General features: G+C 66.7%; 49 protein-coding genes (2 of these 49 cut by a window edge). 23 read left to right on the plus strand and 26 right to left on the minus strand.

The genetic code is table 11. From position 1 onward, the window contains the following. The 4 genes from VGV41_RS13175 to VGV41_RS13190 all read right to left on the minus strand — a co-directional run. Positions 1–759, minus strand: partial view of a glutamate--cysteine ligase gene (locus tag VGV41_RS13175; RefSeq protein WP_326864295.1) — the 5' portion only. The gene continues 612 nt to the left of window position 1, outside the view; 759 of the gene's 1,371 nt are visible here — the first part of the coding sequence; the start codon lies at positions 757–759; its stop codon lies off the left edge, out of view. Between the two features lie 136 nt (positions 760–895). Further along, a complete protein-coding gene (gene arsB, locus VGV41_RS13180; RefSeq protein WP_326864296.1) occupies positions 896–1,948 on the minus strand; it encodes an ACR3 family arsenite efflux transporter in 1,053 nt (350 codons plus the stop codon). Positions 1,949–2,071: 123 nt separating this feature from the next. Beyond that, positions 2,072–2,596 carry an arsenate reductase ArsC gene (locus VGV41_RS13185; RefSeq protein WP_326864297.1) on the minus strand — a complete coding sequence of 175 codons (525 nt, stop codon included), beginning with the start codon at positions 2,594–2,596 and terminating at the stop codon, positions 2,072–2,074. After that, positions 2,589–2,948, minus strand: a complete 360-nt coding sequence (locus tag VGV41_RS13190) for a helix-turn-helix transcriptional regulator (protein ID WP_326864298.1) — start codon at positions 2,946–2,948, stop codon at positions 2,589–2,591. The genes VGV41_RS13185 and VGV41_RS13190 overlap by 8 nt, the downstream gene beginning before the upstream one ends. Positions 2,949–3,484: 536 nt before the next feature. Between VGV41_RS13190 and VGV41_RS13195 the strand changes: the two genes are divergently transcribed. Further along, positions 3,485–4,606, plus strand: a complete 1,122-nt coding sequence (locus tag VGV41_RS13195) for an ATP-dependent DNA helicase (protein WP_326864299.1) — start codon at positions 3,485–3,487, stop codon at positions 4,604–4,606. A 45-nt stretch (positions 4,607–4,651) separates the two neighbouring features. Here VGV41_RS13195 and VGV41_RS13200 read toward each other — a convergent pair whose 3' ends face one another. From VGV41_RS13200 to VGV41_RS13230, 7 genes are all read right to left on the minus strand, one after another. Continuing rightward, positions 4,652–5,056 (minus strand): DUF4112 domain-containing protein, encoded by a 405-nt coding sequence (locus VGV41_RS13200; RefSeq protein ID WP_326864300.1) that lies wholly within the window; start codon positions 5,054–5,056, stop codon positions 4,652–4,654. 62 nt (positions 5,057–5,118) lie between these two features. Next, entirely contained in the window at positions 5,119–6,315 is a 1,197-nt protein-coding gene (locus tag VGV41_RS13205) for an MFS transporter (RefSeq protein ID WP_326864301.1), read from the minus strand. Between the two features lie 42 nt (positions 6,316–6,357). Beyond that, a complete protein-coding gene (locus tag VGV41_RS13210) occupies positions 6,358–8,571 on the minus strand; it encodes a 3-hydroxyacyl-CoA dehydrogenase NAD-binding domain-containing protein (protein ID WP_326864302.1) in 2,214 nt (737 codons plus the stop codon). Positions 8,572–8,585: 14 nt separating this feature from the next. Then, positions 8,586–9,047 carry a cupin domain-containing protein gene (locus VGV41_RS13215; RefSeq protein ID WP_326864303.1) on the minus strand — a complete coding sequence of 154 codons (462 nt, stop codon included), beginning with the start codon at positions 9,045–9,047 and terminating at the stop codon, positions 8,586–8,588. 51 nt (positions 9,048–9,098) lie between these two features. Beyond that, a complete protein-coding gene (locus VGV41_RS13220; RefSeq protein WP_326864304.1) occupies positions 9,099–10,307 on the minus strand; it encodes an acetyl-CoA C-acetyltransferase in 1,209 nt (402 codons plus the stop codon). A gap of 208 nt (positions 10,308–10,515) precedes the next feature. Then, positions 10,516–11,673 (minus strand): acyl-CoA dehydrogenase family protein, encoded by a 1,158-nt coding sequence (locus VGV41_RS13225; protein WP_326864305.1) that lies wholly within the window; start codon positions 11,671–11,673, stop codon positions 10,516–10,518. A gap of 329 nt (positions 11,674–12,002) precedes the next feature. Further along, complete coding sequence (locus tag VGV41_RS13230) at positions 12,003–13,169, minus strand: ABC transporter substrate-binding protein (protein ID WP_326864306.1); 1,167 nt, start codon at positions 13,167–13,169, stop codon at positions 12,003–12,005. A gap of 147 nt (positions 13,170–13,316) precedes the next feature. On the opposite strand from VGV41_RS13230, the gene VGV41_RS13235 reads away from it, so the two are divergent. The 3 genes from VGV41_RS13235 to VGV41_RS13245 all read left to right on the plus strand — a co-directional run bounded on the left by VGV41_RS13235 (position 13,317) and on the right by VGV41_RS13245 (position 16,435). Then, positions 13,317–14,327, plus strand: a complete 1,011-nt coding sequence (locus VGV41_RS13235; protein WP_326864307.1) for an LLM class flavin-dependent oxidoreductase — start codon at positions 13,317–13,319, stop codon at positions 14,325–14,327. Positions 14,328–14,516: 189 nt separating this feature from the next. Further along, entirely contained in the window at positions 14,517–15,746 is a 1,230-nt protein-coding gene (locus VGV41_RS13240; RefSeq protein WP_326864308.1) for an MFS transporter, read from the plus strand. 134 nt (positions 15,747–15,880) lie between these two features. Then, the gene (locus tag VGV41_RS13245; protein WP_326864309.1) at positions 15,881–16,435 is read left to right on the plus strand and encodes a hypothetical protein; all 555 of its coding nucleotides are present in this window, start codon (positions 15,881–15,883) and stop codon (positions 16,433–16,435) included. A 14-nt stretch (positions 16,436–16,449) separates the two neighbouring features. On the opposite strand, the gene VGV41_RS13250 is transcribed toward VGV41_RS13245, so the two are convergent. Continuing rightward, entirely contained in the window at positions 16,450–17,073 is a 624-nt protein-coding gene (locus VGV41_RS13250; RefSeq protein ID WP_326864310.1) for a class I SAM-dependent methyltransferase, read from the minus strand. Between the two features lie 143 nt (positions 17,074–17,216). Here VGV41_RS13250 and VGV41_RS13255 point away from each other — a divergent pair, with 143 nt between their 5' ends. Continuing rightward, positions 17,217–17,930, plus strand: a complete 714-nt coding sequence (locus VGV41_RS13255; protein WP_326864311.1) for a nucleoside phosphorylase — start codon at positions 17,217–17,219, stop codon at positions 17,928–17,930. Positions 17,931–17,936: 6 nt separating this feature from the next. On the opposite strand, the gene VGV41_RS13260 is transcribed toward VGV41_RS13255, so the two are convergent. Continuing rightward, on the minus strand, positions 17,937–19,715 hold the full coding sequence (locus VGV41_RS13260; protein WP_326864312.1) for an acyl-CoA dehydrogenase C-terminal domain-containing protein: 1,779 nt from the start codon (positions 19,713–19,715) through the stop codon (positions 17,937–17,939). A gap of 347 nt (positions 19,716–20,062) precedes the next feature. Here VGV41_RS13260 and VGV41_RS13265 point away from each other — a divergent pair, with 347 nt between their 5' ends. From VGV41_RS13265 to VGV41_RS13275, 3 genes are all read left to right on the plus strand, one after another. Beyond that, positions 20,063–23,383 (plus strand): hypothetical protein, encoded by a 3,321-nt coding sequence (locus VGV41_RS13265; RefSeq protein ID WP_326864313.1) that lies wholly within the window; start codon positions 20,063–20,065, stop codon positions 23,381–23,383. A gap of 135 nt (positions 23,384–23,518) precedes the next feature. Next, on the plus strand, positions 23,519–24,439 hold the full coding sequence (locus VGV41_RS13270; protein WP_326864314.1) for a sulfite exporter TauE/SafE family protein: 921 nt from the start codon (positions 23,519–23,521) through the stop codon (positions 24,437–24,439). Further along, positions 24,436–25,203, plus strand: coding sequence for a TIGR02186 family protein (locus tag VGV41_RS13275; RefSeq protein ID WP_326864315.1), 768 nt, complete (start codon positions 24,436–24,438; stop codon positions 25,201–25,203). The genes VGV41_RS13270 and VGV41_RS13275 overlap by 4 nt, the downstream gene beginning before the upstream one ends. On the opposite strand, the gene VGV41_RS13280 is transcribed toward VGV41_RS13275, so the two are convergent. Together VGV41_RS13280 and VGV41_RS13285 are read right to left on the minus strand one after the other, a co-directional pair. Next, on the minus strand, positions 25,200–25,964 hold the full coding sequence (locus tag VGV41_RS13280; RefSeq protein ID WP_326864316.1) for an MBL fold metallo-hydrolase: 765 nt from the start codon (positions 25,962–25,964) through the stop codon (positions 25,200–25,202). The genes VGV41_RS13275 and VGV41_RS13280 overlap by 4 nt on opposite strands. Before the next feature lie 14 nt (positions 25,965–25,978). Then, entirely contained in the window at positions 25,979–26,875 is an 897-nt protein-coding gene (locus VGV41_RS13285) for a DMT family transporter (protein WP_414705125.1), read from the minus strand. A gap of 115 nt (positions 26,876–26,990) precedes the next feature. Here VGV41_RS13285 and VGV41_RS13290 point away from each other — a divergent pair, with 115 nt between their 5' ends. Beyond that, entirely contained in the window at positions 26,991–27,854 is an 864-nt protein-coding gene (locus tag VGV41_RS13290) for a LysR substrate-binding domain-containing protein (protein ID WP_326864754.1), read from the plus strand. Here VGV41_RS13290 and pdeM read toward each other — a convergent pair whose 3' ends face one another. From pdeM to VGV41_RS13305, 3 genes are read right to left on the minus strand one after another with little or no spacing between them, the layout of a single operon-like run. Then, positions 27,855–28,559 carry a ligase-associated DNA damage response endonuclease PdeM gene (pdeM, locus tag VGV41_RS13295; RefSeq protein WP_326864755.1) on the minus strand — a complete coding sequence of 235 codons (705 nt, stop codon included), beginning with the start codon at positions 28,557–28,559 and terminating at the stop codon, positions 27,855–27,857. Between the two features lie 41 nt (positions 28,560–28,600). Then, the gene (locus VGV41_RS13300) at positions 28,601–31,285 is read right to left on the minus strand and encodes a ligase-associated DNA damage response DEXH box helicase (protein WP_326864318.1); all 2,685 of its coding nucleotides are present in this window, start codon (positions 31,283–31,285) and stop codon (positions 28,601–28,603) included. A gap of 1 nt (position 31,286) precedes the next feature. Continuing rightward, positions 31,287–32,219 carry a methyltransferase gene (locus tag VGV41_RS13305; RefSeq protein WP_326864319.1) on the minus strand — a complete coding sequence of 311 codons (933 nt, stop codon included), beginning with the start codon at positions 32,217–32,219 and terminating at the stop codon, positions 31,287–31,289. 61 nt (positions 32,220–32,280) lie between these two features. Between VGV41_RS13305 and VGV41_RS13310 the strand changes: the two genes are divergently transcribed. From VGV41_RS13310 to VGV41_RS13320, 3 genes are read left to right on the plus strand one after another with little or no spacing between them, the layout of a single operon-like run. After that, entirely contained in the window at positions 32,281–33,318 is a 1,038-nt protein-coding gene (locus tag VGV41_RS13310; protein WP_326864320.1) for a ligase-associated DNA damage response exonuclease, read from the plus strand. Further along, a complete protein-coding gene (locus VGV41_RS13315) occupies positions 33,315–35,081 on the plus strand; it encodes a cisplatin damage response ATP-dependent DNA ligase (protein ID WP_326864321.1) in 1,767 nt (588 codons plus the stop codon). Before VGV41_RS13310 ends, VGV41_RS13315 begins: the two co-directional genes overlap by 4 nt. Before the next feature lie 49 nt (positions 35,082–35,130). Further along, positions 35,131–35,406 carry a DUF6460 domain-containing protein gene (locus VGV41_RS13320; protein ID WP_326864322.1) on the plus strand — a complete coding sequence of 92 codons (276 nt, stop codon included), beginning with the start codon at positions 35,131–35,133 and terminating at the stop codon, positions 35,404–35,406. Here VGV41_RS13320 and VGV41_RS13325 read toward each other — a convergent pair. Next, positions 35,403–36,497 carry a quinone-dependent dihydroorotate dehydrogenase gene (locus VGV41_RS13325; RefSeq protein WP_326864323.1) on the minus strand — a complete coding sequence of 365 codons (1,095 nt, stop codon included), beginning with the start codon at positions 36,495–36,497 and terminating at the stop codon, positions 35,403–35,405. The two genes, VGV41_RS13320 and VGV41_RS13325, sit on opposite strands and share 4 nt — an antisense overlap. A gap of 164 nt (positions 36,498–36,661) precedes the next feature. Between VGV41_RS13325 and VGV41_RS13330 the strand changes: the two genes are divergently transcribed. Further along, positions 36,662–37,291 (plus strand): helix-turn-helix transcriptional regulator, encoded by a 630-nt coding sequence (locus VGV41_RS13330; protein WP_326864324.1) that lies wholly within the window; start codon positions 36,662–36,664, stop codon positions 37,289–37,291. A gap of 63 nt (positions 37,292–37,354) precedes the next feature. Beyond that, the gene (locus tag VGV41_RS13335) at positions 37,355–37,912 is read left to right on the plus strand and encodes a carbonic anhydrase (RefSeq protein WP_326864325.1); all 558 of its coding nucleotides are present in this window, start codon (positions 37,355–37,357) and stop codon (positions 37,910–37,912) included. Positions 37,913–38,113: 201 nt separating this feature from the next. On the opposite strand, the gene VGV41_RS13340 is transcribed toward VGV41_RS13335, so the two are convergent. Continuing rightward, entirely contained in the window at positions 38,114–39,751 is a 1,638-nt protein-coding gene (locus VGV41_RS13340) for a lysine--tRNA ligase (RefSeq protein ID WP_326864326.1), read from the minus strand. 107 nt (positions 39,752–39,858) lie between these two features. Here VGV41_RS13340 and VGV41_RS13345 point away from each other — a divergent pair, with 107 nt between their 5' ends. Continuing rightward, complete coding sequence (locus VGV41_RS13345) at positions 39,859–41,103, plus strand: TIGR03862 family flavoprotein (RefSeq protein ID WP_326864327.1); 1,245 nt, start codon at positions 39,859–39,861, stop codon at positions 41,101–41,103. Positions 41,104–41,328: 225 nt separating this feature from the next. Here the strand turns inward: VGV41_RS13345 and VGV41_RS13350 are convergent, their stop codons facing one another. The 3 genes from VGV41_RS13350 to VGV41_RS13360 form a co-directional block, all read right to left on the minus strand. Next, on the minus strand, positions 41,329–42,258 hold the full coding sequence (locus VGV41_RS13350) for a transporter substrate-binding domain-containing protein (protein ID WP_326864328.1): 930 nt from the start codon (positions 42,256–42,258) through the stop codon (positions 41,329–41,331). A 63-nt stretch (positions 42,259–42,321) separates the two neighbouring features. Then, entirely contained in the window at positions 42,322–42,771 is a 450-nt protein-coding gene (locus tag VGV41_RS13355; protein WP_326864329.1) for a host attachment protein, read from the minus strand. A 100-nt stretch (positions 42,772–42,871) separates the two neighbouring features. Beyond that, positions 42,872–44,548, minus strand: coding sequence for an acyl-CoA dehydrogenase family protein (locus VGV41_RS13360; RefSeq protein ID WP_326864330.1), 1,677 nt, complete (start codon positions 44,546–44,548; stop codon positions 42,872–42,874). A 260-nt stretch (positions 44,549–44,808) separates the two neighbouring features. Here VGV41_RS13360 and VGV41_RS13365 point away from each other — a divergent pair, with 260 nt between their 5' ends. The 4 genes from VGV41_RS13365 (at position 44,809) to VGV41_RS13380 (ending at position 49,603) form a co-directional block, all read left to right on the plus strand. Further along, entirely contained in the window at positions 44,809–46,770 is a 1,962-nt protein-coding gene (locus VGV41_RS13365; protein ID WP_326864331.1) for a methyl-accepting chemotaxis protein, read from the plus strand. 72 nt (positions 46,771–46,842) lie between these two features. Next, positions 46,843–47,697, plus strand: a complete 855-nt coding sequence (locus tag VGV41_RS13370) for a YihY/virulence factor BrkB family protein (protein WP_414705126.1) — start codon at positions 46,843–46,845, stop codon at positions 47,695–47,697. A gap of 110 nt (positions 47,698–47,807) precedes the next feature. Continuing rightward, complete coding sequence (locus tag VGV41_RS13375; RefSeq protein ID WP_326864333.1) at positions 47,808–48,272, plus strand: nuclear transport factor 2 family protein; 465 nt, start codon at positions 47,808–47,810, stop codon at positions 48,270–48,272. A 242-nt stretch (positions 48,273–48,514) separates the two neighbouring features. Then, a complete protein-coding gene (locus tag VGV41_RS13380) occupies positions 48,515–49,603 on the plus strand; it encodes an acyltransferase (protein WP_326864334.1) in 1,089 nt (362 codons plus the stop codon). A gap of 9 nt (positions 49,604–49,612) precedes the next feature. Here the strand turns inward: VGV41_RS13380 and ccrA are convergent, their stop codons facing one another. Further along, the gene (gene ccrA / locus VGV41_RS13385) at positions 49,613–50,893 is read right to left on the minus strand and encodes a crotonyl-CoA carboxylase/reductase (protein WP_326864335.1); all 1,281 of its coding nucleotides are present in this window, start codon (positions 50,891–50,893) and stop codon (positions 49,613–49,615) included. A 197-nt stretch (positions 50,894–51,090) separates the two neighbouring features. Here ccrA and VGV41_RS13390 point away from each other — a divergent pair, with 197 nt between their 5' ends. Together VGV41_RS13390 and VGV41_RS13395 are read left to right on the plus strand one after the other, a co-directional pair. Then, on the plus strand, positions 51,091–52,050 hold the full coding sequence (locus tag VGV41_RS13390; protein WP_326864336.1) for a phosphatase PAP2 family protein: 960 nt from the start codon (positions 51,091–51,093) through the stop codon (positions 52,048–52,050). 83 nt (positions 52,051–52,133) lie between these two features. Next, complete coding sequence (locus VGV41_RS13395; RefSeq protein WP_326864337.1) at positions 52,134–54,119, plus strand: protein meaA; 1,986 nt, start codon at positions 52,134–52,136, stop codon at positions 54,117–54,119. Between the two features lie 6 nt (positions 54,120–54,125). Here the strand turns inward: VGV41_RS13395 and VGV41_RS13400 are convergent, their stop codons facing one another. After that, complete coding sequence (locus tag VGV41_RS13400; protein WP_326864338.1) at positions 54,126–55,295, minus strand: ATP-binding protein; 1,170 nt, start codon at positions 55,293–55,295, stop codon at positions 54,126–54,128. A 40-nt stretch (positions 55,296–55,335) separates the two neighbouring features. Beyond that, positions 55,336–56,205, minus strand: a complete 870-nt coding sequence (gluQRS, locus tag VGV41_RS13405) for a tRNA glutamyl-Q(34) synthetase GluQRS (RefSeq protein WP_326864339.1) — start codon at positions 56,203–56,205, stop codon at positions 55,336–55,338. A gap of 110 nt (positions 56,206–56,315) precedes the next feature. Here gluQRS and VGV41_RS13410 point away from each other — a divergent pair, with 110 nt between their 5' ends. Together VGV41_RS13410 and VGV41_RS13415 are read left to right on the plus strand one after the other, a co-directional pair. Beyond that, on the plus strand, positions 56,316–57,044 hold the full coding sequence (locus VGV41_RS13410; protein WP_326864340.1) for a DNA-3-methyladenine glycosylase 2 family protein: 729 nt from the start codon (positions 56,316–56,318) through the stop codon (positions 57,042–57,044). After that, on the plus strand, positions 57,037–57,484 hold the 5' portion of the coding sequence (locus tag VGV41_RS13415) for an alpha/beta hydrolase (RefSeq protein ID WP_326864341.1). 233 nt of this gene lie beyond the right edge of the window; only the first 448 of its 681 coding nucleotides appear in the window; it begins with the start codon at positions 57,037–57,039; its stop codon lies beyond the right edge, outside the window. The genes VGV41_RS13410 and VGV41_RS13415 overlap by 8 nt, the downstream gene beginning before the upstream one ends.

Genomic DNA, 57,484 nt, shown 5'->3' on the forward strand with positions numbered 1-57,484 from the left:
GAAGCCCATGCCGTCCTCGAACGCCCAGGGCAGCATACCGGCGCGCTGGTTGTCGGTATCGGTCCAGATCTGCGAACGCATCGACAGGAAGCCGTTCGGCTTGCACTCGGTGAACGGCGAATTGGCGAACAGCGCGGTGGCCACCGGCTGCAGCGCCAGCGACACGCGCAGCTTCCTGACCATGTCGGCTTCGGAGGAGAAGTCGAGGTTCGCCTGCACGGTGCAGGTGCGGTACATCATGTCGAGACCATACTTGCCGACCTTCGGCATGTAGTTCGTCATGATGCGGTAGCGGCCCTTCGGCATCACCGGCATGTCGGCGCGGCTCCAGTTCGGCGTCATGCCTAGCCCGAGGAAGCCGATGCCGAGCGGCTTCGCCACTTCGCGCACTTGTGCGAGGTGCGAGAACAGTTCCGACGCCGTCTGGTGCACATTGTCGACTGGCGCGCCGGAGAGCTCGAACTGGCCGCCCGGCTCCAGCGAAATGGCGCCGCCGCCGGTGACGTCGAACATGCCGATGATGTTCTCGCCCTCCATGATCGGCTCCCAGCCGAGGAGGTCGTGCATGCCTTCGAGCAGCGAGCGAATCGAGCGGCGGCCGGCATAGGGCACCGGCCGGTGGTCCTCGATGAGGAAGGCGAATTTCTCGTGCTCGGTGCCGACGCGAAATTGCGACTTCGGCTTGCACCCCTTTTCGAGCCAGGCGACGAGTTCGTCGCGGCTCTCGATCGGGGTCATGTCGATCTGGTCACGCGCCATGCAGGGGTCCGTAGCGAAAAGGTCGCGACCTTAAACATGAGAGGGCGAAAAGGGCAATGCGGCAGGCGACTAGGTGCGCGCCGCCGTTTTGCAAGGGCTGAAAGACGCTTCGCTCGGCCGTGTCGACGGGCGCAAATCAGGCGCTTTTGGCTGCGCCGTCCTGCGTTGCGCGGCGCTCATACCAGAGCCGGCTGCGATTCACGATGGCCACCACCGAGAGCATGACCGGCACCTCGATGAGCACGCCGACCACGGTCGCCAGCGCCGCGCCCGATTCGAAGCCGAACAGGCTGATCGCCGCGGCAACGGCCAGCTCGAAGAAGTTGCTGGCGCCGATCAGCGCCGAGGGGCCGGCGACGCAATGCTGCTCGCCGGCAAGCCGGTTGAGGACATAGGCCAGGCCGGCATTGAAATAGACCTGGATCAGGATCGGCACGGCGAGAAGCACGATCACCAGCGGCTGCGCCAGGATCTGCTGCCCCTGGAAGCCGAACAACAGCACCAAGGTGGCGAGCAGCGCGACGAGCGACAGAGGCTGTAATGTCCTGAGCAGGTGGTCGAGCGCGGCCATCCCGCCGGCCGCAAGCAAACGCCAGCGCAGCACCTGCGCGACGATGACCGGCACGACGATGTAGAGCACCACCGACAGCACCAACGTGTCCCACGGCACGGTGATCGCCGAGAGGCCGAGCAGCAGGCCGACGATCGGTGCGAAGGCGAACACCATGATGGTGTCGTTGAGCGCGACCTGCGTCAGCGTGAAATGCGGCTCGCCTTTGCTGAGATTGCTCCAGACGAACACCATCGCCGTGCACGGCGCGGCGGCGAGCAGGATGAGCCCGGCGATGTAGGAATTGATCTGATCGGCCGGCAGATAGGGCCGAAACAGGAAGCCGACGAACAGCCAGCCGAGCGCAGCCATCGAAAACGGCTTCACCCCCCAGTTGATGAACAATGTGACGCCGATGCCGCGCCAGTGCTCCTTCACGCGGCCGAGCGCGGCGAAGTCGATCTTGATGAGCATCGGCACGATCATCAGCCAGATCAGCGCCGCGACCGGCAGATTGACGCGCGCGATCTCGGCGCCACCGATGGCGTGGAAGAGCCGCGGCATCATCTGTCCGAGCGCGATGCCGGCGACGATGCAGAGCGCGACCCAGAGGGTGAGATAGCGTTCAAACCTGGACATAGACCTGATCCGTTTTTGCGCACGCATTGCCACCCACTCCGTTCCTTCCCGCGCAAGCGGGAATCCAGCGCTGGGTCCCCGCTTTCGGGGGGACGGACAGAGCATTGGGCTGACGCCGCACCGCTATTCCGACTTCGCCATTGCCGTCGCGCCTTCGCTGGCGCCGATGTCTTTGAGCCGCGCGCCGAGCACCATGCGGTCCAGCTTGTCGATCGGCAAAGCGAGAAACAGTTCGATGCGCCGCTTGAGCATGCGATAGGCGCTGTTGAAGGCGACGCCGATCTCGGCTTCGGTGCCCGTCACCGTGGCCGGATCGGGAATGCCCCAATGCGCCGTCATCGGGTGGCCCGGCCAGAACGGACAGGTCTCGCCGGCGGCGTTGTCGCAGACGGTGAAGACGAAATCGAGTTCGGGCGCGCCGGCCACCGCGAACTCGCTCCACGATTTCGAGCGCAGCGCCGAGGTGTCGTAGCCGGCATGCTTCAACAGCGTCAGCGCATGGGGATTGGGCTCGCCTTTCGGCTGACTGCCGGCGCTGAAAGCGCGGAAGCGGCCTTTGCCGTCGCGGTTGAGGATCGCTTCGGCGAGAATCGAGCGCGCCGAGTTGCCGGTACAGAGGAAGAGAACGTTGTAGACGCGGTCAGACACTTGCACGCTCCTTTGGCGCACAACAGGCGGCATTGAATTCCTGGATCACCGGCGCACAGATCGCGGCATTGCCGCCGCAGCAATCGCGCATCAGGAAGCCGACGAGACCGCGCAGGCCGTCGAGATCGGCGCGATAGGTCATGACGCGCCCCTGGCGCTCGACGGTGACGAGGCCGGCGCGCGTCAAGGCGGAGAGATGCGTCGACATCGTGTTGTGCGGCACCTTGCAGGCGGCCGCGACGTCGCCGGCGGCGAGCCCGTCCGGCTGCGCGGCGACAAGTTTGCGGAAGGCTGTGAGCCGCGTCGGCTGCGCCAGAGCGGCGAAGGCGGCGAGCGCTTTCTTTGCGTCCATGTGTCGAGACATATCGACATGTTACGACACCTGGATGACAGGGACAAGGCGGATCCTTTTGCTCGACGTCGTGGGGAAGCCAACGCTCCGCCGGCCCTGTTCTTTGGTCGGCGTGGGCACGCCGATGTCCCCTTTTCCTCCGCTCCGAAGAGCGAATGGAGCGCCGGGAGGCGCCAGGGGGCTTGCGAGACCCCCTCGTGGGTAGACCGGAACCTCGTGACCGGTCGACCCTGCACGCCGTTCGGGAGGGAGTGGTTAGTCCCCGTCCCGGGCGCGCCACCCCCTTGCGATCGGGGGTGCTGCGCCTCCCGGCGCTCCACACCGTGCTTCACGCGAATCGCGTAAAGCCCGGACGGCGCCATTGTCGGGCGCCGGTCCCTCGCAAACCGCCCGACGCGTCATGACGGCGCCGGAGGGCCTCGCAAGGCACATGTGGGATAAATCATGCTAAAGGACTATTGTCAATAGACGCGGCAAGTTCCCAATTTGTTCTTTTGGCCACGATGTTCTAAGACGATCCCTCGCAAGGACCGGTAATGCCCCAGTTCACCCCGCATCAAGACGACGCGCTCAAAGCGGTCGCCGACTGGCTCAAGGCCAAGCCCGGCGGCGGCTCGACGCCGCCCATCTTTCGCCTGTTCGGCTATGCCGGCACCGGCAAGACCACCCTCGCCCGCCACATCGCCGACGGCGTCGATGGCGAGGTGAAATATGCCGCCTTCACCGGCAAGGCCGCTTCGGTCATGCGCGGCAAAGGCTGCCACGGCGCCTCCACCATCCACTCGCTGATCTACCGCACGCGCGAGAGCGGCGACGAGATCCCGAATTTCGACCTGTGGGACGAGGCGCCGGCGTCGAAGGCGGAGTTGATCATCATCGACGAGTGCTCGATGGTCGATCCCGAACTCGGCAAGGACCTGCTGTCATTCGGCGTGCCGCTGCTTGTGCTCGGCGATCCGGCACAATTGCCGCCGATTCAGGGCGGCGGCTTCTTCACCGAGGCCGAGCCGGACGTGATGCTGACCGAGGTGCACCGGCAGGCGCAGGACGATCCGATCGTGCGGCTGTCGATGGATATCCGCGCCGGCGAGTATCTCGAGCCCGGCCGTTACGGCGAGACCGAGGTGGTGGCCAAAGCCGATCTCGATCCGCAGCGCGTGCTCGACGCCGACCAGGTGCTGGTTGGCCGCAACGCCACGCGGCGCGCCTATAACAACCGCATGCGCGAGCGCCGCGGCTTCGAGGGCGAATTGCCGTCGGCCGGCGACAAGCTGGTGTGCCTGCGCAACAACCGCAAGAAGGGCCTGTTCAACGGCGGCCTGTGGACGGTGAAGGACCGCGGCGGCCGCGCCAAGGCGGCGAAGAGCGGCATCATGACGATGCATCTGCTGCCGGACGACGAGACGGCGCGGCGCGGCGTCAAGGTGTCGGTGCGGCCGGAGTGCTTCACCGGCGGGCTCGAGGCGCTCGACTGGCAGCGGCGCAAGCCCTACGACGAATTCGATTACGGCTACGTACTCACGGTGCACAAGGCGCAAGGTTCGCAGTGGGACGACGTCGTGCTGTTCGACGAGTCCTATGCGTTCCAGGAAAGCCGGCAGCGCTGGCTGTACACCGGCGTCACGCGCGCGGCGAAGCGGCTGACGGTGGTGGTGTAGGCCTTTTTGACCTCTCCCCGCCTGCGGGGAGAGGGAAGCAAGCCCTCACATCATCCCCTGCCGCTGAAAGTGCTCGCGCAGGATGGCGACGTTGCGGCGGTTAGCGCGGAAGCCGACATCGAACACGTCGCCGAGCAGCGGAATGGCGCCGACGACGCCCTCGATCGCCACATTGGCGACCAGCCGCGCGAACACGGGCTTCGGCACATCGAGTCGATGCGCCTCATACAGCAGATAGCAGGACAGCGCCGAGGCCGCGGCATCGCCGATGCCGGGCACGAGTCGCATCACCGCTTCGATGCCGAAGCGAAAATTGGTTCCGGGAATCGCGAAGGCGGTATCGAACACGCGCGCGAGCAGATCGATACGGTCGAGCGTGGCGCGCTTGCTGTCGCTCGCGCGATAGGAACTCTTCGTGCCGGGAGCTTCGATGGTGATCGTCGGTGCCATCGCCGATAGATGGGACCGCGACGGAAAGCCGCAAGGTTTGTGTCAAATGACATAGACGCGGCTCAGGCCGCTCTCTTTCGCGCCCAAGGCAGCGCGACAAGTGCCATGGCCGTGAACGCCGCACCGGCGAGGAACGTGCCTTCCGGTCCGGCGATCTGCCACAGCGCACCGGCGACGATGCTCGCGACCAGGAGCGCGATGCCGCCGACGAGATTGAAAACGCCGAACGCGGTGCCGCGCAATTCCGCCGGCGCTGTGTCGGCGACCATCGCCGACAACAGGCCCTGCGTCAGGCCCATGTGCAGACCCCACAGCGCGACGCCGAGCATCACGACGGCGACGCTGCCGTTCACCGCCAGGATCACGTCGGCGACGATCAGAAGCGCGAAGCCAATGGTCAGCAGACGATAGCGGCCCATGCCGTCCGACAGCACACCCGCGGGCCAGGCCGACAGCGCATAGACGACGTTCATCACCACCATCACCGACGGCACCAGCGCCAATGGCAGGCCGGCCGCCTGCGCGCGCAGCAGCAGGAACGCTTCGCTGAAGCGGGCGAGCGTGAACACCGCCGAGACGGCGACGATCATCCAGTAGGCCGTCGGCAGCCGGGAAAGCTCCGCGCGCGAGAACGGCGACTTCACCGTGCGCACACCCGCGGGCCGTTCCGGCTCGCGCACGCCGAAGACGATGACGGCGACCGAAACGAAGGCCGGGACCACCGCGATCCAGAACACCGCTTTGAAGTCGTCGGCCAGCCACGCCATGAATGCGATCGCCGCAAGCGGTCCGAGCACCGCGCCGATCGTGTCGAGCGATTGACGCAAGCCGAAAGCGCCACCGCGCGCGCCGCGTGGCGTAAGATCGGCGATCAACGCATCGCGCGGCGCACCGCGGATGCCCTTGCCGACGCGGTCGACGAAGCGCGCCGCGGTGATGCTGACGATGCCGGTCGCGAGCGGGAATACGGGCTTGGTGATCGCCGCGAGCCCATAGCCGGCGGCCGCCAGCCATTTGCGGTGGCCGAGATAGTCGCTCAGCGCGCCGGAGAAGATCTTGGTGATCGAGGCGGTCGCCTCAGCAATGCCTTCGATGATGCCGACGGTGAGCGTCGAAACACCCAACACGCTCACGAGGTAGAGCGGCAGCAGCGCATGGATCATCTCGGAGGAGAGATCCATGAACATCGAGACGAGCCCGAGCAGCCAGACGCTGCGCGGGATGCTGCGCCAGTTGAGAGGTGAAGAGGAGTTGGGCATGGCTGCTCTCTTCACCTCTCCCCGGTTGCGGGGAGAGGGAAGTTACGCCGCCTTGGCTTTCGGCGGGGCGAAGCGGCCGTAGAAGCTCTCGCCCTTCTCCGCCATTTCCACCAGCAGCTTGCCGGGCTTGAAGCGCGCGCCGTACTTCGCTTCGAACTTGCGGCAGAGCGCGACGAAATTTTTCGTCCCCATCATGTCGATGTAGGAGAGCGTGCCGCCGGTGAACGGCGCGAAGCCGAAGCCGAGGATCGAGCCGACATCGGCCTCGCGCACGTCGGTGACGACGTGCTCCTCGAAGGTGCGCGCGGCCTCGACCGCCTGCACCACAAGGAAGCGCTGCTTCAACTCATTGACGTCGAGCGCGTCGATCTCCTCGCGCGTGAGCTTCTTCGGCAGCAGCTCCGCAAGCCCCGGCCACAGCCGCTTCGGGGCGCCTTGCGGATAATCGTAGAAGCCCTTGCCGTTCTTGCGGCCGAGGCGCTGCAGTTTCTCGACCATCGTTTCCAAAAGCTGCTTCTGCTGCGGATTGATCGCCTGGGGCCCGAGATCGTGCTCGGCGGCGCGCACGATCCTCAGACCGAGATCGAGCGCGGTCTCGTCGTTGAGCGACAAAGGCCCGACCGGCATGCCGGCCATGCGCGCGGTGTTCTCGATCATCGCCGCGGGCACGCCCTCCAGCAGCATCAAATGGCCTTCCTGGATGTAGTTCAGGACGCAGCGATTGGCGTAGAAGCCGCGCGTATCGTTGACCACGATCGGCGTCTTCTTGATCGCGCGCACGTAATCGAGCGCCACCGCGAGCGCGCGGTCGCCGGTCTCCTTGCCGACGATGATCTCGGTCAGCATCATCAACGCCACCGGCGAGAAGAAATGGATGCCGATGAAGCGCTTGGGATCCTTGAACTCGGTGGCGAGAGAGGTGATCGGCAGGGTGGAGGTATTGGAGGCGAAGATGGCGTCGTCGCGAATGACCGCCTGCACCTTGGCGATGACGTCGGCCTTGACCTTGCGGTCCTCGAACACGGCCTCGACGACGAGATCGCAGTCCTTCAGCGCGCCGTAGTCGCCGCTCGGCGTGATCTTCTCCAAAAGCACGTCGCGCTCGGCGCTCTTCATACGGCCCTTGTTGACGCGGTCGGTCAGCGATTTGTGCACGCCGGCCTTGCCTTTGTCGGCGGTCTCCTGGTCGCGGTCGATGAGCACGACGGAAAGCCCGGCCGCGGCCGTCACCTGCGCGATGCCGGCGCCCATGAAGCCGGCGCCGACGATGCCGATCTTCTTGAGCTGCGAGGCCGGCTCCTTCGGCGGCCGGCGCGCGCCCTTGTTCAATTCCTGCATCGACACGAACAAGGTGCGGATCATCGCCGCCGCCTCCGGCGAGCGCAGGATCTTGGCGAACCAGCGCGACTCGACGCGCAGCGCGGTGTCCATGTCGAGCTGCAGGCCTTCGTAGACGACCTGCATGATGGCGCGTGCCGCGGGATAATTGTCGTATGTTTCGCGGCGATAGATCGCATTCGCCGGCGTGAAGGTCATCATGCCGGCCTTCGACCAGACGAGGCCGCCGGGCAGACGGAAGCCCTTCTCGTCCCATGGCGCCACCGCCTTGCCGCCGCCTTTGATCCACTCCTTCGCTGCCTTGATCAGATCGGCCGCGGGCACGACCGCGTCGATGAGCTTCATCGCCTTGGCGCGATCGGTCTTCAGTTGCTCGCCTTTGAGCAGGAACTGCAGCGCGTCGGCGGGCGGCAGGATGCGCGCCACGCGCTGCGTACCGCCGGCGCCGGGGAACAGACCGACCTTGATCTCGGGCAGGCCGAGCCGCGTCTTCGGATTGTCTGACGCGATGCGGTGATGGCAGGCGAGCGCCAGCTCGAAGCCGCCGCCCATCGCCGTGCCGTTGAGTGCGCAGACCCACGGCTTGCCGCACGTCTCGATGCGGCGATAGAGCTGCGACAGCTTGCGGCTTTCCTCGAACACGTAGGCGGCGGCCTTCTCCTCGCCTTCGCGCTTGAGCTTGTCGGCGTAGATCGCGCCCATCTTCTCAAGCATCGTCAGGTCGGCGCCGCCGCAGAAGGCGTCCTTGCCGGAGGTGACGATCACGCCCTTGATGGCGGCGTCGGCGATCACCTTGTCGACGATCGCGGACAATTCGGCGATCGTCTCGCCGGTGATGACGTTCATCGATTTACCCGGCATGTCCCAGGTGACGAGCGCGATGCCGTCGGCGTCGATGTCGAATTTGAAATTGGCCATTGCGCCTTTGTCCTTCAGGTGTACGGTTCGCCGCTCTTGTGCAGATAACGGCGGCCGGTCTTGTCGCGTTCGAGCAGCAGATCGACGTCCGGATAATGCACGCGGTCGTGCGGCGACCGGGTGCCGACCTCGAAGTAGACGGCGTCCTTGGTCGATCGGTTGACGAGGCGATGCGCGTTGCCGCTGTTGGCCTTGAAGCCGGCACAGTCGCCGGCCGTCAGCACCACCTCGCCGTCATTCTCGATCAGCACCAGTTCGCCTTCGAGCATGTAGATGAATTCATCTTCCTGCTCGTGATAGTGCCGCAGCGACGACGCGGCGCCGGGCGCGATACGCGTAATGTTGACGCCGAATTGGGTCAGGCCAACGGCGTCGCCGAGGGCCTGCTTGTGCCGCTCCTTGTGCTCGGCCTGGAACGGCGCCGGATAGAAGCTGCCGCTCTTCACCGGGACTTTCGCTACGTCGACCTTGGGCATCTCCTCGGCCTCTCCTTCTTCACCTCTCCCGCGTGCGGGGAGAGGGAAAGACTACACCCGCTCGATGATCGTCGCCGTACCCATGCCGGCGCCGATGCAGAGGGTCACCAGCGCGGTCTGCTTGCCGGTGCGCTCGAGCTCGTCGAGCACGGTACCGAGGATCATCGCACCGGTGGCGCCGAGCGGATGGCCCATGGCGATGGCGCCGCCGTTGACGTTGATCCTGTCGTGCGGGATGTCGAGCGCCTGCATGTAGCGCAGCACGACCGAGGCGAAGGCCTCGTTCAATTCCCAGAGGTCGATATCGGCGGTCGTCATGCCGGCCTTCTTCAAGACCTTCTCGGTGACCGGCACTGGGCCGGTGAGCATGATCGCCGGCTCGGAGCCGATATTGGCGAACGCCTTGATGCGCGCCCGCGGCTTGAGGCCGGCGCGAGCGCCCGCCTCCTTGTTGCCGACCAGCACGGCGGCAGCGCCGTCGACGATGCCGGAGGAGTTGCCGGGCGTGTGCACATGATTGAGGCCTTCGATCTCCGGATGCTTCTGCACCGCGACTGCGTCGAAGCCGCCCAGTTCGCCCATCTGCACGAAGGACGGCTGCAGTTGCGCCAGCGTCTGCATCGTCGTCGCCGGCCGCATGTGCTCGTCGCGCGCGAGGATGGTGAGCCCGTTGACGTCCTTGACCGGTATCACCGAATTCCTGAAACGGCCCTCCTCCCACGCCTTCGCCGCGCGTTTCTGGCTCTCGACCGCATAGGCGTCGACGTCGTCGCGCGAGAAACCGTATTTGGTGGCGATCAGATCGGCGGAAATGCCCTGCGGCAGAAAGTAGTGTTCGACCGCGATGGTCGGATCCATCGACCAGGCGCCGCCGGCGGCGCCGATGCCGACCCGGCTCATCGATTCGACGCCGCCGCCGATGGCCATATCGTGCTGGCCGGACATCACTTCCGCCGCGGCGAAGTTCACCGCGTCGAGACCGGAGGCGCAGAAGCGGTTGATCTGGATGCCGGGCACCTGATCGCCGTAGCCGGCGATCAGCGCCGAGACGCGCGCGATGTCCCCGCCTGCCTCGCCGACCGGATCGACGCAGCCCATCACCACGTCGTCGACCAGCTCGGGCGCGAGCTTGTGGCGGTCCTTGAGCGCGGCGAGGGCCTGCGCCGCGAGATTGACCGCGGTCACCTCGTGCAGCGAACCGTCGGCCTTGCCGCGTCCGCGCGGCGTTCGCACGGCGTCGAAGATGAATGCGTCGGACATGGGTCGATCTCCTCCTTACCCTCTCCCCTTGTGGGAGAGGGTGGCGACTTGCGAGCGCAGCGAGCAAGGCGCCGGGTGAGGGGGAGAGGTTACAGCAGAGCGGCCCCCTCACCCGCCCTCGCTCGGCTTCGCCTCCGCTCGGGCACCCTCTCCCACAAGGGGAGAGGGAAAGCGCGCCAGCGGCTGGCCTTATCTCACACCTGCGAAGCTACAAACTCCGCGCGATCAACAGCTTCATGATCTCGTTCGTTCCTGCGTAGATACGCAGCACGCGCGCATCGCGGTAGAGCCGCGAGATCGGATATTCGTCCATGTAGCCGTAGCCGCCGAACAACTGCAGGCAGCGGTCGATGACGCGGCCCTGCGTGTCGGTAAGCTTGTATTTGGCCATCGAAGCCGTGACGGTGTCGAGCTTGCCCTCGATGTGCTGGCCGATGCAGTGGTCGAGGAAGACCTTGGCGATCGTGGCTTCCGTCTTGCACTCGGCGAGTTCGAACTGCGTGTTCTGAAATTCGATGATTTTCTTGCCGAAGGCGGAGCGCTGCTTGACGTAATCGACGGTGAGCGCGAGCGCCCGCTCCATCATCGCCACGGCGTGCACCGCGACGATCAGCCGCTCCTGCGGCAGTTCCTTCATCAGCTGATAGAAACCCTGCCCCTCCTCGGTGCCGAGCAGGTTCTCGGCCGGCAAACGCACGTCCTCGAAGAACAGTTCCGAGGTGTCGGCCGAGTCCATGCCGAGCTTGGCGAGCTTGCGGCCGCGGCGGAAGCCGGGCGCGTCGTCGGTCTCGACCACCATCAGCGACGTGCCTTTGGCGCCGGCGGACGCATCGGTCTTGGCGACGACGACGATCAGGTTGGCGTGCTGACCGTTGGTGATGAAGGTCTTCGAGCCGTTGAGCACGTAGCCGTTGCCCGACTTCTCGGCCTTGGTGCGCACGCCTTGCAGGTCGGAGCCGGTGCCCGGCTCGGTCATAGCGATGGCCCCGACGAGCTCACCGGTGGCGAGTTTCGGCAGCCAGCGCTTTTTCTGCTCCTCGGTGCCGTAATGAAGGATGTAGGGCGCCACGATGCCGGAGTGCAAAGGCGCGCCGAAGGTATCGAAGCCGGACAACGAATATTCGCGGTTGATCACCGCCTCATGCGCAAAGCTGCCGCCCGCGCCGCCATATTCTTCAGGCATCGCGGCGCAGAGCAGGCCGGCGGCGCCCGCCTTGGTCCACACCTCGCGCTCGTACAGACCGGCCTCGTGCCAGCGGTCGATGTTGGGCGTGAACTCGTCGGCCATGAAGCGCCGCGCCTGCTCCTCGAGCAGGACGAGGTCTTCGGTCATCCAGGCGGGGCGGGGAAGGTCGAGGGCGTCCATCGGTCCCAAAGGTCGCGCGACTCAGGGGACCAACACAATAGGCGCGCCGTGTGACAAGGGCGAGGCCTTGCCGAGAGTCACTAAGCACCAGTCGGTCTTTACCCTTCCCTGGCGGGGGAGGGTCGGATCGCCGAAGGCGATCCGGGGTGGGGTGAATTTCCGAAAGTTCACCCCCTCCCGTCAGCCGCCGCTGCGCGGCGACTGACGAGCGTCCCCGGGGTCGAAGTCGGATATATCCGACTTCGACGACTTTAGATGCCGAACTCGGGTAAACCCGAGTTCGGCGAGGGGGTGAAGAGAGACGCGGCTCCGGCCAGCCGTCCTCAAACCTACTTCGCGTGCGCCGGATCCTTCACGTCCTTGATCGTGTCGATCTCGACGTTCTGCATGCCGTCTCCGACCTTCTCGACCTTGCGGATATAAACGTTCTGCACAATATCGCGCGTCGCCGGGTCGATCGAGATCGGGCCGCGCGGGCTTTCCCACTTCATGCCCTTGGCGGCGGCGATCAGCGAGTCGCCGTCGGCCTTGCCCTTGGTCTTCTTCAGCGCCTCGTAGATCAGGTGCATACCGTCCCAAGCGCCGACCGAGAACACGTCGGGATGGCGTTTGAACTCGGCCTCGTAAGCCTTCACGAAGGCTTCGTTCATCTTCGATTTGTGCTCCCAGCTGTAGTGGAAGACCGTGCGAATGCCGAGCGCGTTGTCGCCCATGCTCTTGAGCGCGTTGTCGTCCATGGTGAGTTCACCCTGCGCGAAGATCTTGTCGCCGGGGAAGCCGCGCTCCTTGAGCGCCTTCGTGAGGGCGATCGGCTGCGCGCCGCCCGGGATAAAGATGAAGACACCGTCCGGGTTGATGTCCTTGGCGCGCTGCACGAAGGCGGAGAAGTCCGGATTGGCGACCGGCATGCGCACCGAGCCGACGATCTCGCCACCGGCTTCCTTGAAGCCTTTCGTGAACCAGGTCTCGGCATCGATGCCGGGGCCGTAGTCCGCGACCATCGTGTACATCTTCTTCATGCCGTGCCCACGCACCCACTTGCCGAACTGATATTCAAGCTGCGGGATGGTGAGCGAGGTGCGCGCGATATAAGGCGATTTCTCGGTGATGATCGAGGTCGCCGCGTTCATATCGACGAGCAGCTTCTTGCCTTCCGCCGACACGCCCGCCGCGCCGAGCGCTTCCGGCGTCAGCGTGAAGCCGGCGAGGATGTCGACCTTGTCGCGCACGACCAGTTCCTGCGCGAGCCGCTTGGCAACGTCTGGGTTGGGGCCGCCGGTGTCCTTGCGGATGAACTCGATCTTCTTGCCGGCGACGGTGTCGCCATGCTGCTTGACCCACAGCTTGATGCCGTTGTCCATCTGCGTGGCCGTATCGGCGAACTGGCCGGAATAGGCCATGATCAGCCCGATCTTCACCGTCCCCTGAGCCTGCGCGGACGCGGCCGCGAAGGCGAAGGCGGCAACGCCGAAAAGTGCTGTTGCAATCCGCCGCATAGCTTGTCTCCTCCCATGCTCATTGCGTTTTTTGGAACGATAGCGAAGCTGGCTTCCCGCGGTCAATGAATGGACTGCGGGAAAGCGGCCGGCCCACCATGGCCCACCCGCATGGCAAACGGGCCTTAGGCTAGAGGAGGGCGGCGCGTGCAGTTCGGCATCTTCGATCATCTCGACAGCGACGGCAGCGGTCTCGGCACGTTCTTCCGACGGCGGCTCGACCTCGTCACACTGATCGAGCAGGAAGGCTATGCCGGTTATCACCTCGCCGAGCACCACTCGACGCCGCTCGGGATGGCGGGAAGCCCGAGCGTCTTCCTCGCGGCGGCTGTCGCGCGCACGACGCGGCTGAGATTGGGCCCGCTCGTCTATGTGCTGCCGCTCCACCACCCGCTGCGGCTCTATGAGGAGATCTGCATGCTCGACCACATGTCGGGCGGCCGGCTGATGGTCGGCGTCGGCCGCGGCGGCGCGCTGCTCGAGCACGAGCGCTTCGGCGTCGATCCGGCGGCAGCATCGAAAATGTACCATGAGGCCTTCGCCGTCCTGATGCGCGCGTTTGCCGACGACATCGTCAACTTCGAGGGGGCGTTCTACCGCTTCAAGGATTACGTGGTGCAGGCCAAGCCGGTGCAGCGGCCGCATCCGCCGATCTGGTATGGCGCGCCGAATGCCGACGCGATCCCATGGGCGGCGCCGAACGCGATCAACGTCGTCTCGCTCGGACCGGCGGCGCGGGCGCGCGCAATCAGCGACCGCTATCGCCAGGAATGGGACAAGCTCGGCCGCCCGGCCGAGACGTTGCCGAACATCGGCATCACCCGCCACATCGTCGTCGCCGACACCGATGCGCAGGCGCAACGCATCGCCGCGGGCGCCTACGCGCATTGGCGCGAGGCGATGGAGTGGATCTGGCGCCGCGGCGGCGTGCCGTTCACGCTGAAGGACATCTACCCGGCCGACTTCCCGGCGCTCGCAGCGATCGGCCATGGCATCGCCGGCTCGCCGGCGACGGTGCGCGATTACATCGCGCGGCTGAAGGACGAGGCCGGCGTCAACTACGTGCTTTGCCAGATGGTGTTCGGAGACATGAATTTTACTGATGCGGAACATTCCATTCGCTTGTTCGCACGCGAGGTGATGCCCGCGTTTGTGTGACAACGGGCATGGGTTCCGTTTCCCCTCCCCCAAAAAGGGGGAGAGTCAGGGCGGGGGTCACGCAAATTCGTGACCACCATCGTATGACCTCCACCCGGATCGCTGACGCGATCCGACCTGGCCCCTTTCAGGGGGAGGTGAAGAGCAAACAAAGTGTGCTAGACGAGCGCGCCAGCCGGGTTGCTCCTCATGACTGCCGCCGCGGGCCAAGCGCCCGTCTCCGACGTCGAATCATCCTATGCGTGGTTGCGCCTCGCCGTCGCGGTGGCGCTCGCGACCGTCGGCGGCGTCGGCATGTGGTCGGTGGTTGTCGCCCTGCCCGCGATCCAGGCCGACTTCGGCGTCGACCGCGCCGCCGCCTCACTGCCCTACACCCTGGCGATGCTTGGCTTCGCCGGCGGCGGCGTCATCATCGGCCGCCTTGCCGACCGCTTCGGCATCCTGCCGCCGCTCATCCTCGGCATTCTCTCGCTCGGCGCCGGCTATATCGGCGTCGGCCTGTCGCCGAGCCTGACGCTGGTGGCGTTCGCACACACGTTGCTCGGCTTCGGCTGCTCGGCCACCTTCGGCCCGCTGATGGCGGACATTTCGCACTGGTTCGAGCGCCGCCGCGGCATCGCCGTCGCCATCGCCGCCGCCGGCAACTACATCGCCGGCACGGTGTGGCCGCCGCTGGTGCAGCACTTCATCGCCACGCAAGGCTGGCGCGCCACGCATATCGGCATCGGCCTGTTTTGCCTCGCGGTCATGCTGCCGCTGTCGCTGCCGATGCGCCGTCGCCTCGCCGCGCATACGGCGACCGCCGCCGCCGCCCGGCCGCGCGCGGTGGCGCCGTTCTCGCCACCCACCTTGCAGATGATGCTGTGTGTCGCCGGCGTCGCTTGCTGCGTGGCTATGGCGATGCCGCAGGTGCACATCGTCGCCTATTGTGGCGACCTCGGTTACGGCGTCGCGCGCGGCGCCGAGATGCTGTCGCTGATGCTCGGCTGCGGCATCGTCAGCCGCATCGCTTCCGGCTTCATTGCCGACCGCATTGGCGGCGTGCGCACGCTGCTGCTCGGCTCGCTGTTGCAAGGCGCGGCGCTGGTGCTGTATCTGCTCTTCGACAGCCTGTTTTCTTTGTACGTCGTCTCCGCGTTGTTCGGCCTGTTCCAGGGCGGCATCGTGCCGAGCTACGCGATCATCGTGCGCGAGTATTTCCCGCCGAAGGAGGCCGGCACGCGGGTCGGCCTCGTGCTGATGGCAACACTCGTCGGCATGGCGCTCGGCGGCTGGATGTCCGGGGCGATCTTCGATCTCACGGGAAGCTATCAGGCGGCATTTCTCAACGGACTGGCGTGGAACCTGGTCAACGTGAGCATCGTGAGCCTCTTGTTGTTGCGCTCGCGGCGCGCCAATTCCGCACTCGCCGCTGCTTGATTGTTGTCAACTCGGAATTGCATCGCAAAAGACTTGCACTTTTCACGACTCGGAATAATTTGCGTTGCACGGTGTTCTTGCACAATTGACAAAACGGGACGCTAGCCGCTTGAACGGCTCCGATGGGGGGCTCAATGCAGTTCGACAATGCGCGGCCGGACATGGTCCGCGCCGTCAATCAACGTTGGCTGCTTAAATTCTGGACACAGAATCTCGCCGGCCAACGAGTCCCGCAGTGGCAGAACCTCGACGTCGATCGCCTGTTGGGTTTCCAGGAAAGCCTGAGCTTCCTCGACGTGGTGCGCGACGCCAACGGCGGCATGCGCTTCCTCATCCGCTTCCACGGCGAGACGATCCGGCGCGCCTACGCCTCGCCGGACGGCCCCGGCCGCTATCTCGACGAGATCGTATCGGCGGCGACCTGCTCGATCGGCCTTGCGCCGTACGAGAAGGCGGCGTGCGACGGCTTGCCGATCTACACGATCCTGCAGATCAGCGACCGGCAGGGCCGCAAGGTCAATGCCGAGCGGCTGCTTCTGCCATTCGGACGCGACGGCGAGACGGCCGACCGTATCCTCGCCGCGTTCGAGTTCATCTGCGACGACGGCGCCTTCGACAGCGACGCGTTGCTGCAGTTCACCGACGCGCCGACCATACGTCTGTCGGCGCAGATCGAGGCCCGGCCGTAGGACGTCGCCCGCCATCAAGCGGCGCGCTGAAACCGGCTGAACTGGAATCGTTGCACCGCTCCGCCCGGCGTCCGGTGGTCGTGTCGGCGGCTCTCGATCAGTTGGAAAGCGGCGCCGAGCACCACGCCGATCGAGGCTGCGTCATGGCGCATCACCGGCAGCCCGCTGCACCGCTCCGGGCCGTCGAGGGCGAACGTCGCGATGATGACGTGACCTCCCGGCCGAACCGCCTGCCGCACCCGCTCGCCATAGGCGGCGCGATCGTCCGCACTCGTGAGAAAGTGAAACGCGGCGCGGTCGTGCCAGACATCGTAGCTCTGCGCCGGCTGCCATCGCGTCACGTCCGCGACGATCCATTGCACGTTTGCGCCCTGCCCACCGAGGCGCGCCCGCACCGTCTCCAGAGCCGCCTCGGAAATGTCGAGCACGCTCACATGCGCGAAACCCTCCGCGACGAGCGCGTCGACCAGCCGCGACGCGCCGCCGCCGATATCGACGATCGCAGCCTCACGGCCGACGCCGGTTGCCGCGATCATCTCGAGCGAGACGTCCGGGCGCTCCTGAAACCAACTGACGTCGCGCTCGCCCTTGCTGCGGAAGACGGTCTGCCAGTGATCGTGCCGCTGCAGCGTGTCCACGGCTGTTCTCCATCGCCATTTGTGTGCATGCTCAATCTGCCGCTCGATATCAGCATAACGCGACGGGAGGTACCGTGGAAACGTCACCGATCCTTGACAACAAGGACGCCGATGCGCCGTCGATCTTCGCGCCGGCGGCGCTGTTGCGCGAAGCGCGGCGTCAAAAGGGCATGACGGCCGGCAACGTTCCGTCGCTCTGCATTCTGGACCCGGACGGCGATATCGTTCGCCGCCTCACGGCCAGTGGCGAGGCAAAAAGGTCCGATGTCTGGCCCTGCTACCACACCGAGTTGCACGAATTCGCGCTCGCGGGCGCGAGAGCCGGCATCATTGGCTGCGCCGTTGGCGCGCCATTTGCGGTTCTGGTCGCCGAGGAATTGTTCGCGTGCGGCTGCCGCACGCTGATCAGCCTGACCTCGGCCGGGCAAATCGATCCGATCTCGCCGCCGCCCTATTTCGTCGTCATCGATAGAGCATTGCGCGACGAAGGAACGAGCTATCACTACGCCGCGCCGGCGGTGTTCGCCGAAGCCGACCCCGCGCTCGTGGCCATCGCACGCGACGCATTGACGGGACAGGATCTGCACGCGCATGTCGGCGCGAGTTGGACCACAGACGCGCCGTTTCGCGAGACGGAACAGGCAGTGGCTGCTGCACGCGCGAAGGGTGTGCTCGCCGTCGAAATGGAAGCAGCCGCGCTCTATGCCTTCGCGCGGCGACACGGCAACCGCGTTCTCTGCCTCGCGCACGTCACCAATACGATGGGGCTTGCCGACCAGGACTTCGAAAAAGGCGAAGCGAAAGGCACGGCGGATGCCTTGCTGATCCTTGAAACACTGGCACGCGCGCTGGCGTAATGGCGTTCAGAACGCCGCGTCGGCCAGTTCCATCAGGCTGCCGGCGCCCGCCTCGATGCGCGCGAGGTGCGCCGCCGTTTCCGGCAACATGCGCTCGACGAAGAAGCGGCCGGTGACGAGCTTTGCCTTCATCGCCGCTTCGTCGGGCTTTGCCAGCGCCGCTTCGGCGATGCGCGCCCACATATAGCCGAGCGCGACGAGGCCGAAGAGATTGAGATAATCGGTGGCGCCGGCGCCGGCATTGTCCGGCTTGGCCATGGCGTTGTTCATGAGCCACATCGTCGCCTGCTGCAGGTGCGCGAGCGAGGCGCCGAGCGGCTTGAGATAGACGTTCATCGCGTCGCTGTCGGCGCGCTCCTTGAGAAATGCCTGCACCTCGTTGAAGAAGGCCATGATGGCGCGGCCGCCATCCTTGGCCAGCTTGCGGCCGACGAGATCGAGCGCCTGGATGCCATTGGCGCCCTCGTAGATCATGGCGATGCGTGAATCGCGCACGAACTGCTCCATGCCGTGTTCGGCGATGTAGCCGTGGCCGCCGAACACCTGCTGCGCCAGCACCGTGTTCTGGAAGCCCATGTCGGTGAGCATGCCTTTGATCACCGGCGTCAGTAGGCTCATGTGATCGTCGGCGGCCTGCCGCTCCTTCTCGTTGTCGGAGCGGTGCGCGACATCACCTTTCAGCGCCGTCCACAAGACCAGCGCGCGCCCGGCTTCGTTGACCGCGCGCATGGTCAACAGCGCGCGGCGCACGTCGGGATGCACGACGATCGGATCGGCCGGCTTGTCCTTGTATTTCGTGCCGGAGATCGAACGGCCCTGCAGCCGCTCTTTCGCGTAGATCGCCGCGTTCTGATAGGCGACCTCGGACTGCGCCAGGCCCTGCACGCCGACGCCGAGACGCGCCTCGTTCATCATCGTGAACATGGCATTGAGGCCACGATTTTCCTCGCCGACCAGCCAGCCGGTGGCGCCGTCGTAGTTCATAACGCACGTGGCGTTGCCGTGAATGCCCATCTTCTCTTCGATGGAGCCGCAGCTAACGGCATTACGCGCGCCGAGCGATCCGTCCGCGTTCACGAGTATCTTCGGCGCGACGAACAGCGAGATGCCCTTGGTGCCCGCAGGCGCGCCTTCGATGCGCGCCAGCACCAGATGGATGATGTTCTCGGAGAGATCGTGCTCGCCGGCTGAGATGAAGATCTTGGTGCCGGTGATCTTGTAAGAACCGTCGGCCTGCTTGACAGCCTTGCTGCGCAGGAGGCCGAGATCAGTGCCGCAATGCGGCTCGGTGAGGTTCATGGTGCCGGTCCATGTCCCCGCAGTCATCTTCGGCAGATAAGTCTTTTTCAATTCGTCGGAGGCGTGCGCGAGCAGCGCGGCGATCGCTCCCTGGGTGAGGCCGGGATACATGGCGAAGGCCATGTTGGCCGAGCAGAACAGCTCGTTGACCATCACGGTCATGGTCGCCGGCAGGCCCTGGCCGCCGTACTCTTCGGGCACCGAGATGCCGATCCAGCCGCCCTCGACGATCTGTTTATAGGCGTCCTTGAAGCCTTTCGGTGTGGTGACGCTGCCATCGTCATGGCGCGTGCAGCCTTCCGTGTCGCCGACGCGGTTGAGCGGCGTCAGCACCTCCTCGGAGAATTTCGCCGCCTCGCGCAGGATCGCCTCGACCGTGTCGGACGTCGCTTCCGCAAAGCCGGGCAGATTGCCGTACCGCTCGAGGTGGAAGACGTCGTTGACGAGAAACAGCACGTCGTCGACGGGCGCTTTGTAGGTCGGCATTCACGTTCTCCGGCTGGCAGGCGGCGGCGGGGCGCGTTAACCGCTCGTTAACCCCATACGAGCGGTGGCGGCGGAGACAAGCGCGGCCGCCATTCCCCGGTTCCACGGCGACGGTGCGCATTATGCGCGCGCCGGATTGCACTACCGTTAAGCGCGGGCACGCCGCGGCAAAGACGAGAAACATCCTCCAAAATCCGGCACTTCGGCCCGATCTTAAGGGCTTGTTTACCGTGACCGGGAAAAGTCGGCGCGTGGACTGAAGGGCCGCGCCGCATCCACCCGATATTAACGCGTGACGGCTCCCCGAGGGTCGCCCCGGCCCTCCTCCACCTGACTTGGGTGTGAGAATGAAATTTGGCGTCCCGTGGAGCGTGAAAGGCATTCGGCCCGAGGCCCGTGAGAGCGCGCGCGAAGCGGCGCGGCGCTCCGGCATGTCGCTCGGCGAATGGCTGAACACGGTGATCCTCGAACAAGCGAACGACGGACGTGCGCCCGGTCATGAGGAAGACGACGAGGACGCCTACGCCGACGATCTCTCCAGCGTGCACGAACGGCTCGACGATCTGACTCGCCGTATCTCGCAATTCTCGCGCGGGACGCCGAAGCCGGCGCTGCGCCGCCGCAGCCGCGAAACGCGCGAGCCGCAGCCCGACCATCTGTCCGAGCTGATCGGCCGCCTCGACCAACGCATCGAGCATCTGGTCGCGGTGTCGTCGCGGCCGCCGGTCGTGCAGCACGTGCCGATGCCGGCGCCGCCGCCCATGCCGGTGATGCCGCCGATGCCGGCGCACATGGCGCCACCGCTGGCACCGGCCTATCCGGCCCCGGTCGCAGCCTATGCGCCGCCGACGCAGCGGCCGCAGGCCTTCGCGCCGCATCCGCATTCGCCGCATTGGCCGCAGCCGCAAATGCCGGGCCGGGCCATACAGCCGCCGCCGGTGCCGGCCAGCCTCGACCGCGCGCTCGCCGAGATCGCCGCGCGCCAGCGCATGTTGAATGGCCAGCCGCCGCTGCCGCAGCAACAGCCGCCGGCGATGCCGGCGCCAGCGATGCCGCAGGTGCCGACGCAGGACCTCTCGGGCCTCGAAGACCAGCTCCGCCGCATCACCGACCAGATCGAGACCTTGCGCAAGCCGGGCGTCGAGGAGGCGATCAACGCGCTGCGCGACGAACTCGGCGATATCGGCCGCGCGCTCAACGAGGCGATGCCGCGGCGCGCCATCGATACGATTGAAAAGCAGATCCAGGGTCTGACCCAGCGCATTGCGGAAGGCCGCCAGGCCGGCGCCGACCAGCATACCGTGTCGAGCCTCGAGCATGGCCTTGCCGAGGTGCGCGACGCGCTGCGCGGACTCACCCCGGCGGAAAGCCTCGTCGGCTTCAACGACGCCGTCGCCGGGCTGGCGCACAAGATCGATCTCATCGTGGCGCAGAAAGACCCGGCCACGCTGCAGCAGCTCGAACACGCCATCACCACGCTCCGCGAGATGGCGACCCATGTCGCCTCCAACGATGCGGTGAGCGAACTCGCCTCGCAGGTCTATTCGCTGGGCCAGAAGGTCGAGGACCTCGGCCGCGCCGGCGGCGGCGACGCGCTCAACCATCTCGAGGAACGCATCGAGGCGCTCAGCCAGGCGCTCGCCGAACGGGCGCAGAGCGGTTCGGCCGTGCCGCCGCGGCTGGAAGCGCTGGTGCAGTCGCTCTCCGACAAGATCGAGCTGATCCAGCAGAACCGCGGCGACAATCCCGATCATCTCGAAGACCGCATCGTGCATCTGGTCGAGCGGCTGGATGCGTCGGATTCGCGTATGGGCCATCTCGAGGCGATCGAGCGCGGGCTCGGCGACCTCTTGTCGCAAATGGGCGAGATGCGCAGCAACCGCGAGGCCGACGCGCTGCGCGTGCAGGCGGAAAGTGCCGTCGGCGTCGACTCGCTCAAGCACGATCTCGCGCGCACCCAGGACGCGCTCGAGTCGGTCAACGGCACGCTCACCGCTGTGGTCGACCGGCTGGCGCGCATCGAAGGCGACATCCGCGAGGAAGGCCGACGCCGCGCCCACGAAGCCGAGCCGCTCGAACTGACGCAGCCGGTCGGCCGCGTCATGGCGCGCGCGGTGCAGGAGATGGCGCCGCCGGTTGCGCCCGAACAACTGCCGGTGCTCGATCTGCCGCTGCCGGCCGAACCGCAGCCCCAGCCCCAGCCAATGCCGGTCGCGCGGCCCATGGCGGCGCCTGCCCCCGCGCCGCAACCTGCTCCTGCGCCGGCGCGCAAGCCGATGCCGCAGGCCAAGCAGGGCCCGATCGATCCCGACCTGCCGCCCGACCAGCCGCTCGAACCGGGCTCCGGTCCGCCGCGGCCGCGCGCGGGCGCGCGCATCGCCGTCAACGAGCCGCGTCCTGCCGCACCGGCGGCAATGGCGGCGCCGGCCGCCGCCGGCACATCGAGTTTCATCGCCGCCGCCCGTCGCGCGGCGCAAAATGCGGTGCAGGCCGGGGGCCGCCCGGTGCGGCCGCAGCCGCAGACCGACGAGGCAGCCGAAGGCGAAGCGCCGCACGGCCTGATGAAGCGCATGAAGTCGCTCTTCGTCGCCGCCAGCATCGTCGCCATCGCCGTGGGAGGCCTGCAGATCGCCGGCAGCTTCATGCACGGCAGGCCGGCGCAGACAGGCGCCGAGGCCGATAAGCCGGCGGACCACGCCGTCGCCGCCAATGAGGATGCCGCCGCGCCCCTGCCGCCGAAGGCCGCGCTCAGCCCGCTCGCACCGGCGCCGACGCCGACCGCGCCGAGCAGCATCCTGACCGACCCGACCCCGCTCGCTCCGATTCCGCCCGCGTCCAACCCGCTCGCCGCGCCGGCGCTGTCGGGGCCACCGCAGCCGAACATGCCGGCGGCCAAGAGTGACATCACCGGATCGATTCCGCCGGCGGCGAAAAACATCGGCGTGGCCGAACGCCTGCCGACGGAGATCGGCGGGCCGAAGCTCCGTGATGCCGCCGTGCACGGCGACGCCACCGCCGCCTACGAGATCGGCGTCCGCTTCGCGGAAGGGCGCGGCGTGCCGGCGAACGCGGAAGAAGCCGCCCGCTGGTACGAGCGTGCGTCGTCGAAGGGCATCGCGCTGGCCCAGTTCCGCTATGCCAGCATGCTGGAAAAAGGCCACGGCGTGAAAAAGGACCTCGCGCAGGCGCGGCGCTTCTATCTGGCCGCCGCTACGCAGGGCAACGCCAAGGCAATGCATAACCTCGCGGTGCTTTATGCCGAGGGCATCGATGGCCGTCCCGACTACGCCACCGCCGTGCAGTGGTTCCGCAAGGCCGCGGCCTACGGCATCTCGGACAGCGAATACAATCTCGGGGTGCTCACCGCGCGCGGCCTCGGCACCGAGAAGAATCTCACCGATTCCTACAAGTGGTTCGCGCTCGCCGCCGCGCAGGGCGACAAGGAAGCGGCGCGCAAGCGCGACGAGGTCGCCTCGCAGATGGACGCGACGTCGGCCGCCGCCGCGCAGCGGGCGGTGAAGAGCTTCGTCGTCAAGCCGCAGCCGCACGACGCCGTCGCGGTGGCCGTGCCGCCGGGCGGGTGGGACGATGCGGCCACGCCGGCCGCGCACGGCAAGACGCGGTCAGGCCCCTTGGCGCTCGGCACCTACAAGCTCGGCCGCCGCTAAGCATTCCGCGCGGCGTCGCCGCGCCGGCCTCGCATTCGCGCGCAAGATCGGTCACATTCGCCGAACGTAAGGCCGGCGCACGCATTCGCGCCGCCGGCCGCCCGTTGTGGGCCCTGACGTCCGGATGCCATCGCTTTGCAAATCTACCTGCCGATCGCCGACCTGCCGGTAAACATCTTCCTCATCTTCGGGATGGGGCTCGCGGTCGGCTTCATCTCCGGCATGTTCGGCATCGGCGGCGGCTTCCTGATGACGCCGCTGCTGATCTTCATCGGCGTGCCGCCGGCGGTCTCGGTGGCGAGCGTGTCGGCCCATATCGCGGCCTCCTCTTTCACCGGCGCGCTCACCTATTGGCGGCGGCGCGCGGTCGACGTGTCCTTGGCGCTGATGCTGCTCTCGGCGGGCATTATCGGCACAGCGACGGGCGTGTGGCTGTTCACGCTGCTGCGCGCGCTCGATCAGCTCGACCTGGTCATCGGCATCTCCTACGTCGTGCTGCTGACCACGGTCGGCGTGCTGATGATCAACGAGGGCCTACGCGCCGAATTGCGCGCCCGCCGCGGCATGCGCTCGAGCTTGCGCCGGCCGGGCAGCCACAACTGGTTGCATGGCCTGCCGCTGAAGATGCGGTTCAAGCGGTCGAAGATCTATGTCTCGGCCATTCCCGTCTGGGGCATCGGCTTCATCATCGGCTTCGTCGGCGCCATCATGGGCATTGGCGGCGGCTTCCTGCTGGTGCCGATGCTCATCTATTTCCTGCGCGTGCCGACGGCGACCGTCATCGGCACCTCGATGGTGCTGACGTTGATCACCATGGCTTCGGCCACGGTGCTGCACGCCGTGACCAACCACCTGGTCGACGCCATCCTCGCTCTGGTGCTGATGGTCGGCGGCGTCATCGGCGCGCAGTTCGGCGTCCATACCGGGCAGAAGATGCGCCCCGAGCGGCTGCGGCTGATGCTCGGCCTGCTCGTCTTCGCCGTCGGCGCGCGATTCGCCTACGAGCTGGTGGCGACGCCGGACGATCTCTATTCGTTGCGGCTGGTGCGCCAATGATCGCGCGCGCCGCCCTCGTCCTTGCATTGACGTTCGCAGCAGCGGCGGCGAAGGCCGAGCGGCTGGTCGTGTCGCTGTCGAACGAACGCGTCGCCGTGACTTCCAATTTCGTCGGCGAGAACCTGGTGCTGTTCGGCACCGTGCAGGCGGGGCCGGGCAAGGAACTCGCTGACTCCTACGACCTCGTCGTCACCGTCGCCGGCCCGCGCGAGACCCTGCGCACGCGGCGCAAGCAGCGCGTGCTCGGCATCTTCGTCAACGTCGACTCCCGCGAATTCGTGCGCGTGCCGTCGTATCTGGCGATCATCGGCAACCGCCCGTTCGGCCAGATCGCCGGGCCGGAGATCCTGCGCCGCCAGCAAGTCGGCATGGACAACTTCATCCTGACGCAGCGGGTCGGCGCCGACTTCGCCGACACGGTTTCCGACGATCCGTTCCGCAAGGCGTTCGTTCGCCTGAAGCAGCAGCACAATCTCTACATCCAGTCCGCCGCCGCGGTGACGTTCCTGACGCCGAGCGTGTTCCGCGGCTCGGTGCCAGTACCGGCCAATGCGCCGACCGGGCTCTATGGCGTCGACGTGAAGCTGTTCGCCAAGGGCACGGTGGTGGCGCAGACGACGACCTCGTTCACGGTGACCAAGGCCGGGGTCGAGCAATACGTCGCCGAGGCGGCGCAGGACAACAGCCTGCTCTACGGCCTGGCCACGATGTCGATGGCGCTCGCCGTCGGCTGGCTGGCGAGCGTTGCCTTCCGGCGCGATTAGGCCGCCACCTCCGTCGCGACGCCCGGCTGCAGCAGACGCAACCGGTTGTCGAGACCGAGCGCCTTGAACGAGGTCGCGAGGTCGGCGCAGGTCTGCGTGAAGTGCGCCCAGCCGTCGCAATGCACCGGCACGATCGTCGCGTCGGCAAAATGGTGCGCCGTCTCGATGGCGTCGTTGACATTCATGGTCAGGTTGAACGGCCCGCGCGTTTGCGCCGAGCCGGCGAACAGCAGCACGATGCCGGCCTTGAAGCGGCGCGCCACCTCGGCGACGCCCTCGTACCAGACCGTGTCGCCGGTGACGTAGATCGGCCGCGTGCCGGCCGCCTCGAGCACGAAACCGACGACGTCGCCGGAGAACGGCTCGATGCCGGCGGGTCCGTGCCGCGCCGGCGTCGCGGTGACGCGCAGCGTGCGGCCATCCTTCGCCAATTCCACCGACTGCCATGGCGCGAGCCCCTGCGCGTTGCCGCCAAGACGCCTGGCGCCGGCTTCGGTGGTCAGCACGCGGCCGGCGGTCGGCAGGAAATGACGGCCGCCATGATCGAGATTGTCCGCGTGCTGGTCGTGGCTGAGCAGCACCGCATCGATCGCGCCGACATCGGCGACGCTGAGCGCCGGACGGCCGGTCTTCTTCAGTACGACATGCGGCAATTTGTATTCGCCCGGCTCGTCGAAGGTCGGATCGGTGACGAGGCGGAAGCCGGCGATCTCGATGAGCGCGGTGGGGCCGCCGATCAAGGTGAAGCGCGGAGCGTTCATGGTCGTTCTCCTTTTCAGCCGCGGGTGGGGCGGGTGACGAGATAGATGCCGAGCGCCACCGGCAAGATGCCGACGAGATCGGCGGGCTCGAGGTGCTCGCCGAGCAGCAGCCAGCCGAACAGCATGCCGAGCGGCGGGATGAGGAAGTGATAGCTGCTCGCCGCCGTGGCGCCGCTGACCTGGAGAATACGGAACCAGAGCAGATAGGCGAACACCGAGACGATCACCACGCTGTAGGCGAAAGCGAGGATGAGCCGCGTCGTCGGCACGACGTCACTGATGCTCTCGAAGCCGGCGGCGAACGGCAGCGTCGCGATGCCGGCGGCGAGGCTCTGCACGCCGTTGCCGATCCACAGGCCCTGCTTCGGCGCGAACAGCTTGAACAGGATCGTGCCGACGACGAACGACAGCAGCGCGATCAGGCAGAGCACGATGCCGCCGAACTGGTCGGTGCCCAAAATGAGCCGGCTCCGGACCACGAACGCGACGCCGGCGAGGCCGAGCAGGAGACCGAGCACCTTGCGCGCGCTCATGCGCTCGCCGAGCAGGAAGACGGCGAACACGGCGGCGACGATCGGATTGGCGCTGATGATCAGGGCTGCGAGCCCTGCCGACACGGTCTTCAATCCGATGAAGCCGATGCTGAGATAGAGCGCCTGGTTGGCAACGCCGAGCGCGGCGAACACCGCGACGTCGCGCTTCGACAGGGTCCACGGCACACCGCTGAGAACGGCAATGCCGAGCATCAGCACGCCGGCGGCAAGGAAGCGCACCGTGAGGAAGACGAGCGGCGGGCAATCGGCGATAGCCATTTTCCCGACAGCGAAGGCCGAACTCCATAGCAGGCAGAACGCCAGAACCATCAGACCAAGGCGGACCCGGCTGGTGGTCAGCGGCGGGGCGGCGGACAGAGCAAACTGGGACATGGGCGGATTTCCTTTCCGCCCCGACAGGTAGTCCCGCCTCTTTCCATTTGGAAATTAAATGGTAGAATTCAGATCAGTGGATTTGTGAATGGTGCCGCTCATGCTGGATATCGAGCTTCTGCGCAGTTTCGTCTCGGTGGTCGACGCCGGCGGCTTCACCCGCGCCGGTGAGCGGGTCCACCGCACCCAGTCGACCGTCAGCCAGCAGATCAAGCGGCTGGAGGATTCGGTCGGCAAGCCGCTTTTGGCGCGCGACGGCAAGCGGGCGACGCCGACCGAGGAAGGCGAGCGGCTGCTCACTTATGCGCGCCGCATCCTCGCGCTCGAGCAGGAGGCGCGCGACGTGGTGGCGCGGCCGGTGGTCGACGGCGTGGTGCGAATCGGTCTGCCGGAGGACTTCGCCGCCTATCGGCTGGTCGAACTCCTGTCGGACTACGTGCGCGGGCGACCGACCTTGCGGCTCGACGTGCGCTCAGGCCTGAGCGCCACGCTGCGCGCATCGCTGGAGCGCAGCGAACTCGACGTGGCGCTGGTGAAGCGCAATATCGGCGCCGGCGCCAGCCTCGCCGCATGGCCGGAGCGGCTGCAATGGGTGACGAGCCGGCGGCATCCGGTCGACATGACGCGCAATCCGGTGCCGATCGCCGTCGCCGAGCAGGGCTGCCTCTATCGCAATCGACTGATCCATGCGCTCGAGGCGGCGGGCCGCACCTGGCACATCGCCTATACCAGCCCGAACCTGTCCGGCATTCAGGCGGCTGTCGCGGTCGGCCTCGGCGTCACCATATTGCCCGACCTCGCCGTCACGCCGGAGCACCGCATCGTCGAGACGGACGGCTTTGCGCCGATCGACATGACGGAGATCGCGCTGGTGGTGTCGGAGAGCGCGAGCCCGGCGGCGCGCAAGGTCGCGGAATTGATCGCCGATTTCTGCAACAGCGTACGGCCGAGCAAGGCGGCCTGATCAATCCGGCAGACACCGCCTGGCGGTGAAGGCATAGAGCCGATCGTCGCCGAGCATGTGCGCGGTGAACTTGAGCGTGCCGAACAGGTCGGCGAAGGCCGCGTCGCGGATGTTGAGGCCGCCGGTGAAGGCGCCGAAGGCGGGCATCACGAGACGCGTTTCATCGGCGGCGAAGCAGCGGCGGCGCACCGAGCGGCCGCGATGCGCGATGCGCGCCGACGGATGCAGGTGGCCGCAGATTTCGCCGACGCCGTTGCCGGGCAGATGGCGGAACGCGAGCGCGCCGAGCGTGAAGCGTTCGTGGAATGCGCCGCCGATGCCGTCCGCCGGTTCCGGATCGTGGTTGCCGGTGATCCAGATCCACTCGCGCCCGCGCTGCAGCGCCGACAGCGCCGCGCGATCCTCGTTCAGCATGCGCGCCGGCCCGCCGCCGTCATGGAAATTGTCGCCGAGCGCGACGACCACGCGCGGCGCATAGCGCATCACCAGTTGCGTCAGCCTGGCGAGCGTGACCGCGGTGTCGTAGGGCGGCAGCAACTGGCCGCGCGCGGCGAAGCTCGAGCCCTTCTCCAGATGCAGGTCGGCAATGGCGAGCAGGCCGTGCTTCGGCCAGTACAGCGCGCCGGCGGGGTCGGCGACGAGCGAAGTTCCAGCGACGACGACAGCATGATCCGTTCGTCCCCGCGAAAGCGGGGACCCAGTCAGTTCTGGATTCCCGCTTTCGCGGGAATGAACGGGAGAAAAACTCAACTCATCGCCTCCTTGATCAGCTCGTCGGCGGCTTCGGCGAGAAGCGCGTCGGACGCCTCGCCATAGACGGTTTCGCGGCCGATCTCCAGCAGCGCCGGAACCGCGAGCGGCGAGACATGGTCCAGCGCTTTGTGCACGATTCGGCCCCGGATGCGCGAGAGCATGTCGCCGAGCCGCTTGATGTCGAGGAGGCCCGACGCGGCGTCGGCGCGCGCCGCACGCAGCAGCAGATGATCGGGCTGGTGCTTGCGCAGCACGTCGTAGACGAGATCGGTGGAGATCGTGAGCTGCCGCTTCGACTTCTCCTCGCCGGGGAACCGGCGCTCGATCAGCCCGGCGATGATGGCGCAGGAACGGAACGTGCGCTTCATCAGCGCCGACTCGGCAAGCCACTCCTCGAGATCGTCGCCGAGCATGTCCTCTCCGAACAGTTGCGCGAGCGACAGCTCGCCGCGCGCGATGCGCAAGGCCAGATCGCCGAGACCCCACACGGCGAGCGCATACTCATTGGCGACGAAGCCCAAGGGCTTCATGCGCGCGCGCTCGAGCCGCCGCGTCAGCAGCATGCCGAGCGTCTGGTGCGCGAGCCGACCCTCGAACGGATAGCAGACGAGATTATATTTGCCGCCGCGCGGGAAGGTCTCGACCAGCAGGTCGCCGGCCTTCGGCAGCAGCGACCGCCATTCCTGGATCTCCAACCATTCGCGCACCTGTTGCGGCAGGCCGCGCCAGGCGTCCGGCGTCGCCAGCAGCGCGCGCACGCGCGCGGCGAGATAGGTCGACAGCGGGAACTTGCCGCCCTCGTAGGCCGGCACCTTCGGATCGGTGGCGTTCGAGCGCGAGACGTAGACCTCGTCCTCGACCAATGTTTCGTATTTCAAAATTTCGCCGGCGAAGACGAAGGTGTCGCCCGGCGTCAACGTCTCGATGAAATATTCCTCGACCTCGCCGAGCAGCCGGCCGCCGCGCGGGATCATGGCGCCGGACCGGCGCGCGCGCACCAGCCGCACCTTGATCATGTCGGCCTCGACGATGGTGCCGACATTCATGCGATAGCGCTGCGCCACGCGCGGATGCGTGATGCGCCACTTGCCGTCCTTGCCCTGCCTGATCTTGGCGAAACGCTCATAGGCCTTCAGCGCGTAGCCGCCGGTGGCGACGAAATCGAGCGCGGCGTCGAAGTCGCTGCGCGCGAGCGAGGCATAAGGTGCGGCGGCGCGCACCTCGGCATAAACGTCGTCGGCGAAGAATGGCTCGCCGCAGGCGCGTCCGAGAACATGCTGCGCCAGCACGTCGAGTGCGCCGGTGCGCAGCGGCGGCGTGTCCTGCGCGTTCTCGGCGACCGCATCGAGCGCGGCACGGCACTCGAGCACTTCGAAGCGGTTGGCGGGAACGAGCACCGCCTGCGACGGCTCGTCGAGGCGGTGATTGGAACGGCCGATCCGCTGCAACAAGCGCGACGAGCCCTTCGGCGCGCCGACATTGACGACGAGATCGACGTCGCCCCAGTCGACACCGAGATCGAGCGACGAGGTGCAAACCACCGCGCGCAATTTGCCGGCGGTCATCGCGTCCTCGACCTTGCGCCGCTGCGCCACGTCGAGCGAGCCGTGATGCAGGGCGATGGCGAGATTGTCGTCGTTGACGCGCCACAGCTCCTGGAACAGGAATTCCGCCTGACTGCGCGTGTTGACGAAGACGAGCGTGGTCTGGTGCGTCTTGATCAACTCGTAGATTTCGGTCAGCGCGTGACGCGCCGAATGCCCGGCCCAGGGCAGATGCTCGGCGGTGTCGAGCATCGCGACGTGCGGCTGCGCGCCGGCCTGGCCGATAACGATATCGGCGAGACGCTCGCCGGAAAGCGGCTGCGGCATCAGGAAGCGACGCAGGTCGTCGGGCTGGGCCACCGTCGCGGAGAGCCCGACGGTGGTCAGGCCGGGCGCGAGTGCATGCAGCCGTGCGAGACCGAGCGAGAGGAGATCGCCGCGCTTCGAGGTGACGAGCGAATGCAGTTCGTCGAGCACGACGCGCTTGAGCGAGCCGAACAGATAAGGGGCGTCGGCGCTGGCGAGCAGCAGCGCGAGTTGCTCGGGCGTGGTGAGCAATATGTCGGGCGGATCGCGACGCTGCCGCTGCCGTTTCGAGGCTGGCGTGTCGCCGGTGCGCGTCTCCAGCCGCACCGGCAGGTTCATGTCGCGCACGGGCGTCTCGAGGTTGCGCGCGATGTCGACCGCCAGCGCTTTCAGCGGCGAGATATAGAGCGTGTGCAGTCCGCCCTCGCGGCGGATGCCGCGGCCGGTGGAGATGAGCATTCTTTTCTTCTCCCCTCCCCCCATTCGCGCAGCGAATGGCGGGGAGGGGTCGGGGGTGGGGGGTGCAGCGCGCGCCAAAGAAGAAGAGCCCCCCACCCCTAACCCCTCCCCGCCGCTACGCGGGGGGAGGGGAACGCGCTGTGCGTGCGATGAATTTTGTTCGTACAACTCTACGAGCGTCGGCAAAAAACCCGCCAGCGTCTTGCCGCCGCCGGTCGGCGCGATCAGCAGGACCGAACGTCCTTGCTCCGCCTTGGCCAATAGCTCGAGCTGGTGCGCGCGCGGCGTCCAGCCGCGCGAGACGAACCAGCGCCGGAAGATGTCCGGCAAGAGCGGCGATGTCGCCTCGAGGGGATCGGGCAGGGCCATGTCAGGACGGCGCTCGCGCGACAACGACGAGGCCCGGCACCGGCTCGCCCTTCTCATTGCGCGCCGGCGCGGACTGAAGACACACGAGCTGCAAGCCGCCCTGCTTGAGCGCGTGGCGCACATGCGCCTCGCCATGCGCGTAGCGCAGCGTGTCGCGCAGGATGACGCCGTCGCCGTCATGGGTCTCGACGCTGAACGCGATCAGCGCCCCCGGCGCCATCACCGGCACGGCGAAGCGCGGCACCTGCATCAATTCGTGAAAATAGATGAACACGTCGGCGGCGAGGATGAGATCGTGGCGCGCGCCGGTGACTGCTTCCTCGCGCAGGAAGGTCATGCATTCCGTTTCGGCGAGGCGATCGTACACGCCCTTCCCGCGCGCCGCTTCGAGCATGCGCGACGACAGGTCGACACCGGTGAGCTGCTGCGCGTGCGGCTTGATGGCAACGCCGGCGAGGCCCGTGCCGCAGCCGAGATCGAGCACGCTGCCGAAGCTGGTCAGCGTGCCGGCGCGCGCCAGCGCACCGATCAGCAGTTCCGGTCCGCGATAGCCGAGCCGGCCGACCAGCGCCTCCTCGAAGCCGGCGGCATAGCCGTCGAACAGCGAGCGAATATAGGCGGTCGGCATGGCGACCGGCGGCAGCGCGCCGAGCCGGGCGAGCCGCACCGCCGCGCCTTGCCGGTCAGAATCGTCGGCAGCGAGCGCCGTGCGGAACGCGGCGATCGCACCGGTACGGTCACCTAGCGCCTCGCGCGCCTCCGCCAGCAGGAACCAGGCCGGGGCAAAGCGCGGCGCCGATTGCACCACCTCGCCCAACAACTCCGACACCGCGGTCGCATCGCCCGCGGCGAAGCTCTCGCGCGCCCATTCGAAGCGGCGATCGAGGATCAGGTCGCCCGAGGAAACGGGCGTCGGCAGGCGGACGTCGGCCACGGGTGTCCTTGCATGAGTTCCGGCCAATTCCATCGGCCGGCATCGTGCCTATTTATAGGCGATGCGTCCCGAAGACATCCTCGTGCCGACCCCGTCCGGGGTCTGCTGCAAGCCCGGCGGCTTCCACATCGATCCGACCCGGCCGGTCGAGAAGGCCCTGATTACGCACGGCCATTCCGACCACGCGCGGGCCGGCCATGGCGCCGTGCTGGCGACGCAGGAGACGCTCGACATCATGCGCCTGCGCTACGGCGTGAACTTCGCCGGCTCGACGCAAGTCGTCCGCTACGGCGAGAAACTGTCACTCGACGGCACGCAAGTGAGCTTCCACCCCGCCGGCCACGTGCTCGGCTCGGCGCAGATCCGCGTCGCCTGCGGCGGCATGACCATCGTGGCCTCCGGCGACTACAAGGACGTGCCCGACCCGACCTGCGCGCCGTTCGAGCTCGTGCCGTGCGACGTGTTCATCACCGAGGCAACCTTCGGCCTGCCGGTGTTCCGCCATCACGACGCCGAAGGCGAGATCGCCAAGCTCCTGCACTCGGTGGCGCTGTTTCCCGAGCGCGCGCACCTCGTCGGCGCTTACTCGCTCGGCAAGGCGCAGCGGGTCATCGCGCTCATCCGGAGGTCCGGATACGACAAGACGATCTACCTGCACGGCGCCATGGAGAAGATCACGCGCTATTACGAGCAACAGGGCATCCCGCTCGGCCCGCTCGAGCTGGTGCGCGGCGCCAAGAAGGCCGACCTCGCCGGCCACATCACCTTGTGCCCGCCGAGCGCCATGGGCGACCTGTGGTCGCGGCGCTTTCCCGACCCGGTGTTCGCTTTTGCGTCCGGATGGATGCGCGTGCGCGCCCGCGCCCGCCAGCGCGGCGTCACCCTGCCGCTGGTCATCTCCGATCACGCCGACTGGGACGGCCTCACCGCGACCATCGCCACCACCGGCGCGTCGGAAGTGTGGGTGACGCACGGCCAGGAGGACGCGCTGGTGCATTGGTGCACGTCGCGGGGCCTGAAGGCGCGGCCGCTCGACATCGTCGGCTATGGCGATGAGGAAGAGCATGAGCCGGCGGCGCAGGGCGAGAGCGGCGCATGAACAAGTTCGCCGAGCTGCTCGACCGCCTCGCCTACGAGCCCGGCCGCAATGCCAAATTGCGGCTGATCGCCGACTATCTGCGTACGACCGCCGATCCCGAGCGCGGCTGGGCGCTCGCGGCGCTCACCGGCGCGCTCACGTTCAGGCACGCCAAGGCCGGCATGATCCGCGCGCTGATCATGGAGCGCGCCGATCCGGCGCTGTTCGCGCTGTCCTACGATTACGTCGGCGATCTGTCGGAGACCGTGGCGCTGATGTGGCCGGCGCAACATGCAGAGCGCGTTCCCCTCTCCCCGCGCAGCGGTGGGGAGGGGCTAGGGGTGGGGGGCTCTTCTCTCAATTCCAGCATCGTACCCCCCACCCCCGACCCCTCCCCACCACTCGCTTCGCTCGCGGAGGGAGGGGAACAAAAAGCCCCCACCCTCACCGACGTCGTCGAGACGTTGGGCACGCTCGGCAAGGCGCAACTGCCGGGGCAGATTGCGCGCTGGCTCGACGGCCTCGACGAGACCGGCCGCTGGGCGCTGTTGAAGCTCGTCACCGGCGCGTTGCGCATCGGTGTCTCGGCGCGGCTCGCCAAGACCGCGGCCGCCTCGCTCGGCGACAAGGCGCCGGACGAGGTCGAACTGCTGTGGCCCGGCCTCGCGCCGCCTTACACCGAATTGTTTGCCTGGCTCGAAGGCCGCGGCGAGAAGCCGGCGACGCGCGATCCAGCGCCATTCCGGCCGCCGATGCTGGCGCATGCGATCGAGGACACCGACTTCACGGCGCTGACCGCGCACGATTTCTCTGCGGAATGGAAATGGGACGGCATCCGCGTGCAGGCGGTGGCCGGCACCGACGAGCACGGCGACATCGTCGCGCGGCTTTATTCGCGCACCGGCGAGGACATTTCCAAAAGCTTTCCGGACCTGCTGCAGTCGCTGGCGTTGCCGGCGGCGATCGACGGTGAGCTGCTGATCATGCGCGACAAGCGCGTGCAGTCGTTCAACGTGTTGCAGCAGCGTCTGAACCGCAAGGCGGTGACGCCGAAGCTCATCGCCGAATTTCCGGCGCACCTGCGCGCCTACGATCTGCTCGCGGACGGCGATGCCGATCTGCGCGATTTGCCCTTCGCCGAACGACGGCAGCGGCTCGAAGCGTTCATCGCCAGGCTCGACGACCGGCGCATCGATATCTCGCCTCTGGTGCCGTTCGCGACGTGGGCCGAGCTCACCGCCGCGCGCGCCGATCCGGCTTCCGCCGGCGCGGGCGCCGATGCCGAGGCGGTCGAGGGCGTCATGCTCAAGCGCCGCGACGCGCCCTACGTGCCCGGCCGGCCGAAAGGGCCGTGGTGGAAGTGGAAGCGCGATCCGATGATCGTCGACGCAGTGCTGATGTACGCGCAGCGCGGCCACGGCAAGCGCTCGTCCTATTATTCCGACTACACCTTCGGCGTCTGGAACGGCAGCGACGAGCTCGTGCCGGTCGGCAAGGCCTATTTCGGCTTCACCGACGAGGAATTGATCGAGATCGACCGCTTCGTCCGCCGCAACACCGTCGAACGCTTCGGCCCGGTGCGCGAGGTGACGCACGAGAAGACGCAAGGCCTCGTGCTCGAGGTCGCCTTCGAAGGCCTGCAGCGCTCGACCCGGCACAAGTCCGGCATCGCCATGCGCTTCCCGCGCATCAACCGGCTGCGCTGGGACAAGCCGCCGGGCGAGGCCGACCGGCTGGAGACGCTGGAGCGGATGATCGAAAAAGGACGGACGGATGCGCCTTGACCGGAACACAGACTCGCGCCACGTCTCATCCGCTCGGAGGGACTCGACGATGGCCGACAATCAGGTGGCGCGGTGGCTTGGGGGCTCGCCGCTGGCGGTGCTCGGACGGCTGATCCTCGCCTCGGTCCTCGTCGGCGTTATCCTCGCCGCGCTCGGGCTCGATCCCTTCGACATCGTCCGCAGCGCCGAGCGGTTGATCCGCTGGTTCTGGAACATGGGCTTCGACGCCTTCCGCTGGCTGTGGCGCTATTTCCTGCTCGGCGCCGTGATCGTGATCCCGATCTGGCTGATCATGCGGCTGGTCAACGGCTCGCGCGGACGCTAGGCCGGCCAGCTCTCCGCCGTCATTTCCGCGGCGTCGACGCCGACCATTTCGGCCAGCGAGTTGCGGTGGCCGCGCTTGAGCGCGGCGGCGAGGTCCGACTTGATCTCGGTGAGCAGGCCGATGCCGCGATAGACCAGTCCGCTGTAGACCTGCACCAGGGTCGCGCCGGCCTTGATCTTGGCGATCGCCGCCGGGCCCGAATCGATGCCGCCGACGCCGATCAGCGGAAAGGCGCCTTCGGCGCGCACGAAGGTTTCCGCCAGCATCCGCGTCGACAGCTTGAACAGCGGCCGCCCGGAGAGGCCGCCTGTCTCCTTCGCCGTCGCCCGGTCGCGCAGCGAGGGCGGCCGCGAGATCGTGGTATTGCCGACGATCATGCCGTCGACGCCATGCTTGCGGGCGACGCCGACGACGTCGTCGAGGTCGGAAAGCGTGAGATCGGGTGCGATCTTCAGGAGCACCGGGGTCGGACCGACGCGCGCGCGCACCTTCTCGCGTGCATCGAGCACGCGCCCGAGCAGATCGTCGAGCGCCTCGACCTGCTGCAGGTTGCGCAGGCCCGGCGTGTTCGGCGAGGACACGTTGAGCGTGAAATAGCTCGCCACCGCGGCGAAGGTGTCGATCAGCCGCACATAGTCCTCGGTGCGGTCGGCGGAATCCTTGTTGGCGCCGATGTTGACGCCGACGATGCCGCCGTTGCCGGCGCGCGCCGCGAGCCGCGCCAGGACCGGCGGCGCCCCCTCGCTGTTGAAGCCGAGGCGGTTGATGACCGCGCGGTCGGCCTCGAGCCGGAACAGGCGCGGCCGCGGATTGCCCGGCTGGGCGCGCGGCGTGACGGTGCCGATCTCGACGAAGCCGAAACCGAGACGCAGCAGCGCGTCGGCCACCGTGGCGCCCTTGTCGAAGCCGGGCGCGATACCGACCGGATTGGGGAAATTCAGGCCGAAGGCGCGCACCGCGAGCTCCGGCGGGTCGGCGGCCGCGCGCCCCACCGGGACCAGGCGAAGCGCCTTCAGCGTGAGATTGTGCGCATCCTCGGGGTCGAGGGCGCGCAACAGCGGGCGGGACAGGCGGTCGAACAGACCGATCACAATTCGGCTCCAGGCGGGATGCGGCCGGACCCTATGGGCGCGCCGGGGCCGATTCAAGGCGCCGCGCACAGAAATCGCTTGCCAGCGGACGTTCTGAGGTTATATTTCCTACAAGCGAATCCTGTCCTGCCACGAGGGACCGCGCGCCTGCGCGGCGTTATCGCATGTTGACCCACGCTCAGATCTGGAATGCGCTCGACCGCCTGGCGGCACGCAATAAGTTGACCGCCTCGGGGCTGGCGAAGAAGGCCGGCCTCGATCCCACCACCTTCAACAAGTCGAAGCGAATCACCCCGGAGGGGCGCCAGCGCTGGCCCTCGACCGAGTCGGTCGCCAAGGCGCTGGCTGCGACCAACACCAAGGTCGACACCTTCGTGACCCTGATTACCGACGGCGTGAAGCCGGTGATCAGCACAGTGCCCATGATCGGGTTTGCGCAGGCCGGCGAAGGCGGGCACTTCGACGATTCCGGTTTCCCGGTCGGCAAGGGCTGGGACGAGATCGAATTGCCGCACGTCACCGACGAACAGGCCTATGCGCTCAAGATCGCCGGCGAGTCGATGAAGCCGACTTACCGGCCGGGCGACATCGTCATCGTCTCGCCGTCCAGCCAGATCCGCAAAGGCGACCGCATCGTGGTGAAGACCCGCGACGGCGAGGTGATGGTCAAGGAACTGCGCAAGCGCACGACCAAGACGATCGAGCTCAAGTCGCTCAACGCCGAGCACCGCGACCGCACCTTCCCGGTCAACGAGATCGACTGGATGGCGCGCATCCTGTGGGCGAGCCAGTGAGCCGCTGAACTTTCTGCCGCCGTCATGCGACGGCGGACCGCAACATAAGTCGGGGGGACGACGATGACCGACACTCTTCTGCATTCGCAAGGCTGTGCGTGTTGCGGCGATCTGCTGCAGGCGCGCTACGACCGCCGGCGTTTCCTGCATGTCGCCGCCGGCGCCGGCCTGATGGCGGCGTTTTCGCCGCTCGCCTTCGCCGCCGAGGGCAATTACGAGGCGATGCTCTTGACCTGCATCGACCCGCGCTTCCCCGAGCCGACCATCAAGTACATGGAAGGCCGGCACATGGTTGGCAAATACAGCCAGTTCACCTTCGCCGGCGCCTCGATCGGCGTGGTGGCGCCCGCGTTCAAGACCTGGGCTCCGGCCTTCTGGGACAATCTCGCGGCCTCCATCCAACTGCACAATATCCCGAAGGTGATTGCCATGAACCACCGCGACTGCGGCGCGGCGAAGATCGCCTACGGGGCCGAGGCCGCGAAGGACAAGGCGACCGAGACGGCGACGCATAAGGCCGCGCTGATGGAGTTCAAGAAGCAGGTCGGCGAAAAGCAGCCGAAGCTTCAGGTCGAGCTGCATCTGATGGCGATCGACGGTTCGGTCGATACGTTCAGCTAAGGCAGCCGGCGCATCCGCGAGCGAAACGACTCCGCATTCGCCCTCTCCCCAGTGGGAGAGGGCTCCCGCAGCTTTTTAAATTCAAAGAATGGGTGAGGGGGAACAGCCCCTCACCCATCTGAGTGTGTTGAGACTCGTTCAATGCCCTCTCCCACGAGGGGAGAGCGCGCAATGACGAACGCCGAGCGCGCGGTCAGAACACTAAGCCGAGCGCGCCAGCGCGCCGTCGATCATGTCGACGGTGTTCTGCAAGCCGTAGAGCGCCACGAACGAGCCGAAGCGCGGGCCCTTCTCCTGGCCGAGCAACACCTGGTACAGCAGATTGAACCAGTCGAGCGACACGCCCGGGCGGCCGTCCTTGCCCTTTTTCTTCGGATCGAGGAACGGCTCGCGGCGGCCGACCTCGTAGACGACGTTCTGGATGTCCTCCGGGGTCGCTTCCGCCGGCAACTGCGACAACGCATCGCGCAGATCGCCGAGCGCTGCGCGCTCCTGTTCCGTCGGGTCACGGAATGTCTTGTGCGGCAACACGAAGTCACGGAAGTAGTGCAGCGCATAGCCGACCAGCTCGTTGAGCTTGGGATGCGTTTGCGCCGTCACCCCCGGCCGGTAGCGGCCGATGAAGCCCCATAAAGTCTCGGCGTTCTCCGCGTTCGACGTCGACACCAGCGTCAGCAGCATCTGGAACGACACCGGCATGTCGATCTGCGGTGGATGCCCGGAATGGATGTGCCACACCGGGTTCGACAGGCGCTGGCGCGTGTCCTGCCGATTGTAGCCGTCGAGGAATTGATAATATTCGTCGACGTGGCGCGGGATGACGTCGAAATAGAGCCGCTTCGCCGCCTTCGGCTCGCGGTACATGAACAGCGACAGGCTCTCCGGGCTGGCATAGCGCAGCCATTCGTCGATGGTGAGCCCGTTGCCCTTCGACTTCGAGATCTTCTGCCCCTTCTCGTCGAGGAACAGTTCGTAGTTGAAGCCTTCCGGCGGCTGACCGCCGAGCGCCTTGCAGATCTCGCCCGACAGCTTGACCGAGTCGATGAGGTCCTTGCCGGCCATCTCGTAGTCGATGCCGAGCGCCACCCAGCGCATCGCCCAGTCCGGCTTCCATTGCAGCTTGCAGCGGCCGCCTGTGATCGGAACGGTGAAGCGCTCCTGCGTCTCCGGGTCCTCGAAGGTGATCATGCCGCGCTTGGCGTCATGCGCGACCACCGGCACCTGCAGCACGATGCCGGTCTTCGGATCGATCGGCAGGAACGGCGAATAGGTCGCCGCCCGTTCCTCGCGCAGGCTGGGCAGCATGATGCCCATCACCTTGTCGAAATGTTCGAGCACTTTCAGCAAGGCCGCGTCGAAACGGCCCGACGTGTAGTACTCGGTCGAGCTGGCGAACTCGTAGTCGAAACCGAAGTGATCGAGGAACGCGCGCAGGCGCGCATTGTTATGCTCGCCGAACGAGGGATGCGTGCCGAACGGGTCGCGCACCTTGGTCAGCGGCTTGCCGAGGTCGTGCTCGAGCAACTCCTTGTTCGGCACGTTGTCCGGCACCTTGCGCAGGCCGTCCATATCGTCGGAGAAGGCGATGAGCCGCGTCCTGATCTTGTCGTCGGTGAGCACGCGGAAAGCGTGACGCACCATCGTGGTGCGCGCGACCTCGCCGAAGGTGCCGATGTGCGGCAGACCGGAGGGGCCGTAGCCGGTCTCGAAGATGACCTCGTCCTTCGGCCGTTTCTTCAGCCGCGCGACGATCTTGCGCGCCTCCTCGAACGGCCAGGCGTTCGAGTTCTCGGCGACGGAACGCAGGTCTTGCGCGCTTGGAACGGTATCGATCGACATTTCGGCCTCCGGGCGCACACATAGGCAAGGGCCGCCGGGGCGTCAAATCGGCTGGAATGACGGGACAAGTGGCGTGGGCGGGAAAACCCGGCTACACGCTGCGGGCCGTGACCACCGCAACGAAACCATCCCCCAAAACCGCCGCCGTGATCGGCGCCGGGCCGGCCGGCCTGATCGCCGCCGAGACCCTGGCGCGCGCCGGCGTCGCGGTGACGATTCATGACCGAATGCCATCTGTCGGGCGCAAGTTTCTGCTCGCCGGCCGTGGCGGCCTAAACCTCACGCACAGCGAGCCGCGCGACCGCTTCCTCACGCGCTACGGCGCCATCGAACCGCTGCTCGCGCGCGCCATTGAGCACTTCCCACCGGAGACCTTACGCGCCTGGGCAGATGAACTCGGGCAAGAGACCTTCGTCGGCTCCAGCGGGCGCGTGTTTCCGAAGGCGATGAAGGCGTCGCCCTTGCTGCGCGCATGGCTGAGAAGGCTCGACGGAAGGGGCGTGCGCTTCGCCTTGCGCCATCGCTGGCTGGGCTGGGACGGCGCCGGCCGGCTGCGCTTCGCGCAAGGTGAGCGTGAGAGCATTGTGCAGGCCGACGTCACCATCCTCGCGCTCGGCGGCGCCAGCTGTCCGCGGCTCGGCTCCGACGCCGCCTGGGCCGACCTGCTCGCCGCGCGGGGCGTCGCCATCGCGCCGCTCAAGCCGTCCAACTGCGGCTTCACCGTCGCGTGGTCGGAGGCAATGCGCCGCTTCGAAGGCGTGCCGCTCAAACGCATCGCGCTCACCTTCGGCGAACGCAGCGTGCGCGGCGAGGCGCTCATCACCCGCGAGGGGATCGAAGGCGGCGGCGTCTACGCGCTGTCGGCGCCGCTACGCGATGCCGTCGCCCGCGACAGCGCCGCCACGTTGCATATCGACCTGCGTCCCGATCTCGCCGTGGCGGCGCTCGCCGAAAAGCTCGCCGCGCCGCGCGGCAAGCAGTCGTTGTCGAACGTGCTGCGCAAGGCCCTCAAGCTGCCGCCGGCCGCCACCGCGCTGCTGCACGAAGCGACGACGGCGCGCGGGCGTCCCTTGACCTCATTGAGCGCCGATGAAGTCGCCGCGTTGATCAAGGCCGTGCCGGTGCATCTGACCGGCGTGCAGCCGGTCGCGACCGCGATCTCGACGGCCGGCGGCATAAGCTTCGACGCGCTCGATGCGCATTTCATGTTGAAGGCCGTGCCCGGCGTATTCGCCGCCGGCGAGATGCTCGACTGGGAGGCGCCGACCGGCGGTTACCTGCTGCAGGCCTGCTTCGCCACCGGCGTTGCGGCGGCAGAGGGCGCGCTGAAATGGTTGTCCCCGGCAAAATGAAGAAGGGCCGCCCGGTGTGGACGGCCCTTCCATTGTCGAACCACAGTCCCGTCGGACCGGATCGCGCGGCCTCAGGCCACGCAGACTCCCACCGAGGCGAGAATCCAGGTCGCGGTTGCCGACGGCTGCGGCGATAGACAATGAGACACTGGATCACCTCCTTTCTGATGTTGACGATGCCGCTACCATAATCGGTCGGCACCGGAATGGAAGCGCGACCGCCTTTCAAAACGGGCTGATCGGGAAATACCGCAGCCAAAGGTCGGTGAAGCGGCCGCTCTCCCAGACGCGGAAGAGTGCCCAGTTCAGCGCCTGCCGCAACAGGTCGTTGTTGCGGCGGACGGCGATACCAATACCTTCGCCGAAAAAACGGCTCTCGATGTAGGGACCGCCGCGGAAGGCACAGCAGCCGGCGGAGTCGGTACCGTTGAGCCAGAAGGCGAGCGAGATGCCGTCGCCAAACAGCAGATCGACCTCGCCCTTCTTCAGCGCCGCGCGCGCGGCCTCCGCCGTCGGATAAGGATGCAACTCGGCCTCGGTGAACAGGTCCTTGAGATAGGCCTCGTGCGCGGTGCCGGCGACGACGCCGATCTTCTTGCCTTCCAGCGCTTCCGGCCTGATCTCGTCGATCTTCGAGTCCTTGCGCACCACGAAGCGCGCCGGCACGCGGTAATACGGATCGGAGAAGTCGACGCGCTTACGCATGTCCGGCGTCGGCGCGATCGACGCGATGACGGCATCGCCGTCATTCCTGTTGAGCGAATCGATCAGGGTGTCGAAGCGGCGCATCTGGATCGTGCACTGCACCTTGATCTCTTCGCAGATGAGACGCGCCAGATCGACGTTGAAGCCGGCGGGCGCGCCGTCGGGCCCGGCGTAGTCGAAGGGCGGATAATCGGTCTCGGTGAGAAATCGGATGACGCTGATGCGCGACAGGTCCGGTCGCTCCGGCCGCCGGCGCGGGTCCCAGAAACCCGGCACCTCCATCGGATCGGCCTTCACCGAAGGCGTCAGCGGCACCGCCGGCGGCTCCTTCGGCTTCGGCGCCGCCTCGTTGCGGCCGACCTGCGCCTGCGCGGCAGGCAAGAGCGTGGCGCCCGCCAGGACGACAAGCGCCAGCGCAGAGCCCATCCATGTGCCAGAACCGAATCGCATCGGGCCCTCGCCGCAAACGGCGGCGACCATACCACCGCGATTGTGGCGGGCCAGCGATAAACGTCAGGCGGCGGTCAGATGCTTCTCGATCTCGTGCACCGGCATCTTGACGAAGTCCTTGTCGACCTCGGCGCGCAGCACGTTCTTAAGCGCTTGCGAATAGGCCGGACGCAACATGCCGAGCGCGCGCGGCGGGGCGATCAGCACCAGTGACTTGGCCTTACCGGCGGAAATGGCGGCATCGAGATGATGCGCCAGCTTGGTGAGGAACTGCTGTTCGGCCTGGTCATGCCAGTCGGTCTGGCCGACCGATGAGCGGATGGTGCCCGTCGAGGCGTTCGTGCGGCCGGGCTTATCGGTCCCCAGCTCGCGCGTCGGCGGGTCCTTCTGCTCGAACACTTCGAGGGTCTTCAGGTTGGGAAACTTGGCGTCGCCGGCGTTCTGCAAGATCAGCGCCTTGGCGCCGTCGCACACCACCACCCATTCGCCTTCGCGGATCGACAGACTGGACATGCATTCCTCCTTGGCAACTGCGCGCGACCCTAGACCAGCCAGGAACCTTGACGTTTGCTTTGGATCAAACGCCGGGAGGGTGACTTAAGTTCGCTGTCGGTCAGTTGGTGCCGTCGAGCAGGCGGCGCGCAATCACCTGCGCCTGAATCTCGGCCGCGCCCTCGAAGATGCTGAGGATACGCGCGTCGCACAGCAGCCGCGACGCGGTGAACTCCAGCGCGAAGCCGTTGCCGCCGTGGATCTGCACGGCGTTGTCGGCGTTCGCCCAGGCAACGCGGGCGGCGAGCAGCTTCGCCATGCCGGCCTCGAGATCGCAGCGGCGGCCGGAGTCCTTCTCGCGCGCGGCGTGATAGGTGAGCTGGCGCGCGATCACGATCTCGGTCGCCATCATCGCGATCTTGTCGGCGACGCGCGGGAAGTCGACGATCGGCCGCGAGAACTGCACACGGTTGGTGGCGTAATCGAGTGCCTGCTCCATCGCCGCCTGAGCCACACCGACCGCGCGGGCCGCGGTCTGGATGCGGGCCGACTCGAATGTCTGCATCAACTGCTTGAAGCCCATGCCCTCGACGCCGCCGAGCAGGTTCTCCGCCTTTACCTCGAAGCCGTCGAAGGCGATTTCGTATTCCTTCATGCCGCGATAGCCGAGCACCTCGATCTCGGTGCCGGTCATGCCCTTGGCCGGGAACGGATTGGCGTCGGTGCCGCGCGGCTTTTCCGCCAGCAGCATCGACAGGCCGCGGTGACCGGGCTCCTTCGGGTTGGTGCGCACCAAGAGCGTCATCAAGTCGGCGCGCACCGGATGCGTGATCCAGGTCTTGTTGCCGTAGACCTTGTAGACGTTGCCCTCGCGCACGGCGCGCGTCTTCAACGAGGCGAGATCGGAGCCGGTGTTCGGCTCGGTGAACACCGCCGTCGGCAGCACCTCGCCCGAGGCGATTTTCGGCAGCCACTTGCGCTTCTGCTCTTCTGTGCCGCCGCCGAGGATCAGTTCGGCGGCGATCTCCGAGCGGGTGCCGAGCGAACCGACGCCGATGTAGCCGCGCGATAATTCCTCGGAGACGACGCACATCGACTCCTTGCCGAGCCCCATGCCACCGAATTCCTCGGGGATCGTCAGGCCGAACACGCCAAGCTCGGACATCTGCGCGATGATCTCGAGCGGAATGTAGCTGTTGCTGCGGTGCCAGCCCTGCGCGTGCGCGATCACTTCGCTGTCGGCGAACTTGCGCATCTCCTCGCGGATCGATTCCAGGGTCTCGTCCAGTCCGCAGACGCCGATCGTGGCGCCATGGCTCTCACGCACCAACGTGACCAGGCGCGCGCGCCGCTCCGCGGTGTTGCCGGTGGCGACGAGCTGCTCGACCGCCGGCGTCATGCGGGCGGTCACCTGCGCCATCGTCAACCCGAGATCGGCCGGCCGCACCACCTCGCTTTGGCTCATCGGGATGCCGCCCAGGATCTGGGCGATGTATTCGCCGATGCCGATGCGGACGAGGTGCTCCTCGATTTCGCCGAATGTCCGGTCCCCGGCCATACGCTCGGCATAGCCTGCCAGTTGCCGCACCGCCTCGACATAGGTCGCCAGCCAGGCGAGCCCGTGCGCCGCGCGCTGCTCGCGGTCGAGCAACCGGCTGACCACGTGCCCCTCGACCACCACCCGCTCGCGCACCTTCGCCGTCGCGTCGCCGAGCAGCGCGTCGAATGCGACCACCGCCTCTCGGGCGAGATCAGCCAGATCGTTTCCGGCGGCGGGACGGGTCGCGGCGATCGCCATGGGCACCTCGAATCCGGTCAGTCAGTGTGTGCTTGAAGACAGTACGCGTGCAGTGCACAAACGCAATGGGGCCAGAAAAGGCGCTTGGCACCCGCTCAATTAGCGGCCCCGACGCGCAGATTGCTGGAAAATTAACCATTTTGCGGTCTTCTGCTCAGGCAAGTCAGCAGTGCCGAACGCCACTGGCGAGACCCCGACGCCCCATGTTGTTTCCTCTACGCCCGGTCCGGCTGAGTCACCTCGCGCGGCCGCTCTCCTCGATGACGGTCCGCTCCAGGATCATCGTGCTCGCGATCATCCCGGTCGCCGGTTTCCTCGCCACCGGCGTGACCTACGTCGCCGGCGAACGCGCCGTCGACGGCGCGCTCGGGATCGTCCAGCACTCGGACACGCTCGCCGACGCCAGCCGCGATTTCAAGAGCGCGGTGATGCGCATGCGGCTCACTGTCAAGGACTTCAACGCGGATCCGACCGAGAACGCGGTGGTCGCCTTCAAGGCGGCGCAGGGCGTCGCGCTGCACAGCCTCGAAACCATCTCGGACGCCATCGATCTGCGCTACAACAAGAACATCGGCGATCTGCGGACCGATCTCGACCAGGTGCAGGACGATTTCGATCGCCTCGTCACCGAGCAGCATCTGCTCGGCTTCGACGAAGATTCCGGCGCGCGCAAGAAGCTGCGCGATACCGGCGCCGCCGTCGAACGCATCATCAACGAGAACATGACGTGGCTCGCCGACAGCGACGCGCACGCGCTCATGATCGATCTTTTGACTATGCGTCACTACGAGGCGCAGTATCGCCTCAACCAGTTCGAGATGACGCAACAGCTCTTCTTCGCCGCATACAAGCGCTTCACCGATACCTTCGCCAATATCGACGGCACGCCGCAGATGAAGTCGTCGCTGGAGAAGCAGGTGAAGGCCTACGCCGACACGTTCAAGGACTGGATTGCGCGCGACGATCACGTGCGGCCGCTGCGCGCCGAGATCGACATCGACAGTCAGCGCATGCTGCCGCACGCCGATGAAATCATCAACCGCGCCCGTCAGACCGCGGAAGCGGCAGCCGAGCGCCTCGCCCTATCGCAGACCCGCACGCGGTTCGGCATCATCGGCGTCGGGATCGCCATGACCCTGCTCGGTCTCGGCTTCAGCTGGCTGATCGGACGCAGCATCACCGGACCGCTGCGCGGGCTCGCTACGGTGATGAAGCGCCTCGCCACCGGCGACACCACCGCCCGGATCCCGGCGACGCAAGCCCGCGACGAGATCGGCGAGATGGCGCGCAGCGTCATCGTCTTCCGCGATACGATGATCGAACGCGAACAGCTGGCGCGGAAGCAGGCGGAGACCGGCGAGGAGCGCGAGCGCCGCAGCGTCACGATTTCGACCACCATCGGCCAGTTCAAGCACATCGTGGAAAATGCGCTCGGCAAACTGCGCTCCGCCTCGATGAAACTCGAGATCAGCTCGAGCGACCTCAACAAGACGGCGGACGTCGTCTCGGCGGAGGCCGACAACGCCACCGCGCGCGTGGCCGCCGCGTCGGACAACGTCAGCGCCGCCGCCGGCTCGATCGAGGAGCTCGCCGCCTCCATCTCCGAGATCGCCAGCCAGTCGGCGCAGTCGACCGAGGTCGCCGGGCGCGCCGTATCGGAAGCGCGTCGCACGGTAGAAACGATGACCGAACTCGGCCACGCTGCCACCCGCATCGGCGAGGTCGTCGGCCTCATCCAGGCGATCGCCGGTCAGACCAACCTGCTGGCGCTCAATGCGACGATCGAAGCCGCGCGCGCCGGCGAATCCGGCAAGGGCTTCGCCGTGGTCGCTGCGGAAGTAAAGTCGCTCGCCAACCAGACAGCGCGCGCCACCGAGGAAATCGCCGAACAGATCGGCGCCATCCAGTCGGCCGCCGCCGACGCGGCGCAGGCGATCGAGCAGGTCAACCTCATCATCGGCGATATGGCGAGCAAGGCGACCTCGGTCGCCGCCACGGTCGACCAGCAGAATTCGGCGGTGGCGGTGATCGCCGAAGGCGTCCACCGTGCCTCGGGCGAGGCGCGCAGCGGCGCAGAGGCGATGGCGCGAGTCGCCGGCGTTTCCACCGACGCGCGTGCGACAGCGGCGAGCGTGAAGGCGCTGGCCGACGCGGTCGCGGTCGAAGCGGAGAGCCTGGAAGGCGATGTCCGTCAGTTCCTGCACGATGTGCAGGCGGCCTGACGCCGCTCTTGCAAATATCGCGGGGATGCCCGATCTGAAAGCGGCAGGCCCCGGAGCCGTCCTTTGTATTACCTGAAGCTTTCCTGGCGCGTGACCTACGGCGCCTTCCTGCATTTCCTCGCCGACGACGGCTGGGCCATCGCCAGTCACATCGCGCTGTCGACCTTGATGGCCATGTTTCCCTTCATGATCGTGGTCACGACGCTCGCCGCCTTCTTCTTCGGCTCGAAGGATCTTGCCGACGAGGCTGCGCACATCCTGCTCGAGGCCTGGCCGCCGCAGGTGGCGGGCCCGATCTCGGACGACATCACCGGCGTGTTGACCAACGCGCGCGGCGACGTGCTCACCTTCGGCGTGCTGTTCGCGCTGTACTTCGCATCGAGCGGCGTGGAGAGCCTGCGCATCGGGCTCAACCGCGCCTACGACATGGCGGAGCGCCGGCCGTGGTGGCTGCTGCGGCTGGAATCCATCCTCTACGTGCTGATCGGTGCGGTCGCCATCCTCGCCTTCTCCTTCCTCGTGGTCCTGGCGCCGCTGTTGTGGGACCGTCTGGTACTGTTCGCGCCCCAGGTGCAGCCGTTCAGCGGCATCATCACCTTCGTCCGTTATGCCGTGGCGGCCATGGTGCTGGTCATCGCACTGGCGGTCATCCATACGTGGCTACCCGCCGGCCGCCGCACGCTCGGCGAAATCACACCGGGCATTGTCGCCACCTTGCTGCTGTGGCTGCTCGCCGGCGCCGTGTTCGGACGCTATCTGGCCGAATACGCCTTCGCCTACGTGTCGATGTATGCGGGCCTGGCGTCGGCGATGGTGGCGCTGGTCTTCCTTTACGTCTGCGCCTCGATCTTCGTGTTCGGCGCGGAATTGAATTCGACCATCGTCAAGGTGCGCATCGGCATCGAAAAGCACCCGACCGCCGGTTGAAATCGAACTAACCCAACCATCTGCATTTGCATAATCGTGTCGCGCGAATGCGGACCGCGGTAAGACAATGTCAACGTCGACAGGGCTCAATGATCGCGGGGAGCCTTACGATGACCGAGCCTGTCTCTCGTGCCACGGTGGAGGCCTTTTATCGGGCCTATGTCTCGCGCGATCCGCACCAGATCGGTGCGATCCTCGACGACGACGTCGAATGGCACGTCACCGGCCCGGCCGAAGCGATCAGTATCTGTGGCTTTTGGCGCGGCAAGGATGCCGTGACCGAGCGCTTCGCCCGCCTGGTGCCTCAGCTTATCGCCGTGAAGCGCGTCGACATCGAGCATCTGCTGGTCGACGGCGATTCGAGCGCAATGTTCGGCCGCATCACGTCGCAACTGCACGAGAACGGACGCGTGATATCGCACCGCGTCGCGCACATCGTGCGCTATCGCAACGGTAAGGTTGTCTATTTCAGCGTGATGAACGACTCCTTCGATGCCGCGGAGCAGTTCCTCGGCCGCCGGCTCAACGTGCACGATGCGTCGGCGCGCGCCCACGGCGAGCTGGTCGCGCTCTAGCCGGTGCGGCTGCTCGAGCCCGCCGGCCGGTCAGTCGCCAACCAACACAACCCCGCACTGAAGGGATGGCCGGCGCAACCGCCTTCCCTAATCCGATTTAATCAAATTCGCTCGATCGGTGCCGGGAAATCTTTAAAGCTTTACCTCTAAGTGGGCGGCCAAGGCTTCCGCGCGATCTGCACGGAACGCCAAGTGCCTCGGCCGGGCGTTTCACGACACTGGCCGGTGCGGGGGGTTTTCGTTTGTCGTCCTCACTACGATACAACCCGGCCCTCGACGGGATGCGGGCGATCGCAGCGCTGCTTGTCGTCGCCGATCATTGCCGCATTCCCGGCTTCGAGGGCGGCTTCTATGGCGTCGACCTGTTCTTCGTCCTCAGCGGCTATCTGATCACGCGCCTGCTGATCGACGAGCACACGAGCAGTGGCAGCATCGATCTTCCGCGCTTCTATCTGCGCCGTTATCTCAGGCTCACCCCGCCCTTGCTGGCGCTGCTCGCCGCCTATCTCGTGGTCGGGCCGATCCTCTGGCCGCAGTTCGACCTGTGGTGGCACGTTCGCGACGCGCTTGTAGCCGCGTTCTATATCTCGGATTATGCGCGCGCATTCTTGCAATTGCCGCATATCGTGCAGCACACGTGGTCCCTGGGGGTGGAAGAGCACTTCTATCTGCTGTGGCCACTTGCCCTGCTCGGCTTGCTGCGGCTGCCGGCGCGCTGGCGTCCCGCGGCCCTGTTCGGCCTTTTCGTTGCGGCGACGGCCTGGCGCATGATCTGGTACGACGATGTGTCAGATTGGCCGGAGACCTATTTCCGTTTCGATACTCGCATGGCCGGCCTCATGCTGGGCGCGTTGATGGCGACGCTGCTCGGGACGGGCGACCACGTGCCGAAGCGGCTTGCCAACCTGTCCGGCATCCTCGCGACTGGCGCATTGTTGCTGGCGCTTACGCTTGGGGGCTGGCACATCGATGGCGCTATCGAATGGACCATGACGCTCGCGCAGTTCGCCGCCGCCGCAGCGCTGATCGCGGCCGCCGCGCCGGAGTCGTGGGTCAGCCGCATGCTGTCGGCCCCGCCGCTGGTCGCGACGGGTGTCCTCTCCTACGGCCTCTATCTCTGGCACTACCCCGCCGCGGTGTTCTTCAGGGATAGGCTACCGTGGTTCGAAAGCGTGCCGCTGGTGCTGGCGATCGCCTTCCTGGCAGCGACCATGAGCCATCTGCTGATCGAACGGCCGCTGCAGGGCTTCCGCCGCAATCTGAAGCTGGCGCCGTCGGCGGCCGGCATCATGGATGCGGATGCCGCGCCCGCCGCCGCCTCGAGCCGCTGAAGGCGCTGGTCAGGCTCCGCCGCCCGCGACCTCGAGCACGTCCTCGAAGCTCTTCAGACCGGTCGACGGCGCGTTGACCATCACCGCCATGTTGCCGGGCGGGTGCTGGTTTTTCCACATCATCGTGTGCGCCTTCGGGATGTCCGCCCAGGCGAAGGTCTTCGACAGGCACGGATCGATGCGGCGCTCGAGCACGAAGCGGTTGGCGAGCGAGGCCTGCTTGAGATGCGCGAAGTGCGAGCCCTGGATGCGCTTCTGCCGCATCCAGACGTAGCGCGCGTCGAAGGTGATGTTGAAGCCCGTCGTGCCGGCGCAGAACACGACCATGCCGCCGCGCTTCACCACCATGCACGAGACCGGGAAGGTCTGTTCGCCCGGGTGCTCGAACACGATGTCGACGTCACGTTTGCCCGTGATGTCCCAGATCGCCTTGCCGAAGCGGCGCGCTTCCTTGGCCCAGTCGTTGAATTCGGCCGAGTTGACCTGCGGCAACTGGCCCCAGCACTTGAAGTCCTTGCGGTTGATGACGCCCTTGGCGCCGAGGTTCATCACGTAGTCAACCTTCGACTCGTCGGACACGATGCCGATGGCGTTGGCGCCCGACGCCGCGACGAGCTGGATGCCGAACACGCCGAGGCCGCCCGAAGCGCCCCACACCAGAACGTTGTCGCCGGGCTTGAGCGTGTGCGGTGAATGACCGAACAGCATGCGATAGGCGGTGGCGAGCGTCAGCGTGTAGCAGGCCGCCTCCTCCCACGTCAGGTGCTTCGGCTTTTCCATCAATTGCCGCGACTGCACGCGGCAGAACTGCGCGAACGAACCGTCCGGCGTCTCGTAGCCCCAGATGCGCTGCGAGGTCGAGAGCAGCGGATCGCCGCCATTGCACTCCTCGTCGTCGCCGTCGTCCTGATTGCAGTGGACGATGACTTCGTCGCCGACCTTCCAGCGGTGCACCTTCGCGCCGACCGCCCAGACGATGCCGGACGCGTCGGAGCCGGCAATGTGGAAGGGCTGCTTGTGCACATTGAAGGGCGTGATCGGCTGGCCGAGCCCCGCCCAGATGCCGTTGTAATTGACGCCGCCGGCCATCACGAGGATGAGGACCTCGTCCTCGGCGATCGCCCAGGTCGGCACCACCTCGAGCTGGAACGACGTCTCCGGCGGCCCGTGCCGGTCCTGGCGGATGACCCAGGCGTGCATCTTCTCGGGAACATGACCGAGGGGCGGGATTTCGCCGATCCCGTAAAGGTCCTTCAACGCAGCAACTTTTCGAAGAGGGGCAGCCGGCATTGCCTGTCTCCCTGACCTGTTGGCCAAGTCTGACGCAACCGTTGCTGCGTTGCAATATAGGCTTCGGCGGTGCACCGGCTCCATCGCGCGGTGGTATCCGCGACGTTAGACTACCAAAAAATACAATCTTTGATTGTTATTAAGTCTTTTCCCGCTAGCTTGCCGATGTCCGCAACCGACGTTCGGGGGCAGTGGGAATGACGACGCCAGAAGAAGCGGCGGCCTGGCGGCTATTTGTCTGTAACTGGCGCGTGCTGGGGGCCATGACTGCGACGCTTGTTGCGGTGTTGGCGGTGACGCCCTTCTGGATCGAACCGGTGAGCGCGCTGCTGCCGGTCGCGGTCATCGGCGGCTATGCAGGGTACACGTATTACCATTTGCGGCATTCGCAGCAGCGCGATCCGTTCGTTATCTTCACGCTCGGCGCCACCGGTCAGATGCTCCTGATCCCGGCGGTGATGACCCCGCTCACCTATATCGCCGCCTCCGCCGACCTGCCGTTGCAGGACACTGTGCTGCATGCGGTCGACGGCGCGCTGCATCTCGACTGGGTCGCCTATTACAATTTCTTCTACACCCATCATGCGCTGCTGGCGGCGGCCGTGTGGAGTTACAGTTTGATTGGCTGCCCTGTTTTTGGCGTACCGATCGCGCTCGGCTGGACCGAACGCTACCGGCGCCTGCAGGTCTTCACCCTCGCCTTCGCCATCGCATTGATCGCGACCACGATCATATCGGCATTCGTGCCGGCGATCGGCACGTACAAGCTCCTGCACGTGCGTTTCGATCCGGACGTCTTCACGCCGGGAGGATATCTCAGCCAGTTGCACGACCTGCCGCTGGTGCGGAACGGCACACTGCGCGAGATGTCGTTCCGCTCGCTCGCAGGATTGGTCACCTTCCCGAGCTTCCACGCGGCTTCGGCCGTGCTCTATCTCTGGGCGCTTTGGCCGGTGCGCTGGCTCGGGCCGGTCGCCGCCGTCGCCAACGTCATGATGGTGCTGGCGGCGCCGGTGGTCGGAGGCCACTATTTCGTCGACATCTTTGCCGGCATCGCGGTTGCCATCGGTGCGATCGCAGCCGCCACCTGCATTGCGAACCGCCTCGTCGGCGAGACCCGCTTGCCCACCCTTGCGGCGCCACTTGCGGCCGAGTGAGAGCCCGGTTTTTCGCTCCGCCAAATCCATATTGCAACGCAGCAAGAAAGGCGTCACCCTGCCGCGATGCATGGGTGGCGACGATGACGGACAGCGCGCCGAAACGCGACAAACCCTGGATCTTCCGGACCTACGCCGGCCATTCGACGGCGAAGGATTCGAATGCCCTCTATCGGAAGAACCTGACCAAGGGGCAGACCGGCCTGTCGGTCGCCTTCGATCTGCCGACGCAGACCGGCTACGACGCCGACCACGTGCTGGCGAAGGGCGAGGTCGGCAAGGTCGGCGTGCCGATCTCGCATTTCGGCGACATGCGCGCGCTGTTCGACGGCATCCCGCTCGCGTCGATGAACACGTCGATGACCATCAACGCCACGGCGGCGTGGCTGATGGCGCTCTACATCGCGGTCGCCGACGAACAGGGCGCGCCGCGCACCTCGCTCACCGGCACCATCCAGAACGACATCATCAAGGAATATCTCTCGCGCGGCACCTACGTGTTTCCGCCGAAGCCGTCGCTGCGGCTGATCAAGGACATCGCGATCTTCACCACGTCGGAATTGCCGAAGTGGAATCCGATGAACGTCTGCAGCTATCACCTGCAGGAAGCGGGTGCGACGCCGGTGCAAGAGCTCGCCTTCGCGCTCGCCACCGCGATCGCCGTGCTCGACACGGTAAAGGCCTCGGGCGAAGTCGATCACGACCAGTTCTGCGAGGTGGTCGGCCGCATCTCGTTCTTCGTGAATGCCGGGCTGCGTTTCATCACCGAAGTCTGCAAGATGCGCGCCTTCGTCGACCTGTGGGACGAGATCACGCGCGAGCGTTATGGCGTTGCCGATCCGAAACAACGGCTGTTCCGTTACGGCGTGCAGGTCAACTCGCTGGGGCTGACCGAACAGCAAGCCGAGAACAACGTGACGCGCATCCTGATCGAGATGCTTGCCGTCACGCTGTCAAAGAAGGCGCGCGCCCGCGCCGTGCAATTGCCGGCCTGGAATGAGGCGCTCGGCCTGCCGCGGCCCTGGGACCAGCAGTGGTCGTTGCGCATGCAGCAGATCCTCGCTTACGAAACCGATCTCCTGGAATACGGCGACATCTTCGATGGCTCGGCCGAGATCGCGCGCAAGGTCGACGCGCTCAAGCGCGAAGCGAGGGACGAGCTCAAACGCATCGAGGAGATGGGCGGCGCCGTCGCCGCAGTCGAGTCGGGCTACATGAAGCAGCAGCTCGTCGAATCGAACACCGCGCGGTTAGAGGCCATCGAGCGCGGCGAGCAGACCGTGGTCGGCGTCAACAAATATACCGAGACCGAGCCGTCGCCGCTGACCGGCGGCGTCGAGACGATCCTCACCGTGTCGGAGGACGCCGAGCGCGACCAGATCGAGCGGCTGAAAGCCTGGCGCGCGCAGCGCGACACGCGCGCGGTGCAGGATGCGCTCGCGGCCTTGAAGCGCGCGGCAACTGGTGGCGGCAACATCATGCCGGCCTCGATCGACTGCGCGAAGGCCGGCGTCACCACCGGCGAATGGGGCTGGACGCTGCGCGAGGCCTTCGGCGAATACCGCGCGCCGACCGGCGTCGGCCGCGCCATGCGCAACGACGTTTCCGGATTGGACGACATCCGCGCCGACGTCGACCGCGTGTCGAAGAAGCTCGGCCGCCGCATGACTTTCCTGGTCGGCAAGCCCGGTCTCGACGGCCATAGTAACGGCGCCGAGCAGATCGCCGTCCGCGCGCGCGACGCCGGCATGCAGGTGGTCTACGAGGGCATTCGCCTGACGCCGGAGGAGATCGTCGACGCGGCGAAGAAGGAGAAGGCGCACGTCATCGGCCTGTCCATCCTCTCGGGCAGCCACATGCCGCTGGTGAAGGACGTGGTCGACCGCATCAAGGACGCAGGCCTCGATGTACCTGTGGTCGCCGGCGGCATCATCCCGCCGGAGGACGCGGCCGAGTTGGAGAAGGCCGGCGTCGCCGCGGTCTATACACCGAAGGACTTCGAATTAAACCGCATCATGGAAGATCTGGTGCGGATCGTGGAGCAGAAGAGCGAGCCGAGCGACGCCTGAGCTCGCTCACCGCGCCGTCAGCGCGGCCAACGTTTCCGCCAGCTTGCCCGGACTGACCGGCTTCACGAGATAGACGTCCATCCCTGCTGCGCGCGCGGCCGCTTCGTCGTCGCTGCGGGCGCGACCGGAAATGCCGATGACAGGCACGCGGCAGGCCTCGCCGGGCAATGCTCGGATGCGCCGCGTCGCTTCCAGGCCGTCGATGCCGGACAGCGTCACGTCCATCAGCACCGCGTCGTAGCCGCCGCGCGACACGGCCTCGACCGCCGCCTCGCCGCTCTCGACGAAATCGACGCGATGGCCGAGCTCGCCGAGGATCGTGTTCATGATGACGCGGCCGTAGGGATTGTCCTCGGCGCAGAGCAGCGACAGCGGGCGGGTCGGCGTGCGTGCCGCAGTGTCCGCATCGGCGGCAGCTTCGGCCGCATCTGTGAGCACCGTCAGGCGGAAGGTACTGCCTTTGCCCTTCGCGCTTTTCACCGTCAGATCGCCGCCCATCGCCCTGGCGATGCGCTTGACGAAGGTGAGCCCGAGACCGGCGCCGCCGTAGCGGCGCGCAATATCGTCGCTCGCCTGCGCGAACGGCCGGAACAGCATCTTCAATTCCGCCGCGCTCATGCCGATGCCGCTGTCGGTCAGCTCGAACACGAGCCGCAGGCGCTTGCCACGCGCCGGCGCGACCGACGCGGAAAAGCGCACGGTGCCAGAGTGGGTAAACTTCACAGCATTATCGGCGAGATTCTCCAGCGAAGCGCGCAGGCGCAGCGCGTCGCCGGCAACGCGCACCGGCAGGTCCGGCGAGATCGCCACCTCGACCGCGACCGACCGGTTGGCGGCGCGCGCGGTGAGCGCCTCGCCGACCGCTTCCGCCAGCGCGCGCGGCGAAAACGGTTCGTGTCGCAGCACCAGGCCGGCGGCATCGGCGCGCGCGGCATCGACGACCAGCGTCGACAGCGCCGCGAGATGCTCGGCGCCGCTTTTGATGGTGCGCGCCCACTGCCGCTCGCGCGGGCCGAGATCGGAGGCGGCGAGCAGGTCGGCCAGCGCGAGGATGCCGGTCAGCGGCGTGCGGATGTCGTGGGCGACGCCGGCGAGGGCGGTTTCGATGGCGCGCGGCGCCGCGCGACGCGGAGCACGCGCCGTCCGCCGCTTCGATGTGCGCTTGCGCTTGGCCATCACTCCTCTGCCCAGCCGCAATCTGGCACGCCGGGCCCGTTCAATCGAGCCCGACCAGCCGGCGGATGTCGGGCGGGGTTAATCCCTGGCTACGCAACGCGCGCAGGCCGGTCGCCTGCGTCGATTTCGACAGCTTGCGGCCGTCGGCGTCGGTGACCAGGCGGTGGTGGTGGTAGCGCGGCTCGGGCAGGCCAAGCAGCGTCTGCAGCAGGCGGTGCACCGAGGTGGCGTGGAAGAGATCGCGGCCGCGCACGACATCGGTCACGCCTTGCGCGGCGTCGTCGACCACCACGGCCAGGTGATAGCTGGTCGGCGTGTCCTTGCGCGCGAGGATGACGTCGCCCCAGCCGGCGGGGTTGGCGATAACCGTGCCGCTTTCTCCCTCAGGTCCCGTGCCGGTCTCGGTCCAGATGAGGCGTGGCATGCGCGCCAGCGCCGCCGCCATATCGAGGCGCAACGCATAGGGCGCGCCGGAGGCGATGCGGTCGCTGCGCTCGGCGGCGCCAAGTGTCTTCGCTGTCCCCGGATAAAGCGGCGCGCCGTCGGGATCGCGCGGCCAAGGGCCATTCGCCTCGTTCGCAGCCACCAGCGCGGCGATCTCGGCGCGGCTCTCGAAGCTCGGGTAGACCAGACCCATCGCCTCGAGCCGCGCGAGCGCCGCACGATAGTCGGCGAAGTGCTCCGACTGCCGCCGCACCGGCTCCTCCCAGGCGAGACCGAGCCAGCGCAGGTCCTCGTAGATCGCCGCCTCATATTCCGGCCGGCAGCGCGTGGCGTCGATATCCTCGATGCGCAGCAGCAGCAGCCCGCCCGCGGCCTTCACCATGTCGGCGTTGAGGGAGGCCGACAGGACATGACCGAGGTGCAGGTATCCGTTCGGCGACGGCGCAAAGCGGAAAACGGGTGGCATGGCGATCAAGTTTCGACTCGTCATACCCCGCGAAAGCGGGGTATCCAGCCCTCTCCTACCACGGCACGAAGGGCTGGATCGTCCGCCTTCGCGAACGATGGCCACGCGACATGACCCACTTCCTCCATACCGATGACGACCTGCGCGCGGCGCTCGCCAGACTGGTCGAGCAGGACCCGCGCCTTGGCCCCATCGCCGAGAAGGCCGGCGCCTTTTCGCTCCGCCGGCGGCAGGCGGGCTTCGCCGGGCTGTGCGCCATCGTCTGCGGCCAGCAACTGTCGACCGCGAGCGCTGCGGCAATCAGGGACAGGCTCTTCGCCGCCTTCGATCCGTTCCACCACGACACCGTCCGGCTGGCGCGCACCGACAAGCTCAAGCGCCTCGGTTTGTCGATGCCGAAGATCAAATCCATCCGCGCCATCGGCAAGGCGCTGTCGGACGGCGTGATCGACCTCGAAGCGGTCGGCAACATGGATGCCGACGATGCACATGCCGCACTGGTGCAACTGCACGGCATCGGCCCGTGGACCGCCGACATCTATCTCCTGTTCTGCCTCGGCCACGCCGACGCCTTCCCCGCCGGCGATCTCGCCGTGCAGGAGGCGGTGCGTATCGCATTCAACCTGCGCAAACGGCCGGACCCCAAGGCGCTGACGAAGATCGCCGAGATGTGGCGGCCGTGGCGCGGCGTGGCGGCGCATCTGTTCTGGGCCTACTATCACGTGGTCAAACGCCGCGAAGGCATTTCGCTGCAGGCGAAGAAGCCGGCCGCGAAGTCTCGCAAGAAGACCTCGCGCAAGAAAAACACGAAGAAATCCGGAAGGAAGAAGAATGGCTGACCTTGACGGGCCTCGCCTCGCGCCACGTGCGGGCGTCGCCAAGCAACTGGTGATCTTCCTGCACGGCTACGGCGCCGACGGCAACGACCTCATCGATATCGGCCGCGCCTGGCAACAACTCCTGCCGGATGCGGCCTTCGTATCGCCGCACGCGCCGCGCCCGTGCGGCCAGGCACCGATGGGCCGCGAATGGTTTCCGCTTACATTCCGCGATCCAAACGAGCGCTGGGATGGCGTGAACGCTGCCGCGCCGGTGCTCAATGCGTTCATCGATACGGAATTGAAGCGTCACAATCTCGCCGATTCGGCGCTGGCGCTTGTCGGCTTCAGCCAGGGAACCATGATGGCGTTGCACGTTGGCCTGCGGCGCGCCGCAGCACCCGCGGCCATCGTCGGCTATTCCGGCATGCTGGTGACGCCGCCGAACGAAGCCGACATCG

Source organism: Pseudolabrys sp., from assembly GCF_035943735.1.
Classification (GTDB): domain Bacteria; phylum Pseudomonadota; class Alphaproteobacteria; order Rhizobiales; family Xanthobacteraceae; genus Pseudolabrys.

What these genes read in the sequence shown, in the direction of transcription:
- arsB (WP_326864296.1), bottom strand. Translation starts at nt 1,948, where the DNA reads ATGTCCAGGTTTGAACGCTATCTCACCCTCTGGGTCGCGCTCTGCATC.
- VGV41_RS13190 (WP_326864298.1), bottom strand. Translation starts at nt 2,948, where the DNA reads ATGGACGCAAAGAAAGCGCTCGCCGCCTTCGCCGCTCTGGCGCAGCCG.
- VGV41_RS13195 (WP_326864299.1), top strand. Translation starts at nt 3,485, where the DNA reads ATGCCCCAGTTCACCCCGCATCAAGACGACGCGCTCAAAGCGGTCGCC.
- VGV41_RS13200 (WP_326864300.1), bottom strand. Translation starts at nt 5,056, where the DNA reads ATGGCACCGACGATCACCATCGAAGCTCCCGGCACGAAGAGTTCCTAT.
- VGV41_RS13205 (WP_326864301.1), bottom strand. Translation starts at nt 6,315, where the DNA reads ATGCCCAACTCCTCTTCACCTCTCAACTGGCGCAGCATCCCGCGCAGC.
- VGV41_RS13210 (WP_326864302.1), bottom strand. Translation starts at nt 8,571, where the DNA reads ATGGCCAATTTCAAATTCGACATCGACGCCGACGGCATCGCGCTCGTC.
- VGV41_RS13215 (WP_326864303.1), bottom strand. Translation starts at nt 9,047, where the DNA reads ATGCCCAAGGTCGACGTAGCGAAAGTCCCGGTGAAGAGCGGCAGCTTC.
- VGV41_RS13220 (WP_326864304.1), bottom strand. Translation starts at nt 10,307, where the DNA reads ATGTCCGACGCATTCATCTTCGACGCCGTGCGAACGCCGCGCGGACGC.
- VGV41_RS13225 (WP_326864305.1), bottom strand. Translation starts at nt 11,673, where the DNA reads ATGGACGCCCTCGACCTTCCCCGCCCCGCCTGGATGACCGAAGACCTC.
- VGV41_RS13230 (WP_326864306.1), bottom strand. Translation starts at nt 13,169, where the DNA reads ATGCGGCGGATTGCAACAGCACTTTTCGGCGTTGCCGCCTTCGCCTTC.
- VGV41_RS13240 (WP_326864308.1), top strand. Translation starts at nt 14,517, where the DNA reads ATGACTGCCGCCGCGGGCCAAGCGCCCGTCTCCGACGTCGAATCATCC.
- VGV41_RS13245 (WP_326864309.1), top strand. Translation starts at nt 15,881, where the DNA reads ATGCAGTTCGACAATGCGCGGCCGGACATGGTCCGCGCCGTCAATCAA.
- VGV41_RS13260 (WP_326864312.1), bottom strand. Translation starts at nt 19,715, where the DNA reads ATGCCGACCTACAAAGCGCCCGTCGACGACGTGCTGTTTCTCGTCAAC.
- VGV41_RS13265 (WP_326864313.1), top strand. Translation starts at nt 20,063, where the DNA reads ATGAAATTTGGCGTCCCGTGGAGCGTGAAAGGCATTCGGCCCGAGGCC.
- VGV41_RS13275 (WP_326864315.1), top strand. Translation starts at nt 24,436, where the DNA reads ATGATCGCGCGCGCCGCCCTCGTCCTTGCATTGACGTTCGCAGCAGCG.
- VGV41_RS13280 (WP_326864316.1), bottom strand. Translation starts at nt 25,964, where the DNA reads ATGAACGCTCCGCGCTTCACCTTGATCGGCGGCCCCACCGCGCTCATC.
- VGV41_RS13290 (WP_326864754.1), top strand. Translation starts at nt 26,991, where the DNA reads ATGCTGGATATCGAGCTTCTGCGCAGTTTCGTCTCGGTGGTCGACGCC.
- VGV41_RS13300 (WP_326864318.1), bottom strand. Translation starts at nt 31,285, where the DNA reads ATGGCCCTGCCCGATCCCCTCGAGGCGACATCGCCGCTCTTGCCGGAC.
- VGV41_RS13310 (WP_326864320.1), top strand. Translation starts at nt 32,281, where the DNA reads ATGCGTCCCGAAGACATCCTCGTGCCGACCCCGTCCGGGGTCTGCTGC.
- VGV41_RS13315 (WP_326864321.1), top strand. Translation starts at nt 33,315, where the DNA reads ATGAACAAGTTCGCCGAGCTGCTCGACCGCCTCGCCTACGAGCCCGGC.
- VGV41_RS13320 (WP_326864322.1), top strand. Translation starts at nt 35,131, where the DNA reads ATGGCCGACAATCAGGTGGCGCGGTGGCTTGGGGGCTCGCCGCTGGCG.
- VGV41_RS13330 (WP_326864324.1), top strand. Translation starts at nt 36,662, where the DNA reads ATGTTGACCCACGCTCAGATCTGGAATGCGCTCGACCGCCTGGCGGCA.
- VGV41_RS13335 (WP_326864325.1), top strand. Translation starts at nt 37,355, where the DNA reads ATGACCGACACTCTTCTGCATTCGCAAGGCTGTGCGTGTTGCGGCGAT.
- VGV41_RS13340 (WP_326864326.1), bottom strand. Translation starts at nt 39,751, where the DNA reads ATGTCGATCGATACCGTTCCAAGCGCGCAAGACCTGCGTTCCGTCGCC.
- VGV41_RS13350 (WP_326864328.1), bottom strand. Translation starts at nt 42,258, where the DNA reads ATGCGATTCGGTTCTGGCACATGGATGGGCTCTGCGCTGGCGCTTGTC.
- VGV41_RS13355 (WP_326864329.1), bottom strand. Translation starts at nt 42,771, where the DNA reads ATGTCCAGTCTGTCGATCCGCGAAGGCGAATGGGTGGTGGTGTGCGAC.
- VGV41_RS13360 (WP_326864330.1), bottom strand. Translation starts at nt 44,548, where the DNA reads ATGGCGATCGCCGCGACCCGTCCCGCCGCCGGAAACGATCTGGCTGAT.
- VGV41_RS13365 (WP_326864331.1), top strand. Translation starts at nt 44,809, where the DNA reads ATGACGGTCCGCTCCAGGATCATCGTGCTCGCGATCATCCCGGTCGCC.
- VGV41_RS13375 (WP_326864333.1), top strand. Translation starts at nt 47,808, where the DNA reads ATGACCGAGCCTGTCTCTCGTGCCACGGTGGAGGCCTTTTATCGGGCC.
- ccrA (WP_326864335.1), bottom strand. Translation starts at nt 50,893, where the DNA reads ATGCCGGCTGCCCCTCTTCGAAAAGTTGCTGCGTTGAAGGACCTTTAC.
- VGV41_RS13390 (WP_326864336.1), top strand. Translation starts at nt 51,091, where the DNA reads ATGACGACGCCAGAAGAAGCGGCGGCCTGGCGGCTATTTGTCTGTAAC.
- VGV41_RS13395 (WP_326864337.1), top strand. Translation starts at nt 52,134, where the DNA reads ATGACGGACAGCGCGCCGAAACGCGACAAACCCTGGATCTTCCGGACC.
- VGV41_RS13400 (WP_326864338.1), bottom strand. Translation starts at nt 55,295, where the DNA reads ATGGCCAAGCGCAAGCGCACATCGAAGCGGCGGACGGCGCGTGCTCCG.
- gluQRS (WP_326864339.1), bottom strand. Translation starts at nt 56,205, where the DNA reads ATGCCACCCGTTTTCCGCTTTGCGCCGTCGCCGAACGGATACCTGCAC.
- VGV41_RS13410 (WP_326864340.1), top strand. Translation starts at nt 56,316, where the DNA reads ATGACCCACTTCCTCCATACCGATGACGACCTGCGCGCGGCGCTCGCC.